The organism is Vibrio ichthyoenteri ATCC 700023 (genome assembly GCF_000222605.1).
GTDB classification, from domain to species: domain Bacteria; phylum Pseudomonadota; class Gammaproteobacteria; order Enterobacterales; family Vibrionaceae; genus Vibrio; species Vibrio ichthyoenteri.
Map to the genome: position 1 here is coordinate 1 of NZ_AFWF01000303.1, position 43,318 is coordinate 43,318.

At 42.1% G+C, this 43,318-nt stretch carries 52 protein-coding genes; 11 read left to right on the forward strand and 41 right to left on the reverse strand.

The genetic code is table 11. From position 1 onward, the window contains the following. On the forward strand, window positions 1-147 hold a 147-nt coding region (locus RH85_RS23785; protein WP_006714517.1), incomplete at its 5' end, for a DUF4209 domain-containing protein. 119 nt (window positions 148-266) lie between these two features. Here the strand turns inward: RH85_RS23785 and RH85_RS19815 are convergent. Continuing rightward, the gene (locus RH85_RS19815; protein WP_006714518.1) at window positions 267-425 is read right to left on the reverse strand and encodes a Hok/Gef family protein; all 159 of its coding nucleotides are present in this window, start codon (window positions 423-425) and stop codon (window positions 267-269) included. 770 nt (window positions 426-1,195) lie between these two features. Between RH85_RS19815 and RH85_RS19820 the strand changes: the two genes are divergently transcribed. The 3 genes from RH85_RS19820 to RH85_RS19830 all read left to right on the forward strand — a co-directional run bounded on the left by RH85_RS19820 (window position 1,196) and on the right by RH85_RS19830 (window position 3,312). Further along, window positions 1,196-2,179: an ArdC family protein gene (locus RH85_RS19820; protein WP_006714519.1), complete on the forward strand. Its 984-nt coding sequence runs from the start codon at window positions 1,196-1,198 to the stop codon at window positions 2,177-2,179. Between the two features lie 452 nt (window positions 2,180-2,631). Continuing rightward, window positions 2,632-2,868, forward strand: coding sequence for a hypothetical protein (locus RH85_RS19825; RefSeq protein WP_006714520.1), 237 nt, complete (start codon window positions 2,632-2,634; stop codon window positions 2,866-2,868). A 33-nt stretch (window positions 2,869-2,901) separates the two neighbouring features. Then, on the forward strand, window positions 2,902-3,312 hold the full coding sequence (locus RH85_RS19830) for a hypothetical protein (RefSeq protein ID WP_006714521.1): 411 nt from the start codon (window positions 2,902-2,904) through the stop codon (window positions 3,310-3,312). Between the two features lie 47 nt (window positions 3,313-3,359). On the opposite strand, the gene RH85_RS19835 is transcribed toward RH85_RS19830, so the two are convergent. Then, window positions 3,360-3,749 (reverse strand): H-NS family histone-like protein, encoded by a 390-nt coding sequence (locus RH85_RS19835; RefSeq protein ID WP_006714522.1) that lies wholly within the window; start codon window positions 3,747-3,749, stop codon window positions 3,360-3,362. 181 nt (window positions 3,750-3,930) lie between these two features. Here RH85_RS19835 and RH85_RS19840 point away from each other — a divergent pair, with 181 nt between their 5' ends. Then, window positions 3,931-4,233, forward strand: coding sequence for a hypothetical protein (locus tag RH85_RS19840; RefSeq protein ID WP_006714523.1), 303 nt, complete (start codon window positions 3,931-3,933; stop codon window positions 4,231-4,233). A gap of 34 nt (window positions 4,234-4,267) precedes the next feature. On the opposite strand, the gene RH85_RS19845 is transcribed toward RH85_RS19840, so the two are convergent. From RH85_RS19845 to RH85_RS19895, 11 genes are all read right to left on the reverse strand, one after another. Beyond that, entirely contained in the window at window positions 4,268-5,314 is a 1,047-nt protein-coding gene (locus tag RH85_RS19845; protein WP_006714524.1) for a TrbL/VirB6 family protein, read from the reverse strand. Window positions 5,315-5,316: 2 nt separating this feature from the next. Beyond that, window positions 5,317-6,051 carry a P-type DNA transfer protein VirB5 gene (gene virB5 / locus RH85_RS19850; protein WP_006714525.1) on the reverse strand — a complete coding sequence of 245 codons (735 nt, stop codon included), beginning with the start codon at window positions 6,049-6,051 and terminating at the stop codon, window positions 5,317-5,319. Window positions 6,052-6,066: 15 nt separating this feature from the next. Beyond that, a complete protein-coding gene (locus tag RH85_RS19855) occupies window positions 6,067-6,468 on the reverse strand; it encodes a hypothetical protein (protein ID WP_039949456.1) in 402 nt (133 codons plus the stop codon). Between the two features lie 110 nt (window positions 6,469-6,578). Then, entirely contained in the window at window positions 6,579-6,824 is a 246-nt protein-coding gene (locus RH85_RS19860) for a hypothetical protein (RefSeq protein ID WP_006714527.1), read from the reverse strand. Window positions 6,825-6,848: 24 nt separating this feature from the next. Beyond that, the gene (stbB, locus tag RH85_RS19865) at window positions 6,849-7,541 is read right to left on the reverse strand and encodes a StbB family protein (protein ID WP_006714528.1); all 693 of its coding nucleotides are present in this window, start codon (window positions 7,539-7,541) and stop codon (window positions 6,849-6,851) included. Between the two features lie 7 nt (window positions 7,542-7,548). Continuing rightward, window positions 7,549-8,067 (reverse strand): hypothetical protein, encoded by a 519-nt coding sequence (locus tag RH85_RS19870; RefSeq protein ID WP_006714529.1) that lies wholly within the window; start codon window positions 8,065-8,067, stop codon window positions 7,549-7,551. 339 nt (window positions 8,068-8,406) lie between these two features. Next, window positions 8,407-11,739, reverse strand: a complete 3,333-nt coding sequence (locus RH85_RS19875) for an LPD7 domain-containing protein (protein WP_006714530.1) — start codon at window positions 11,737-11,739, stop codon at window positions 8,407-8,409. Beyond that, window positions 11,729-12,085: a plasmid mobilization protein gene (locus tag RH85_RS19880; protein ID WP_006714531.1), complete on the reverse strand. Its 357-nt coding sequence runs from the start codon at window positions 12,083-12,085 to the stop codon at window positions 11,729-11,731. Before RH85_RS19880 ends, RH85_RS19875 begins: the two co-directional genes overlap by 11 nt. Before the next feature lie 34 nt (window positions 12,086-12,119). Continuing rightward, entirely contained in the window at window positions 12,120-12,554 is a 435-nt protein-coding gene (locus RH85_RS19885) for a hypothetical protein (RefSeq protein ID WP_006714532.1), read from the reverse strand. 72 nt (window positions 12,555-12,626) lie between these two features. Next, window positions 12,627-13,436 carry a porin family protein gene (locus tag RH85_RS19890; protein ID WP_006714533.1) on the reverse strand — a complete coding sequence of 270 codons (810 nt, stop codon included), beginning with the start codon at window positions 13,434-13,436 and terminating at the stop codon, window positions 12,627-12,629. A gap of 26 nt (window positions 13,437-13,462) precedes the next feature. After that, on the reverse strand, window positions 13,463-14,041 hold the full coding sequence (locus tag RH85_RS19895) for an OmpA family protein (RefSeq protein WP_006714534.1): 579 nt from the start codon (window positions 14,039-14,041) through the stop codon (window positions 13,463-13,465). A gap of 459 nt (window positions 14,042-14,500) precedes the next feature. Here RH85_RS19895 and RH85_RS19900 point away from each other — a divergent pair, with 459 nt between their 5' ends. Continuing rightward, complete coding sequence (locus tag RH85_RS19900; RefSeq protein WP_006714536.1) at window positions 14,501-14,776, forward strand: HU family DNA-binding protein; 276 nt, start codon at window positions 14,501-14,503, stop codon at window positions 14,774-14,776. Between the two features lie 54 nt (window positions 14,777-14,830). Here RH85_RS19900 and RH85_RS19905 read toward each other — a convergent pair whose 3' ends face one another. Continuing rightward, window positions 14,831-16,843: a DNA topoisomerase III gene (locus tag RH85_RS19905; protein WP_006714537.1), complete on the reverse strand. Its 2,013-nt coding sequence runs from the start codon at window positions 16,841-16,843 to the stop codon at window positions 14,831-14,833. A gap of 34 nt (window positions 16,844-16,877) precedes the next feature. Here RH85_RS19905 and RH85_RS22115 point away from each other — a divergent pair, with 34 nt between their 5' ends. Beyond that, a complete protein-coding gene (locus tag RH85_RS22115) occupies window positions 16,878-17,384 on the forward strand; it encodes a plasmid fertility inhibition factor family protein (protein WP_138956507.1) in 507 nt (168 codons plus the stop codon). Here the strand turns inward: RH85_RS22115 and RH85_RS19915 are convergent. The 12 genes from RH85_RS19915 to RH85_RS19970 form a co-directional block, all read right to left on the reverse strand. Further along, complete coding sequence (locus RH85_RS19915) at window positions 17,354-17,662, reverse strand: hypothetical protein (RefSeq protein WP_006714539.1); 309 nt, start codon at window positions 17,660-17,662, stop codon at window positions 17,354-17,356. The genes RH85_RS22115 and RH85_RS19915 overlap by 31 nt on opposite strands. After that, entirely contained in the window at window positions 17,649-17,987 is a 339-nt protein-coding gene (locus RH85_RS19920) for a hypothetical protein (RefSeq protein ID WP_138956508.1), read from the reverse strand. The genes RH85_RS19915 and RH85_RS19920 overlap by 14 nt, the downstream gene beginning before the upstream one ends. A 5-nt stretch (window positions 17,988-17,992) precedes the next feature. Then, window positions 17,993-18,583, reverse strand: coding sequence for a hypothetical protein (locus RH85_RS19925; RefSeq protein ID WP_006714541.1), 591 nt, complete (start codon window positions 18,581-18,583; stop codon window positions 17,993-17,995). 8 nt (window positions 18,584-18,591) lie between these two features. Further along, a complete protein-coding gene (locus RH85_RS19930; RefSeq protein ID WP_006714542.1) occupies window positions 18,592-20,472 on the reverse strand; it encodes a type IV secretory system conjugative DNA transfer family protein in 1,881 nt (626 codons plus the stop codon). Window positions 20,473-20,497: 25 nt separating this feature from the next. Further along, the gene (locus tag RH85_RS19935; RefSeq protein WP_006714543.1) at window positions 20,498-20,824 is read right to left on the reverse strand and encodes a hypothetical protein; all 327 of its coding nucleotides are present in this window, start codon (window positions 20,822-20,824) and stop codon (window positions 20,498-20,500) included. Beyond that, window positions 20,802-21,821, reverse strand: a complete 1,020-nt coding sequence (gene virB11 / locus RH85_RS19940) for a P-type DNA transfer ATPase VirB11 (protein WP_006714544.1) — start codon at window positions 21,819-21,821, stop codon at window positions 20,802-20,804. Before virB11 ends, RH85_RS19935 begins: the two co-directional genes overlap by 23 nt. Then, complete coding sequence (virB10, locus tag RH85_RS19945) at window positions 21,818-23,095, reverse strand: type IV secretion system protein VirB10 (RefSeq protein ID WP_006714545.1); 1,278 nt, start codon at window positions 23,093-23,095, stop codon at window positions 21,818-21,820. The genes virB11 and virB10 overlap by 4 nt, the downstream gene beginning before the upstream one ends. Continuing rightward, the gene (gene virB9, locus RH85_RS19950; protein WP_006714546.1) at window positions 23,092-23,979 is read right to left on the reverse strand and encodes a P-type conjugative transfer protein VirB9; all 888 of its coding nucleotides are present in this window, start codon (window positions 23,977-23,979) and stop codon (window positions 23,092-23,094) included. Before virB9 ends, virB10 begins: the two co-directional genes overlap by 4 nt. Continuing rightward, complete coding sequence (locus RH85_RS19955) at window positions 23,976-24,641, reverse strand: VirB8 family type IV secretion system protein (protein ID WP_006714547.1); 666 nt, start codon at window positions 24,639-24,641, stop codon at window positions 23,976-23,978. Before RH85_RS19955 ends, virB9 begins: the two co-directional genes overlap by 4 nt. A 100-nt stretch (window positions 24,642-24,741) precedes the next feature. Then, window positions 24,742-27,180 carry a VirB4 family type IV secretion/conjugal transfer ATPase gene (locus RH85_RS19960; protein ID WP_006714549.1) on the reverse strand — a complete coding sequence of 813 codons (2,439 nt, stop codon included), beginning with the start codon at window positions 27,178-27,180 and terminating at the stop codon, window positions 24,742-24,744. Beyond that, window positions 27,177-27,494, reverse strand: coding sequence for a VirB3 family type IV secretion system protein (locus tag RH85_RS19965; protein WP_050799220.1), 318 nt, complete (start codon window positions 27,492-27,494; stop codon window positions 27,177-27,179). Before RH85_RS19965 ends, RH85_RS19960 begins: the two co-directional genes overlap by 4 nt. A 50-nt stretch (window positions 27,495-27,544) precedes the next feature. Beyond that, window positions 27,545-27,856: a TrbC/VirB2 family protein gene (locus RH85_RS19970; protein ID WP_006714551.1), complete on the reverse strand. Its 312-nt coding sequence runs from the start codon at window positions 27,854-27,856 to the stop codon at window positions 27,545-27,547. 844 nt (window positions 27,857-28,700) lie between these two features. Here RH85_RS19970 and RH85_RS19980 point away from each other — a divergent pair. Both RH85_RS19980 and RH85_RS19985 read left to right on the forward strand, forming a co-directional pair. After that, on the forward strand, window positions 28,701-29,303 hold the full coding sequence (locus RH85_RS19980) for a helix-turn-helix domain-containing protein (protein WP_277422405.1): 603 nt from the start codon (window positions 28,701-28,703) through the stop codon (window positions 29,301-29,303). Then, window positions 29,303-30,139 carry a VUT family protein gene (locus tag RH85_RS19985; RefSeq protein ID WP_006714554.1) on the forward strand — a complete coding sequence of 279 codons (837 nt, stop codon included), beginning with the start codon at window positions 29,303-29,305 and terminating at the stop codon, window positions 30,137-30,139. The genes RH85_RS19980 and RH85_RS19985 overlap by 1 nt, the downstream gene beginning before the upstream one ends. Here RH85_RS19985 and RH85_RS19990 read toward each other — a convergent pair. Continuing rightward, entirely contained in the window at window positions 30,119-30,910 is a 792-nt protein-coding gene (locus RH85_RS19990; RefSeq protein ID WP_006714555.1) for a methyltransferase domain-containing protein, read from the reverse strand. The two genes, RH85_RS19985 and RH85_RS19990, sit on opposite strands and share 21 nt — an antisense overlap. A 500-nt stretch (window positions 30,911-31,410) precedes the next feature. Here RH85_RS19990 and RH85_RS19995 point away from each other — a divergent pair, with 500 nt between their 5' ends. Next, window positions 31,411-32,244, forward strand: a complete 834-nt coding sequence (locus tag RH85_RS19995; RefSeq protein ID WP_006714556.1) for a hypothetical protein — start codon at window positions 31,411-31,413, stop codon at window positions 32,242-32,244. A 949-nt stretch (window positions 32,245-33,193) separates the two neighbouring features. Here the strand turns inward: RH85_RS19995 and RH85_RS20000 are convergent. The 4 genes from RH85_RS20000 to RH85_RS20010 are packed head-to-tail and all read right to left on the reverse strand — an operon-like array spanning window position 33,194 to window position 34,548. Next, window positions 33,194-33,517 (reverse strand): hypothetical protein, encoded by a 324-nt coding sequence (locus tag RH85_RS20000; RefSeq protein ID WP_006714557.1) that lies wholly within the window; start codon window positions 33,515-33,517, stop codon window positions 33,194-33,196. Continuing rightward, window positions 33,507-34,160, reverse strand: coding sequence for an AAA family ATPase (locus RH85_RS20005; protein WP_006714558.1), 654 nt, complete (start codon window positions 34,158-34,160; stop codon window positions 33,507-33,509). The genes RH85_RS20000 and RH85_RS20005 overlap by 11 nt, the downstream gene beginning before the upstream one ends. Before the next feature lie 12 nt (window positions 34,161-34,172). Beyond that, window positions 34,173-34,349: a hypothetical protein gene (locus RH85_RS23125; RefSeq protein ID WP_006714559.1), complete on the reverse strand. Its 177-nt coding sequence runs from the start codon at window positions 34,347-34,349 to the stop codon at window positions 34,173-34,175. A gap of 13 nt (window positions 34,350-34,362) precedes the next feature. Continuing rightward, a complete protein-coding gene (locus RH85_RS20010; protein ID WP_006714560.1) occupies window positions 34,363-34,548 on the reverse strand; it encodes a hypothetical protein in 186 nt (61 codons plus the stop codon). Window positions 34,549-34,782: 234 nt separating this feature from the next. On the opposite strand from RH85_RS20010, the gene RH85_RS20015 reads away from it, so the two are divergent. Further along, window positions 34,783-35,154: a phage protein gene (locus tag RH85_RS20015; protein ID WP_006714561.1), complete on the forward strand. Its 372-nt coding sequence runs from the start codon at window positions 34,783-34,785 to the stop codon at window positions 35,152-35,154. Between the two features lie 26 nt (window positions 35,155-35,180). Here RH85_RS20015 and RH85_RS20020 read toward each other — a convergent pair whose 3' ends face one another. From RH85_RS20020 to RH85_RS20065, 10 genes are all read right to left on the reverse strand, one after another. Beyond that, window positions 35,181-36,512 (reverse strand): secretin N-terminal domain-containing protein, encoded by a 1,332-nt coding sequence (locus RH85_RS20020; protein ID WP_006714562.1) that lies wholly within the window; start codon window positions 36,510-36,512, stop codon window positions 35,181-35,183. 20 nt (window positions 36,513-36,532) lie between these two features. Next, window positions 36,533-36,721, reverse strand: coding sequence for a hypothetical protein (locus RH85_RS20025; RefSeq protein WP_006714563.1), 189 nt, complete (start codon window positions 36,719-36,721; stop codon window positions 36,533-36,535). Next, complete coding sequence (locus RH85_RS20030; RefSeq protein ID WP_006714564.1) at window positions 36,696-37,775, reverse strand: zonular occludens toxin domain-containing protein; 1,080 nt, start codon at window positions 37,773-37,775, stop codon at window positions 36,696-36,698. The genes RH85_RS20025 and RH85_RS20030 overlap by 26 nt, the downstream gene beginning before the upstream one ends. Beyond that, the gene (locus RH85_RS20035; protein WP_006714565.1) at window positions 37,775-38,146 is read right to left on the reverse strand and encodes a DUF5455 family protein; all 372 of its coding nucleotides are present in this window, start codon (window positions 38,144-38,146) and stop codon (window positions 37,775-37,777) included. The genes RH85_RS20030 and RH85_RS20035 overlap by 1 nt, the downstream gene beginning before the upstream one ends. A gap of 2 nt (window positions 38,147-38,148) precedes the next feature. Continuing rightward, on the reverse strand, window positions 38,149-39,636 hold the full coding sequence (locus tag RH85_RS22120; RefSeq protein WP_006714566.1) for a hypothetical protein: 1,488 nt from the start codon (window positions 39,634-39,636) through the stop codon (window positions 38,149-38,151). 60 nt (window positions 39,637-39,696) lie between these two features. Continuing rightward, entirely contained in the window at window positions 39,697-39,918 is a 222-nt protein-coding gene (locus RH85_RS20045) for a major coat protein (RefSeq protein ID WP_006714567.1), read from the reverse strand. Between the two features lie 272 nt (window positions 39,919-40,190). Then, complete coding sequence (locus tag RH85_RS20050; RefSeq protein WP_006714570.1) at window positions 40,191-40,502, reverse strand: hypothetical protein; 312 nt, start codon at window positions 40,500-40,502, stop codon at window positions 40,191-40,193. Between the two features lie 68 nt (window positions 40,503-40,570). Continuing rightward, window positions 40,571-42,592 (reverse strand): replication endonuclease, encoded by a 2,022-nt coding sequence (locus tag RH85_RS20055; protein WP_006714571.1) that lies wholly within the window; start codon window positions 42,590-42,592, stop codon window positions 40,571-40,573. Next, the gene (locus RH85_RS20060) at window positions 42,592-42,879 is read right to left on the reverse strand and encodes a hypothetical protein (protein ID WP_006714572.1); all 288 of its coding nucleotides are present in this window, start codon (window positions 42,877-42,879) and stop codon (window positions 42,592-42,594) included. The genes RH85_RS20055 and RH85_RS20060 overlap by 1 nt, the downstream gene beginning before the upstream one ends. Beyond that, a complete protein-coding gene (locus RH85_RS20065; protein WP_006714573.1) occupies window positions 42,876-43,220 on the reverse strand; it encodes a hypothetical protein in 345 nt (114 codons plus the stop codon). The genes RH85_RS20060 and RH85_RS20065 overlap by 4 nt, the downstream gene beginning before the upstream one ends. Between the last annotated feature and the right edge of the window lie 98 nt (window positions 43,221-43,318).

Here is a 43,318-nt window from a genome sequence, read left to right on the forward strand (position 1 = left end):
GTTAATGGCTATAACTTTCGAAACAAAGTTGCTCACGGTCTGCTGGACGACTCTACCACAGAATCTTATGCCTCAATCTATGTATGGTGGTTCTGCTTAAAATGGGTAATCATTTACACAGATCCAAAATTCACTAAACAAAATTAATTCGCTCCCAAGCCCACACTCCATAAAATGGCAACCAATTACAATGGGTGCTCGTTGGTCTGTATCATAACAAGACTGAATCAGGGAGAGAGCTTCCTGTCACTCTCTCCCTGTCCAGCTTACTTCACCATTTCGTAGACAACGAAGCGTGCCAGAAAGTCAGTGTGTGCGTCCTTGTACCGTACTTCACAAAGTGAATCACGTACTATCCATAGTCCTACTAACACAGTGATACAAATCACCACTAATCCCTCTAGGGCGGTTTTACTTTTTGGCATTTTTCATTGCCTCCTACAGTGAAGAGGCTATAATCAGAACTGTTCAGATTCATGACTTGGCCTCGTTGGTTAATAACATTAACTTTCGGGGCTTTTGTCTATCTGCCACTTGCAAATATACTCAAGTGAAATGCTCATGGCAGAAAACCAAGAGCACCCAACGCTATTCTAAAGCCTTTCTGCTTATCCCTCTATCTTTTTGTTCCTCCTTGTAAATATTGCTCTTGAAGTGTGTCAATAAAGTATCTTTGCGCTCAACGTTCGTTGCTATGTGTGAAATGAAACATACTTTGTTAATACAGTTTGACTATGGGCGTTACCGCAAGCGGTCGGGCTTTTCGTCGCTGCACTCCTCGTGCCGATAACTTAACTCAAGACGAGCTGGCTAATACCAGGTTCATGCTTCACTTGGTATTAGCCGTCTCTTTTCGTTTAAGTTCCTGTCACCCAATCCCATAACGCAACTACGCTATGCGTCTGAAGCGACGTGCTCCGCAAAAGCATTCGCATTACTGCGCAATGCTCACAAAGAATTTCACCATTGCCTGATAAGAGCTTGTAATCGTGGCTAACGTCCTCGCAAGTCATTGAGTTTCCTAAGTGATTTTTGCCCTACGTTCTCGCAACTTCCTGTAACTATCCTCAAATCAGAACCTAATCTTCAAGGGTATATAAACGCTCCGCGCCCTTGCAGATTAGAACCATGTTTGAGGAGTAGACAGTCAGGCGACAACGAAGATGAAAAATTCACTAACTTAGGAAACTCTGCCATGACTTACTCAAACGCAATCCACTCAACAATCTCTAATCAGCCAAAGGCGACCAGCGTATCCCCGCTGGAGCAGTCAGGCTCATCCAAAAATGAAATGGGTAAAGCTCGCAAAGCGAGCAAAAAGCGTAAAGTGGTTAAGGTTGCTAAAGACATTCACCAAATCGTAACCGACCGCGTGATTGCTGCCCTAGAAAGTGGTGTGAAACCGTGGGCGTGTCCTTGGGATAGAACAAATGAATGCTCAATGCTACCAATGAACTTTAAGACGAAATCGACTTACTCAGGTATCAACATTCTTTTGCTTTGGTCTGAAACGGTTGAGAAAGGTTTTTCTAGCCCTTACTGGCTGACTTACAAGCAAGCTGCTGAGCTAGGCGGTAACGTGATCAAAGGTCAGAAAGGAACGGCGATTGTGTACTACAAGATGTGGGAGAAAGAGAACGAAGACGGCGAGAAAGAAACGATCCCAATGCTTAAAACCTTTGTTGTGTTCAACCTCGATCAAATCGAGAACATCGAAAAGCCAGCCGTAAGCGTTAACGAAACTCGTATCAAGTATGATTTTGAAGTGTTGGAGCATGTAGAGGATGCGATCGCTAAAACGAATATCACTATTAAACATTGCGGCGTTCGCGCTTTTTACTCACCAAGTCACGATCAAATCACTATGCCAGAAAAAGACCGTTTTCAATCATCAAGTGATTACTACGCGACAGCATGGCATGAGCTAGTACACGCAACAGGTCATAGCAGCCGTTTAGACCGAGATCTAAAAAATAGCTTTGGTTCTAAAGATTACGCATTTGAAGAACTGGTAGCGGAATTAGGCGCAGCGTTCTGCTGTGCTGACCTTGGGATCACTGGCGAGGTTCAACACGAAAGCTACATTGCAGGATGGTTAAGCAAGTTAAACAGTGACAAAAAATTCATCTTCAAGGCTGCCAGCCTCGCAAGCAAAGCGCATCAATATCTCATCGGTTAATGCAATTCCAGCCTTCGGGCTGGTTTTTTTGCGAGCGAGCCTAACGGCTCGCCCACAAACTCGCACTTACCCACAATCGGCAGGAGATCGAGAGTAGGGGTCTCCTGTCTTCCGAATGTGGATAAGTGCGAGGGCGTTCGCTGCGTCTTTCTTTGTCGTCCGACTATTACCCATGATGCGCGCGTTCCTAGTTGAGAAAAGAAGGTCTAGCAGGGTGAGGGGTATTGGTTATTGTTGATAGGGTGCAGATTTTTTCAAGTAGTGAGTGTTTGGAGAGTCAGCGTCTTACTTGCTACGCAAGCGCGTTCTGGTATTCGTCGCATAGCGACTCATTTTAATTAAAGAAAAAGAACAAAAGGTAACTAAAGTCTTTCAAAGAGAACAGTAATTCAGTATAATAAGAGAGTACAGAGAAGATGAGTCATATTGACCAATCAGTACGGAGATTTACAATGCGATTCGATGAACGAATTATAGAAGTGGTTGATTCAGCAGATTTTTACTTTGATCCCGAAACAAAAATGATTACGAGAGAATATAATATTAATTATATTCCCCTAGCCGTGAAGGGCGAGTATTCATCAACGAGATACGTTCAACATGTTTTATTGTTTCTTGAAGCTGCGAATGATAGAAGGGCTTTTGAACACTGCAAATCGTTTGAAGATTTAAGAAACATCAATATTTAAGAGGATGCCGCACTAAAGTGCGGCATATTCACTATGAAGTTAGAATACTATTCAATTGAGAAACTGGATGATCCAGTTTTCAGCGATTTGTTTGAAAAGAGAAAGAAAGATTTAGAAGAATCGGCACTACGTCATGTAAGACATATCTTGATTTGTAATCATAAAGGGATTGATTTGTCTTTGCCTTGTTTTCTTCAACCTGACGATCCCGCGTTTGTAATGCCTGACAAAATCATAGTGGCAAAAACGATAGAGTTATTATTAGAGTTAAACCCTGATTGGACGAAAGATAATATTAGTAAAATGCTTGGTATTTCGACAACGGGTAGCAATAGGTTAATTAACTATTGGATAAAGAGCGATAATGGCAGAGATATAAACAAATCAAATTGGGTCGTTTTGGCAACAAAAGCTGGCTTGATGCAATTAGTTGTCGCTAAGTGATAATTTGTAGTAGCCCGTTGCGCTAAAGCATAACGGGCTGTAATGTTTTAGATTAAAAAGTCATCTAGGTTTTTGTCTACCAGAGCTGACGGGGTGCGTCCTTGTCCTGTCCAAGTTTTCTCATTGCCTTTTTCGTCAGTGTAACGGTATTTGGCAGGACGCGGGGCGCGTTTTGTTTTCGCTTTAGATGGTTGCTTTTCTAAAGCAGCTATGAGGTCATTTAGAACAATGCCATCTTTTTTGAGAGAGTCTGCGATCTCTTTTAGTTTTGCTTCTTTTTCTTCACGTTCTGCCATTAACTCAAGTTCTTCTGTTTGGCGTTCATCGGTCACTTTCGTTAATTTTGCTAAAGCGTCTTGAAGTTGTTCTAGGGTTAGCTCACGAGAAAACGCACGTAGAGAACGGATATTTAAAAGGATGCTTGCTAAATCTGACACAGTGTATTTTCCTTATTTTGGATGAATTACCGATATGGGGGAAGTAAATGAATTATCAATACTTTGATAATAATTCTTATCGACATGATCGCAATGTTTTAGCCTGAGTTTTTGGCTTTTTGTTGTGATGGTTAGAGCTTGATAGTAAAATTAACGTATTGAAATGATAGGAATAAAAATAATGAAAAAGTTTCTTTTGATCCCGTTGGTTATGCTGGCATTTAATGCCTCAGCAAAAGATATTCAAGACATGAGCAAAGGTGAGGTTAAAGCGTATCACGCTGAACTCTATGAAAAAGCCATGAACAACACCACGCTTGAAAATTGCCAAAAAATTAATCGTTTTTATAGCGCAGCATTAAAGCAGAAAAAATTGGTTTTAATGGATATTAAAGAAGGTAGTGATTGGGCGAAAGCAAGACAGTTATGTTCCCATGAAGTGGAGTATGATTTTTTTGCCGATAAATCATTAGACTATAAATAAAAAAAGCCCTGATTATCAGGGCTTTTTATAGGTGTTAATCTTGCTGATTCATTCTTTGGTTGTGTTCTTTAATGCGTTCAAGCATATCCCGGTTTGCTCCAGTTGAGTTATTGCGCCCATTGTTACCAGAACGAATGTTATTGCTGTTATCCCATCCATCACTGCTACGTTGAGCGTTGGCTTTGTCTTGATTCTTTTGTTGTTCTTGATTTCGTCTAGGGACTAAATTTTTAAAGTCTTTTGCTGTTAAGTTTTGAGATGCAAAACCACCAGAGAGCGAGCCAGCAAGATTTGGGATTTGTCTAATGACAAAAAATAAAATAGCGCACACGACCGCTATCTGCATACCCACAGAAATTGGGTTAAGGGCTGCATTATCAGTCATGTTATTTGCTTTTAAAAATGATTCAATGATTTCTATCGCCATAAAAATGACCGATACCCCGAAAAATTGAACTAAGATATTTTCGAGCACCTTAGCAAGCCAACTTTCAAAGAATTTCTTTGTCACAGGGAAACAAAAGGCGACAAAAAATAGTGGTCCAATAATCAGCAGCAGGGCGAGCATGAACTTAGTGCCGATAATGATAAGAGCTGAAATAAGTGTTAAGGCTAATATTCCTCCACCAATCACAATCAACAATAAAATCCATTGCCATGAAGAAGGTGTATAGCCCACCTTATTCCAACAAAAGATAATCTGTTCAATACCCATTTTAAGAAGCGCATCGAGAGCCGCGAGAGGGTCTTTGTTACCTCCCGAATTAGGCAAAATGCTGTTTGCCATGCCTGTAGATAAAGCCTCAACCCCTTCAACAATGTATTTTGTGTAGGTAGGCGCACTCCATGCCAACCCGAAAATGCAGAAGATAACCACGCAGTGATGCACAAAGTCTTCCATCGGAGCTTCAATCTTACCCTCCATAATCAAGTAACCGCGCACCATGATAAATAGGGTGACGGCAATCAGCATGATCCCCTCAAACGAGTTGATGATATTTTTCACCCCGTTGATGAGAAAACTTTGTGTGGCATTGTCGATCGACATACCGATAAATTGAAAAATGGCAATTTCATCCATGATTAAAACTCCACAGGTGTTAGACGGTTACTAAAGTGACGTGAATTAATCATTTTCTTTTGATATTCAGTTTCTTGTTGTCGCAATATGTCAGCCTCAGCTTGCGCAGTGGCTTGGTACATGGCGAGTTTGGTTTGTTCGTTGATGAGCATGGCTTGTTCTGCTTGTATTCGAGCGTTTAGCTCTGCAATTGATTTAGGGTCATTGGTGCGATTGATTTCACGCATTAGGCTTTCGATTTGCGCGGTGCGTTGATTGGATTTCTCGTAAGCGTCAATGGCAAAGGCTTGGTCTTGAGCTGGCTTAACGGCAGTGGCATTACAGATTTGTTTTTCTGTTTCAGTTGCGTAGCCGCTGGCACAGGCATCATAGATTTTGCTGGCATCTCTTAGGGCTTTTGCTGAGCCTGATAAGCCGTTATAGCCGCCCGTTCTAATATCGGAGTAGATACGTTCCCAGTTATTGGGTAGGTATTCTCGAAACGCGGGGTCATTGAGAATGTCACCGAGATTTCGAGATCCAGTTGTTGATAGGTAGTCCTGTTCAGCTTGTCTTAATTGGTCACGCATGTTGGAAAGCTGGTCAAGAATGGTGGCGTACTCTTTTAATGCTTGTGCGTAGTTCACAAATTGGTTTTGTGTTGCTGTTGCGTCAACAATAACGCTAACGGGGATACCTGCTTGAAGTGGTGAGACACAAGCTACGGTGAGCGCAGCGACTAATAATCTTTTTTTCATGTAAGTAAATTCCTACTAGGCAAAGTGAAGAAAGAGCAGTGCGCCAGTGATACCGATAAACGCGCCTGTAAAGGCTGAAATTAACGCGCAGGTCAAAAGGGTATTTAACCCCGCCTTTGGAGGATTAAGTACCGCCATTTGCCTGTGAGCGTCGATTAGAGCGTTTTTTAGTTCGTTTTGAGCAATGTCGGCAAGTTCGCCTTTCTTGGCGTTAAAATGGGCGTTAGCCGCGTGTATGTATTGGTTGAGTGCTTCACGCCCTTGAGTAAGGTGTGTATCAATCATGTCTTGAGTGATACCAATGCGCATGGTGGTTTCATCGCGCAATTCTTTGAGTTCTTGATTGAGAAGTAAGACTTCTCCAAGCATTTCTCTGAGATAGACTTCTCTTAAATCTCTGGTGTTATGTTCTGACATACATCATCTCTCGATATGGTGGTGTCAAAGTGGTTGTGCATATATCCACGGATGAAAAAAGGGAGCCTTAAACAAGCTCCCTTTCATCGGTGGGTATGTGTGCAACGTGGTTACGATTGTTCGCTGTCCCAAAAGACAAACGCTTTTAGTGGTGCGGTTGCCCCAAGTGGCATGGTGTCGATTTCAATCTCAACGTTTGGCATGGTTGAGTTAGGTTTGTTTTGCCAAAGGGTTGCGCGTCCAATGGTCGCGTAACGGTTTTTCATTTTTGGCTGGTTGTCTTCACCGAGTTGGTTGCTTGGGTAGCGTTCTGCAATGATGCACACACGTCCTTTGTCGATAGGTCTGTTACTCATGGTCTGGTTTCCTTATGAGAGTGATTATTTGAATAGGTGTTTAAATGTGTTGTCGAGCATTCGCTCAACACCAATCGCAAGACGTTTAAGCCCCAGCTTAGTGATAAGCTCTGAGCGATGTTGTTTGTCTTCTGTTGTTTGGATTAAGGCTTTGTAGTCAGTTTCATCACTGGCGAGTTCTTCAATCGAAATAAAATCTGAGATTTCATTTAGCCTGTTAAATAACTCGTTTTCGTGGATGCAGATATTTTCTGAAACGGTGGCGAGATTTTTGCAATCGAAAACGGTTTTAAAATCATGTTTGATATTAATATCTTCATCAATCATATTGAAAATAACGCGAATGCGTTCTTTTTCAATGCCGATTTCTTCTAATGCTTCGATAGTGGCTACCGTATCGATAATCTGCTTGTTTTTAAATATTGTCGGCACGACAAAATAATCAAAATCTTCTTGGCTCCCGATGGATTTTTTCATCTGTACAAGAAAATCTTCAACGTTCGAGGCGCCCACATCAACGATGATATTCTCTTTTTCAAGAACACGTTTAATGATTTCAGTGAAACGTTTACCTTTAATCTTTTCGTCGTTCGTACCATCACTATTAATGGATTCAACGGAAATGATTTCGCTGCTTTCTAATCGTGGTTTAAGTAGATGCTGAGAAACGACAGATTTACCAACATTGCCAGAAAAGTTAATAACACAGATTTTCATTATATTTCTATCCTCTTATTCTTTGAGTGATTCTTAATTTTAAATTGGTGACTAATTGTCGTTTGTCAGAAGTGCTTTTACCTTCTAAATCTTTCACGTTGCCACCTAATACTGCATAACGGTTTTCTAATCCGCTTGCTGCGTAATATTCGTCTAACATTTTTTGAAGTTCTTCTTCGCCGTGTAATGTTTCTGGTTGAACTTCTTTTGATGATGGGTTGTTATCAGTTGAGATAACCGATGATGATATTGGCTTTGTTTCTATTTCTAGTTTATTAGTTGGTTTTCCACCTTGTTCTTTTCTTATTCTGTACAAATTAACTTTCAAAGTGTTTTTTGTTACTGGAATATCGTTTTGATTTAAAAAACTGACCACATGATCTATAGAAAGACCATCATCAATAACGGTTTCTATTGTTTCATATAGGAGTTGTATTTTTTTTGATTTGGATTTTCGTGAGTGAATCTCACTGTAGGCTAATAGAGCTTCTTTGAGCTGATTTAAGCCTTGTAGGTGACTTGTCATAGCTGTTTATTTAGCTCGATAGTTTTTTGTACTACAGGTGTACCTCTGCTGTACTTCTGTTGTACCCGAAACGTACCTTTTTTGTACCTAGTTGTACTCTGGTGTACCTTTCTTGTACTTCTTCTGTACTCACCTTGTACCCAAGTTGTACTCTTTGTGTACCCTGATTTCAAACACAGGCACGATGGGCATGTATGACAATTTCTACTCCGTATCAATTTATACATGCCAGTGCCAAAGGGTAGCCCCTTTGAAACCCGCCACGCCCTGCGCCGAACTCGCCCAAAAATGTGATCATTTTCGCCCCACCCTAAAGGGGACGCGCTGCGTCTTCTCTGCCTATCTGTCCCAGCCTTTTGCTGGTTGTTTTTGTTGTGTTGTTTGTTGCTGTTGCTCTTGGGATGGATTATTTTCCTTATGTTTCGATTCCGCTTTGGCAATAATATTTTCGCCTTTTTCAAATTCGAGTTTGCGCTGTGCAAATTGCTCATTCATTGCTTTATCGGTAAAGGTAATATCAAGTTTATTCTTAACGGCAACGTCAATTAATTGTGTCTTGTACTCTTGTGTACCTCGCACATCTAAATGTTTACCGTATTTCTCGATAGATAATCGCAAGCCTATTTCAACGGCTTTGTCACTATTGTTTTCTATCTTCACATCTTTACCACGGTCGGTAACTAATTTATCTTTCCCTAAGTAATACGTTACATGACCTTGCTTGTTTGTTTCGTGAGTGATGTTGTCACCCATATCTTTTGCTGGTAATGGTTTGTATTCTTTTGCGCTTTTATCTTTAGGTTCAATAACTGAGTCTTGATGTTGACCTTTAGATGTTGCTTTGGTTTTTTCTGGTGCAGATTTATTGTTCTTTTCCACTTCCATTTCTGTAATGGTTTTTCGTTGCGTCTGCATGAACTTATTTTTATAGTCAAGGATACGTTGTTTATCTTTTTCTTGAGCTGTGTGTATCTGTTTTAAAGATTCGTTAATTTCTTTGGGTTTTAATTGGTGTGTTTCTTTTAATAATTGACTGGCTGTTAATTGTTTGCCATTGAATTCTATTCTATCGACTTTCTCTGTTTTAGTAATTGAGTTTGCGTTAATGCCGAGTTCTTTTAGTTTTGGATAATGGATTAATATTCTGCTGGCTTCGGTATGTTTATCGTAAAATGCCGTTGTGCCTTGCTCTGGTTCTTTTTGTTTCGGTGATGATGTGGTTTCGGCTTTAATTGGATTAACTTGTTCTTTTCTCCAAGCTTCGTAACTGTTGTCATTATTTAATGCCTGAGCTGTTTGCTCTGATTGATAACCTTCATTAAACACTTTTTCCAATGGCGTATTCGTTTGTTTAAATGGATTTTCAGTAATACCGAGCTTATGCGCGGTTGCGCCCAATCCTTCTGCTGAGGTGAGTAAGTCACTCATCTGGTTTGTTTTACGTCCATCGGTTGACGCGCTTTGTATCTCTTTGGTCAAGGCATTGGCTGCTTTATGGAAATCTTGAATAGCTTTTGTTTTAAGTTCTTGGTCGGTAGCTTTAGTCACTTGCCACTCATTGCGCAGTGCCTCGATGTTTTCACGCTTAATTGAGCCGTCAGGCTGTTGTTGTTTCGTCGTGACTACCACATCTTTCTGCCCTGCTTGAGTGAGCTTGATTTTGTCACCTACTTGAATAGCATTTTCCTTCATCGCACGGGCAAGGTCTTTGCCCCATAATTCACGGGTCATACCGTTATTGTCTAGTGTGACAACGTAGCTTTTTTCATTCTTTTTGTTGTGTTGGTAGTGCGCTTCACCGTGACTTACTACCGTTCCTAGTTCTTCTCTCATAAGGCTTGTTTCCTTGGTTAAATGGCTATGCTGTTTTAATGCGTCACGCGCCTGTCGGCTGGCTTGCTTAAACTGCATATCAAAAATGACCTTGTTCATCTGAGCGATAGAAAGGGCGATTTTCTGCTCCTCTTTGCTCAGTGTTGGGTCGGCTTTAATGGCTTGTTTTTCGATGCGATACTCAGCAAGGTATTGCGCTCTGGTATCGCGCTCGATGCTCAGCTGACTACGCCATGCGGCACGGATGAGGTTTGGCTCTGGCTTATCAGTAATGGCTCTACGTGGGTCAATACCTTGTTGGTGCAAGTATTCATCTTCAAGGTACTTTTTGGCTTCATGCCAAGATAAGTGCATCTCTTTGGTTAAGAAGTCGCTGGCGTTGAGATTGCGATTTCCGCAAGTGATACGAGGTGTTCCGTCCTTTGCCGTTGTCACTGCATACTTGTTGGCATTTAAGCCGTGTGTGCGCTCTAGCGAGGTAAGTAAAGCCTTTGCTTCTATCACCTTCTGTATCTGTTTTATCTCAGGCAATATCCGCTGCTGATGGTCATACAGGATTTGGTCTAGTGCGTTGCTTGCTGCGCGTTGGGTGAGAGTAGGGCTTTGATTTCTTGCGTGTCGTTTGAGATAGGTAATAGCAGCTCTTGCAGCTCGTCGATTAACGAAATTTCTGCCTCCTGATTCAATACCCCCACGACTTCGTTGAGCATCACGCAAATGTCGCTCTGCTGAGTGCAAAGCATCTCGACTTTTTTCGATAGTTCGTCCAATTGACTCAATACTTGGTCTTGGAAGCTCTGGTTGTCTAAATTGCTCATCGGTTGCATTCCTTTTTTGGGATAAAAATTCTTGTTGTTGCTCTGGTGTCATTGCTTTGTATTTATGGCGATTGCCAAAATGGAGGTATCGCAGTTCATAACATCGCGTTTCATTCCAGTGCGCTAAGTCCTGATGGTGTTTGGGGCTGGCTTGGTATTCACTTAAACCTTCTTGCCAGTAGGTTGATTCATCATGGTTTAAGTTTTGATGTTTTTGCGCTTGTGTCATTGAGACAAACGGAGTGAGAAAGACTGGCTCTTTGAGGTTGATGCCCTTTTTCTCGCCTTTGGCTCGAATGTTCAAATATTCATTGGGTTGCCTTTCAAGGCGCGTGGTGACGCGATAGCCTGACTCTTTGAGTTTGTCTGCAAATTCTGCCATGCTTTTTATGTCGTGATTAAGTAAGACCTCTAAGGCTCGTTCTTTGTGCTCACGATTGAGCGTTGGAAATAAGTCCCCCTTGTGGCGACTGACTAATGATGCCCCATCAACAAGCTCTGTTCGTACATGTTGCTTTGGGCTGGCGAGTCCGTATTTTTCATTTATGACCTCTTGAAAAGAGTCAATATGATTCTTATGAAGATCTGTTTTCCCAAATGGCTCTATACGCTTTCCCGTCACCAAATTGGTTTGTGGGATCACTACGTGGATATGCGGTTTTCGCTCTATCTCCTGACCCGTTGAACGGTCGGTGTAGGTTTTGACTTTAGGTAAGTGCGCTTCGGCATAAAAAGTGTATTCATCTTCGTGATACGCTTTCATGGCAAACGCTTTAAATTCATAGGTGATCGCTTTAAGTGTTTCTCGGTCAAGGTGATCTTCTTTAAACGATAACGTGATATGCAAATAACGTTGTGCCTTGGTTTCCATTTGCTGGATCACATCATTGGCTAGGTCTAAATCACCGTCTAAAATTACTCGTTCATCCAGCTCATCACGCGAGAGTTCCCGTCCATTTTTTACCCCTTGTTCGAGGTATTCTTGTATCCCATCATTGCCGCCTTTTACTCTAATCAACATGCTCTAACCCTTTCTTTAAATCGTTTCTGATGTGAGTAAGTGATAGTGAGATGGTTTCAAACAATTGTCTTGTCACCATGCCTTGTAAGTTGTAACTGTTGAGCTGGTGTGCTATTTGGTTGAGGTTGTTTGATGCTTTGTTGTAAAGCATTCGCAAATGCTTTTTATCAAGACTGGCTTTAGGTTCACGAGCTACGATGTAGTATTGATCGTTCAATACGCGCTCACGCAGTAATTCAGATTCAGTGGTGTTTGCTTCTTTTACCTTTGTTTGAAACGCTTCTTTTTCGTTTGCAGTGACTCGAAAGATGATGCGGCAGTTTTTTTTCTCTTGACTCATCGGCATTAAAAAAGCCGCATTGCTGTGGCTTATCCTGTAGTTAGCGTTGGTAGTAATACTTATTGCCGTACTTTTGCCCATCCATAAATGTTTCGGTGAAATACCATGTGCTGACACAACCTTTTGGTTCCCAAATCAACTGGTGGTCTTGACCGCCTGAATCCACGTAGCGAACGCATTTTTGACCATCAATGAATGAACCGTCTTGCATTCTGGCGGCTGGCGTTTCGCGTGAGGTCATGGTTGCACCTTGAATGGGAGCATCTTTGACGATGCACTGACCAAAATCAGGCAAGGGTGGTTTGAACTTTTTGAGGCGGTCTTTAAATGCGCTTTTTGCATCACCACAACCGCTAGGGAAGCCTTGAGGCAAGCAAAGCCAAATTGCGCAATCTTTTTCATTAACGGCATAACTAGGCGCAGCCAAGCCTAAGCTGCTTATTAGAAAGCCGCTTATCAGAAGTGTTTTTTTCATTTAATTTACTCTGTAATTAAGTGCATCGGAGGTGAATGAGCAAAACATTCAGTTGAGTAGGCAATAACTCTCCTACAGAATTAATTTGATGGTCACTGAGTGCGTGTCAGGACTGTTTAAAATCGGTTTTAACGCTGATGGTGTAATGCCGTTTTCACTGAGTATTTTAATTACGTCGTAGACGGCTAGAGCGTTAGCACTTGATACCTCGATAGATTTAAACGGAGTGTGATTAGTGAGATACAAAAGTTCGTTTAGCTGCGAGGCTGACAGGCTGGTTTTGTCATTTTTGATCTCAAAAGAAAATGCCCGTAATTCGACGGGCATAGATGGATTTTTAGCAGGGGCATAATAGGGCTTAAACAAGAAGCTCAGATTCACCATGATGCTATGGCTACCATAAGAGCCGTATACATCATTATCTATTTGTCCGATGTATTGATAGCCCATTGATGCTCGAACATGCGGTGTAAAGTAATACCCTAAACCTGCTTCGAAAATCGGTGAAAACCCATCAAAAGATTCATTTACGCCTTTGTCGCTTCTGTCAGATTGCCAGTAAGCAACGCCGAGCTTTCCGTAAGTGTAGAACGCTTCATTAATTAGATATTGGTAAGTTAATTTACTATCAATGAATTGGTTTTCTACACTGATTTGATTGGCTGAGAGTTTGCCGTGGTGCTGGTAGCCAAGCTCAATGCCGAGTGCGTCAGTCAATAACAATTCTCCTGATACCCCCCAAATACCGCCAGTAGGTGAGCTATTACCGAGGGGGATATCCGTACTAAATTGGTAGCCGCCTTTTAAGGTTAACGCAGGGTTAACGTCAGCCAATGCTGCGGTCGAAAGGAGCAGCGCGCTGGCAGCAATAAATGTTTTCATTTTTTGTTCTCTTTATCGGAAGATTCTTACTGGTCTACACACTCGGTAAACACATCAATTTCTGCGCGGCGGTTTTTAGCACGACCTTCATCCGTCCAGTTGCGTCCCGCGTAGTCACCAGATGGTAAATAACTAGTAAAAATCATGGTTGGTTCAAAGCCATATTTTACAAGTTCGTTGCGGATATTGTTTGCGCGAGCGTGAGCAACACGCTTTTCGATTTCCGTAGGTTCGTATCCATCGGTACGTCCGTTGATTTCAATACGACACGCACTTTCAGCAGCAACTAAAATCGGTTCTATTTCTTTTAAGGTGGTTGTCGTGTCATTAAATGCGTAATGAATGACAAAACGGTCATATTGCTCTTGGCGAGGAACAGGCGGCGGTGGAGTGACGGACATAATCGCATCGAGCTTTGAGTTGGTGATATTTAGTTGAGCATTCACCAAAGAGAGCATCGCAACTTCTTGCGATAGTTCCGATGGGCGTTCAACAGGCTCAGGGTTTACCATGATGTTTTCGCCGTGGATTGGCTTTGGTGTTGGTGCTGATGAACACGCCGAAAGTAAAAGGGCGCAACTTCCCGTAAGAATATGTTTATACATAATATTTCCTTAATATAAGTAAGTGATTTAGAATCGTTTCTTTTTTAAACAAAAGAGACGACGAGTTGAAATTGAATGAATGTCCTGAGTGCGGAGAGCTTTATTTGGACAAATCAAAAGAGTGTTGTCATTGCGGCGCAGAATTTGGCTCACGAAACCACAAAACAAAAGTCGCGGTATTGATTGCGATTTTGCTTGTGATTGGCGTATTTCTGTCGACGCAATCTGTGGGGTAATATCGATGCAAAGGGCAAAGTATCAGTACAGTAAATCTGCTATCTGAATAGGTAGATTGTTGGTGGTATTGTGCTTTGCTGCTTTACTTTTTAAATAGTTTTCTGTCTTTAAAATATTGTGATAATGTGCATTGGTTTCTACTAGATAGTTCCCTTTTTTTAGTAGTAGCATCAGTCATTTAAAGTGGGTTCGATAGAACCCCTTTTTTTTGGGGATACGAAAATGAACAAGACAGAATTAGCGGCATACGTTGCTGAAAAATCAGATTTATCAAAAGCGGATTCAACTCGTGCGGTTGACGCTATCCTAGAAGCTGTTACTGAATCGTTGAAAACAGGCGATGAAGTAGCATTAGTCGGCTTTGGCACATTTAAAATTTCTGAACGTGCCGCACGTACTGGTCGCAACCCAAAAACAGGTGAACCACTTCAAATTGCAGCCTCTAAAGTGCCAGCATTTAAAGCGGGTAAAGCATTAAAAGATGCGGTGAATGCGTAATTAATGCGTTTCACACAACTTTCAAGCTCTGATTTTCAGGGCTTTTTTTTCGGGTTATTTTGACTCGCCCAGTTTTTTAATCTTCTTGATTTCGCTACCCACATTTCCTTTGTCATATTTATAGCGGGTTTCGCATACACTGCACTTGAATGCTTTGCCTTTCTTGCCTTCGTATTCAAGTGCAAATCCAGCACACTCTTTTTTCGGACATTTTGGTAAGGTGGACTCAGGTAGTTTGAAAATCATCTTGCCCGATTTAAAATCATCAACATGGCTAGTGATGGTTTTTTCCATGACGGACATAAACTTGTCAAGGCTACATTCACCGCTTTCGACAACATCAAGCTGTTGTTCCCAAATAGCAGTCATAGCAGGGTCACGCAGTTTGTTAGGTAGCCCTAAAATCAGCATTTGACCAAGCGGCGTACTGACGATGTTTTTACCTTTAGTCTCTAAATAGCCCCGTTCTTTCAGCGTTTCAATCATTCCCGCCCGGGTCGCTTCTGTGCCAAGACCCGCTGTTTTTTTTAACTTGGCTTTCAGTGTTGGGTCGGCCACTTCTTTGGCAATGTTACACATCGCTGTTAAGAGCGTTCCTTCGGTGTATGGCTTGGGTGGTGTGGTTTTTTTCTCAAGTAGCTCTGATTTTACAAGGTCGACCGTTTGACCTTGACTAAGTGCAGGTAAGGATTGTTCATCGTTATCTGACTCTTTGTTTTTACCAAGCACAATGCGCCAGCCCTTGATGACTTCAACTGTTCCCGTCGTTTTAAAATCGTGCGCACCGGCTTTTAATTCGATCACCGTTTTGTCATCTTCGGCAACAGGGAAAAACTGAGCTAAATAGCGACTCGCAATCGCATGGAAAACATTCAACTCAGGATCATCAAGTGCATCTAAATCAGGCGCACGAGTTGTTGGGATGATTGCTGTATGGGCTTTACCTTCAAGCTTTTTGTCGTTCCAACACGGACTGACCAGTGAAGTATCGGCATCGGTAGCCCATTGCGCTAACTCTTTGTTATTCACCCCTTCGAGGTTTGCCAAAATGAGATCAATCTCGCTGCGCTTGATCGTTGACAGATACGGTTGGTCGGTACGAGGATAAGAAACAATTTTGTGTTTCTCATAGAGAGACTGAACAATATCAAGGGTTTGTTTTGCGCCATATCCGTATTGACTAGACATAGCCTCTTGCAGCGTCTTCAAAGAGAACGGCAGCGGTGGTTGTGATTTGGTTCGTTTCGTCTCAAAGCTGGAGACAACGGCTTCTGAGCCTACAGAATCAATGATGGATTGCGCCGTGGCTTTTTCAAGGCAACGTTTGTCTTCACTGACGCTTTCAGGGATTTGCCATTTGGCTTTAAAGGCGATGCCGTCTTGCTCAAAGTGCGCATCCACATCGAAGAACGGCACAGACTTAAAATTGGCAATCTCCAAGTCTCGTTTAACCACCAACTGACACGTTGGGGTTTGTACGCGACCAAAGGAAAATACGCTAGGGTGTCCTTGACGCTTACCCAAAATGGTACAAATGCGCGAAATATTCATACCAATAAGCCAGTCAGCGCGGCTGCGGCATTTGGCGGCATCCGATTTCGCCATGTGTTTGCTGTTGGGTTCAATGGCATCGAGCGCAAGCTCTATTGCTTTGGGGTTTAAATCGTTTATCAGTACGCGCTGAGCGTTGCCCCACTTTTCTTGAGAGATATTGGCAAACTCAAGCACTTCATTAACGAGGTACGCCCCTTCACGGTCAGGGTCGCCAGCATTAACGATAACGTCAGACTTACCAATCCAATCAAGGACAATTTCAAGTTGGTCTAGGGTGTCTTCCTTAGCGATGTATTTCCACTCTTTGGGGATAATTGGCAGAGTATCGAGACTCCATGCTTTTAATTTTTCGTCGTAGTCTTCGGGTTCTGCTTGTTCGAGCAAGTGACCAATACACCAAGTGACAATGTCACCATTACTACACTCGATGTAGCCTTTGTGTGATTTTTTCGTACCGATAGTTTCCGTTATGGCACGACCTAATGATGGCTTTTCAGCGATGAATAAGCGCATATATAATGCTCCTTTATATGAAAAAGTAGTAATTATGAAAATTGAACAAAGGAAATGTCATGGCTATGACTACGCTGTTTTTCACATTCCAATTAATGACGGTATGGTGTACATGAAACAGCGATTACAACCGTCTGATGAGGATTGTTACTTTGTTATATTTGTAGACAGATATAGATTTGAGTCGGTTTGGTTTAAAGGCGGCAGTGGTGTTGCTCCTGAATTAGCTAGAGGAAACGAAAAAGCATGGCGTAAAGATTACAAGTTTCATCATGCTGAACGTGGCTTTAGTCATGGAATAGAAAACCCTGTACCTTTGGCTGTTATGCAAGCTAATTATGATTATCCAAGAGTTGGGTTTACTGATGGAATTACTAGAACAGTTTGGTTGCTAGCGAATGGTGCAAAAAATTTTCCTTTATTCGCGTTCAATAAAAAAACGGCAGAATACTTGTATAAATATATCGGAATAAAGGGTTCTAAGGTTTTTTCAAATAATGAATTAATTACTTATTTAAATGATGGTTTGTGGCGCAAATAGTTAATAGCAGTCTCTGGTGTTGGATTTTTGCCAAAGCGTAGCTCATATAGATAGGATAAATAATCATCTAATCCTTCTGCGTGGTTAATAGAAAAAACGCCTAGTTCTGAACTGAAAAAACCTGTTTCTTTTTCAATGGCTTCTAGCAACTCTCGATATTCATCTAGCTGTTTTTCTAGCCCTCGACCATCATCAAGGCTTCTTGCATCGATGATATGTTCGGGTAACGCATTAATGCGCTTTAAAAAACGAAATAACAGTGCTTTAAATGTTGTCATGCTCATCTCCAAATCTGAGAATGTCGGAATATATTGTTGAATAAGGAATTAAATGTAGGTAAGCATCTGTTCCTTCTGTCACTTCTACCAAAGTGTTTATACAAGAAATAAGTTCGTCTATGGTTTGCTCATGCAATTCTGGCGTATCTTCGATTGGTTGGTCACATAGGCGACAACTCAAAGCTAAAGCTTCGTCCATTCTGCTCTGATAAGGACTGGTTTTGTTTTCTGGCTCATCTAACCAATTACCTATCAAAACGTTGAGTTGTAGTGCCATAAGCTTTCTTATTTCAAGATAGGCGTGTTGATAATTTAAAACTGACAATGCTATTACCTCCATTTTTGAGCAAGTTTGATCGCTCGTGGTTGATCGATTCGGTTGCGCCAGTTCTGCGTGGTTAATGATTTTTTAAATCGCTTTTCTGGTGCGATCAGCGCGTATAATCCATCTCGATTGAGGACGTTGCTTAAAATATCCATGTGTGACCATCGAACAAATGCACTGCTTGCAAATGTAGGGTGAAACTTAAACCCTGTAGGGAGGTTTACTAGGGCGGCAAAGGCGATATTAGGGGTAGCATGAGGCTTAGGATAATGACCGCCTGAACTCATAATAGTGACGTCAAAAAAAGGCACTATGTCTTCAATTTTAAGGTATTGAACATCCAGTCCATTCATGTGGGCTAGCCACTTCCCTACCCCCTCTTTTAACTGCTTTCTAATTTCGCTGCGAGGAAATTTTAAATCAGGCTGAGGCATGTATGAGCCGTACACAATAATGCGCTCAAGCTCTTTTTCGTGGTCTTTGGTTGGTTCTGTGTGATTGATGTTGGGTAGCCCTTGATGCAGCGCGTGTAACTCTTGAGAGTCAATAATCGGGTCAAAACTTTCATCATCAAATCTCATCAAAGCGTATTGCATGATATTCCTCAAAAGTCGGGTAAGTCGTCGTCTTCATAGGTGACGTTGGTTAATTCTTCCAATGCTTCCTGATTGGATTCGGGTTGCGGATCTTTGCTCTTTGCTTCTTCTGGTAAGTTATCTAATGGGGATGACAAATCCATCGGTGAAATAGGTGCGCTGAGAATAGGGATCTCAATTTGTAGCTCTCTTGCCGCGATCGCATTGTCCAGTTGCGCTTTTGTCGGAATGCCTTTAATCGCGCCCAGTGAAGGTGACATAGCCTTGAGGCGGTCGATAAAGGGTGATTCTTGGTAGTAATGGATTTTGTCGCAGTAAATGGGCTTTTTACCGCGCATCATTATGATCATTTTTTCAAACGGCATTTCGCGCAGCTCTTGGGGAAGCATTAAGGCGCGTTTGGTTTCACTTACAGTAATGCTTCTGCCGCCTTTCCCTGATGTTCGCTGAATGCTTTTTACCTTGACGGTGGTATCGCCTAAAAACTTTGAGATACTTTCTGCATCCTCTTTTTCAGGGGTAAAGAGCAATTGCGCTTCATGGTTGCTAATTAGCGTTTTTGATGTGTCTTTACCGTACCCTTCTGGCTCTTTCGCTTCGGCTTGTGCAGGGTTTTGAATGATGGTGAGCAGTTGTAATCCGTAACCTGCAAAGTAGTTATTGGATTTTGCGATGATCGCGCTGCGCCCCATTGCCGTGAACTCGTCCATAAGTAGCAAGACTTTGTATTTCAGCTCTCGATTTTGTTCTGGCAACTCTTTGGTGTTGAGGTTTATCAGGTGGCTAAAAAAGAGATTCAAGATACGGCCTGATACGGGAATGTAATCAGGGGTGATACCGATATATATTGTCATGCGCTTTTTACGCAAATCGTGAAAACTGAAATCGTTGGCACTGGTTGCTGCATCAAATAATGGGTTTTTCCAGTCAATCAATGCGGCTTTCATGGTGTTCATTACGCCTGATTGCCCTTTTTCTTCGTCTAGGGCGAGAAAGTCTTGTAAGGCTTCAATACAGTCAGGGCTTAAATCAGGGCGACTGGATAGGATTTCCTCAAGATGTTCTTTGATTGGCTTACCTTTACCTTTGGATTGGCGGTAAATCTCTCCAATGGTAAACGGCAAACTCGGGGTCTGGTATAAGTACAATGCGAGTCCTACAAAGAGGTTTTGCGCACTAGAAGCAAAGTATTTTGATACCGCATCCCCTGTGTCAGTCGGAAAGAGCATTTCAGCAATCGTCAGTAGGTCTGGAATGGTTAAGTGACCACCTCGCACATACCCAAGTGGATTGTAACGGTGCGTTTCGCCTGACTCATCGAACGGGTTAAAGAGATAAACCTCTTGCTTTAACACCACTTGTCGAAACTTGGAGGTAATAGCGAAGTTTTCTTTTTTGAAATCGGTGACAACGCAGCTTTGCGTCCAGCGCAGTAAGTTGGGAATGATGATGCCTATCCCTTTTCCTGTACGGCTTGCTGCGGCGAGAAAGACAAAGGCGTTGCCCGTGTAGTACAAGAACTTCTTACCCATGCGACCAATTAAAATATCTTTGCCGTCGTCTTTGTCTTTGGTGAGCTTGTTTTTCGCGATTTCTAAAAGGGTCGCCCAGCTTGCATCACCATGCAAGGACGGTTTTTTCTCGTGAAAAATAGCGAGGATAGGAAGCAAAAAGACACTGCCAAACCCCATCAATGCGGAAAGGTTTAACGACTCTTGGTAACGTTCGTGTTCGTGGTAATCAAGCCAGTGCCACACAAACGTTAAGGGAGTGACAAGCGCAAGGTTGCCGTCATTCATCACAAAGTAAATCACGCCTGATAAATAGAGGGCGGCGCAAAATAACACCGGAATGGCAAGCACCATTCCAACGATTTTTTTTGTTGGCATATTGCCTCCATGAAAAAGCCAGCAGTTAGCTGGCTTTGCGATAGGTACGAAGAATTTGATAGATTTTTACCGTCACTCGCTCACTGTCTCGCCATATAAGCCAGCCAAAAGTAGTAATGACGCTGAGGTGAAATAACACGAATACTCCCCCATCTTTGAGGGCAATCAAATCATTGATAGGCAGTTCTATCAGTGTTGTTAATGCTGGCTCGTCGAGTACAACAAAGACAAAGAGGAAAGCTGCGCCAGCTTGTACGGCAAAGATTTTGATGAATGAGGCAAAGGCATTGAACGCGTAGCGAATAAAATCTACGGCAAGCTGGCTTCTGTTATTTCTTTTTGTTTGGGTCATACCAAATCTCCGTTATATGACGACCTAGATTCTCGCTCGAATGCACGTCATTGGTGACGTGAATAACAATATCCACCACTTGGTACAAAAGACGCTTAATCACGTCATAAGGTAGAGCCTGTCCGCGTGGGTTTTCCATCGCCATCATTGCCAATCGCTCAAAGCAAAGCTCTGCACTATTGGCATGACAACTTGTGATACTTCCTCCATGCCCTGATGCGTTCACGTTAATAAAATCAAACGTTTCTGCCCCACGTAGCTCTGCCAGCATGATGCGGTCAGGCTTCATGCGTAGACAGCTTTTGAGTAGTTTGGCTGAGGTAACAGGTTCGTGTGGCATTGCTTCACTTGGGTAAAACAGATGTACCTTGTTTGGGTGATTGGGTAAAAATAGCTCTGGTACGTCCTCGATAGTGATAATGCGTGTATGAGAGGGGATATGCTCCATCAACGCTTTCATAAAGGTGGTTTTACCGCTGCCCGTCCCCCCTGCTATCACGATGTTCTTTTCAAACTGAATCGCTTTGATTAAGAACTGATACACATCGGTGTCTTTAAGGTGAAGAAGTTCAGCTTCATGCGGTAGTAACACATTTTGAATCGGTCTTATGTGCTCAAAGTAACCATCGTTGGCGTAGTCATTGGTCGTTCGCGTAAAAGGTGACGGCTTACGGATGGTGACGCTCACCGTGTTAGGGCTACACGCTGGCGGTATCACAAACTGAACACGCTCACCTTTGGTCAGTACCGCAGATAACGCGGGGGTTATGACGCTGATGTTGTTATCGGTAAAAGCGGCAACCGAGGTTGCCATACTTAACAGGTGTTCAAACGTCAGCTCTGGAACGTCAAAGCGTGTCCATTGGTTATGTTTTTCAATCCACACTTCACCTGGTCTGTTAATGGCGATTTCAGTAATCGCTTCATCACCAAGCCAAGGGGAAAGCGGCTCAAACAAAAAACGCACTGAGGCATCATTATCAATATATTGGGTCATTGCATGGCTCTTAATTGGTACACGGTAGAAAAATCAATGTCACGTGCGATGAATATCCCCACACGTTCGCCTTGGTTCTTGTAGAAGGTCGGCGGGATATTGATAGTTGCTTCCAAGGCTTTGGCTGCCATGGTTTGCGCTGCTTCTGATGAGTTTTCAAAGTTATTGACGCTTTGACCGCCGTTGGTGGCAGCGTAGGCGGCTAAATCATCAACCAGTGACAGCATCATAGCCCCACCAAATCGCGCCCAGAAATGCGTTTCAACATGACCCGATACACCCGCCGCACCGAGGCTATCCGTGGCTGGCGAATCAAGATTGACTATCACGCCGTGAGGGGTTTTGATTCTGTCCCACAGCACAAACAAACGACTTTGACCTTGTGAGAAGTTGGCACGATATTCCCCTGTCACTTCTGAGCCTCGCTCAAGCAGTAAGGTTGTACCGTTGTCACTAAACACATCACGGGTTAAGGTGCATTTGGTCATGCCAGCAACGGTTGAATCCATGCTTGTGTTTAACACGCAATCGATGAATACCCCTTTAGCCAGCAGAAAGTCACGGTTGTAGAGCATGGCTGCGACAGCTCTTGGGCTTTTTGTGCCTGACAACATGCCGCTTAACGCCCCGCCGCCTTGTTGTCCCTGCCCCTCACTGCTTTCATCGAATAACCCAAAAGCGGATGTGGTTTGAGTGGGGGATTGTTGGAACGGATTGGGTAAATTGGCAAGGTTTGGGGTGATACCCAGCTCTTGACCACTGCCACTGCCCCCGCCTCCTTGCGGCTTACTGCTTTTGTCTAAAATGCGAGTTTTGATTATCTCGCTTGATGCGCCGTCACCTCGATACCCATCCACCGTATCGACCTTGGATTGGGATTTTTGCGCGGCTTCAAACTCTGCTTTTGCGTCAAGGTAGGCTTGTTGGCGTATCGCTTCAAGGTCTACCTTGTCGCTGGCGGGTTCATCAGTATCAAACTTTTTGCCTTCGACTTTTTCTTTTGCCGTCGAGGGCTTCGGCACATCGTTAAACTCAAATGACCGCTTAACCTTGTTTTCATCGCTGACGGTTTGCGCTGTGGTTGAAGTTCGGTCACTGCTCTGTTTGGTTGCCACGTCCTCCCCTTCACCATCGATGCCAAAAATCAACAAGGCAGTGACCGCGAGAGCGATTGCACAACCGACTAAAAAAAACGCCACCTTCTTTTTGTCAGGCGGCGTTTTGTTGGGTGTTGATGCCTCTAGGACGGCTTCGCCATCAAAATCATCATTCATTTGACCTCCTTGACAACGCGCTCAACCGCTTCTAGGGTTGTCGCTTTTTGGTTATCTACGTGTAAAGCACCAAAGCCCATGTTATGTACACCGACTACCGCATCATCAAGACGGAGCACAAAGGTTTTGGCAATACGTTGAATCACAACGGTATCTGGGGCGACAGGGTTGATGTGACTGTTAATTAAGGTTTCTTTCCCATCGTCTGCAACCATGAAAATAGCGGGTATTTCAGCATTAGAGGCAAAGGTGAGATAGGTAAATCGACCATCATCGTAGACCGCTTTAGGGGCAATAGAGCGTGAGAATTTTCCTACTTGCATTGAGTAGTTCAGATTTTTTGGTCTGATTTCTTGTTCGCGTTTGAGCTTTTCTACTTGTGCGGCTTTCGCTTGCGCCTCTTGCCTTGCCTTTTCTTCTGGATAAAGGAATGTTAAGCGGTAGGTGTTGGCTCTCATGCCTCGTGTGCCTGTCCCCAAGGTTAAGATAAAGGCGTAATTGCGCTTATCTGTCACCACCATTAAGTTGGTGCGCCATTCTTTCGGGTTGGGTTGTATGCTGATTTCCTTGCTAACTTCCTTTCCTTCATAGTCAATGTAGCTCTCAATCCCTTTGGCAGATTGCGGCCAGATAAAGAGGTTGTTATCGCGCTTTTCCACTCGCCATCCGTCAGGAAAGCCTGTTTCGACATGCACAAGCTTTTCGCTTTTATCAACGATGAGCTGCGTCACCATGCCAGTGACGGCGGTAATGTGAACCACATCATCATCACGGTATTGACTGTACTGAATGTTACTGTCACGTGCGGATTGATATGGAATATCAAGAGCTAAAGTCGGAAAAGAGTAGGCACAAAAAAGAAGGGCTAATGTGATTTTTCTCATTGTATTAACTCAGGGTCTACGCGGTAGCTTGTGACTTCAAAGCCGATTGGGTTTAACAATCGCTCTGCGTCTGAGCGTGGCGAGAGGTTGTAGTTATAGGCAAGAGTGGCAACCCATCGCTGAGTTTGCCCTTGCCCTGCGTCATCGGTGGCTTTGATGGTTTTTTCAAAGCGTACTGTAGCGATATTGGTGTGAACGTCACTGACGATACTCAATATTTTAATGTTGGCTTTGATACGCTTCCCCCACTCTGCGTCAAGGGCGTTATCCCCGTCATAAATGGCGGCGTATTCGGCTTGTACATTGGGGCTTGAGAACGCCAGTGTCATATCGTAGTCGCGCTGGATGGTGTACCAGTCGTAAACTTCACGCCAGCTTACGTAGTTCGCTATCCAGTAGCGGTCTAATGCTTCTTGCTGCGTAAAGGTGGTTTCATTCAGCGCGGCCAACAGTTGTGTTTGACCGGACTGTTTATCGACGGTGACAAGATAAGGTTCAACCGTTTTCAAAGGCATTAAAAGAGCAAGGGCTATCCACGATAGCCCTGTTAACGCACATGCCCCTTTTGTTATCGTCCAAGCTCGATGTTCGGACTTTGCCAGCATGACCGATTTTGACGCTTCAAAATCGAGCGCGTCAGGGGTTGCAGTTGATTTACTCATGGATATTAATTTTCTCCATTGGGGCGTGTTGATAATCGGGGGCAGCGCAAGCACTGAGGGCAAGCGCGATACAAAGAATGAGCAGTTTCAAGATAACTCCTTATAATGAGGCTTGTTTTTTCACCGCTTTTGCTTGTCTCACTTTTTCTAGATAAACAGGTATCCAGTCACTAGGACTCTCACCTACTTCCTCTATAGCTTGTTCGAACAATGGAAGCTCGTCTGTGCCAGCGGATAATATTGCCAGTTCATCGTCCATATCAGGCATCGCAAGACTACAAACCACAGAGTGACCACCTTGTTTAATCAGGCACAATCGGCTCGTGTCACCAAAGCCTTTTAATAGGTGATATTCCCTATCGGTTAAGCCAAATCCTTTGGTGTATTCTTCATACGACTTTTCGGATGACATTTTGGGATTCGGTAAGAAGATTTGCGTTGGGCTAGATTGCACTAATGCCGCCCCTTGGGGTGAGTCAAGGAGTGATGAAGGGAGCTGTGTAGCAAATACACCAAAGCCGTTTTTCTTACGAATGGTGAGCTGCTTGTCACCAACAAATTCTGTAAAGGCATCATCGTTAACCCATTTCCACGCTTCATCCATGATGTACATGAGTCGCCGTCCATCAATCACATCATTTAAACGGTGCAGTAAGTAATAGGAAATAGGGGTGCGTACCGCGTCATTATCTAAGAACTCCGTTCCATCAATGCCGATATTACGCGCCACGGTAAAATCCAGCTCATCGGTTGGGTTATCGAATACCCAACCAAACTCCCCCCCACGACACCACTTTCTCAGGCGAAGCTTGATGCTGTTTTCGATTTCTTCTTTGCTTGTCCCTACCGCAATGTTTTGCATTACGGTTGTGATTGCGCGTAACTCTTTTGGCATACCCATGACTGTATCAACCGCGCGACTGATGGATTGTTGGTCAAATTCCGTCAGGGGCTTAATCGGCGAATGAGCTAAAAGCTTCACAAAGTTTTTCAAGAAGGTCAGGTTTTGTGGGGTAGGCTCTATCTGAAAAGGATTAAAGCCCGTTGGCTGACCGTTTTGAACTTTGAAATAACGACCGCCTAACGCCCGTATTGCCACTTCTGCGCCACGGTCTTTGTCAAAGAATACCGTCGAGAATTCATCCCCTTGTGCGTATTTTTGCGCCTGACACAAAAACAAACCCAGAGCCACGGTCTTGCCTGTTCCTGTCATGCCGATGACTATTGTGTTACCAACCAGCTTTCTACCAAAACTATCTACCCCTTGTGGGGATTGGTGAAAGTTGAAGTAAAACGGCTGACCAGATGGGGTTTTTAATCGTGTGACCGCATAGCCCCACGGGTTGCCGTCACGCTTACCCACCAAAAAGCCAAATAATGGCGCAAAGTGTGCAAAGTTTTTACTGGTGATGCCGGCCACTCGTGGGCGGTATTGCCAGTTAGCAGGAAGCTGCGCAAAAAAAGCAGCATCGGTCGCTAGGCGAATGACGGCGGGTGTCACATCTTTATCGCTCAAGGCTTTTTCAGCCATGCCGCGATACTGGCGAGCCTTTTCAACCGTGTCAGCAATCACCATTAAAGAGAAGTGATATTCCCCCATTGCAAACTGACCATCGGATAAATCATTCATAGCTTGATTCATCGCTTGAATTTGGGTGATTGCCCCATCGCCTGAGTTAGCCAATGCACGTTTACGGGCTTTTAAATACCCTAAACCTTTCTTGCGCGTCATGAAGCTCATGCTTTGAGTCAATATCAGCTCATAAGGGGCGTAGAGAAAGGCACTCCAAAGACCAGAGCTGCTTTGCTGGCAATACTCTTTGATATCGATGCCCTGCATGTATCGAGATGACCCTAGGCAATTTAACTCTATGGTTTCTTTGGCAACGCGAACCCATGCATTCCCCAAGGCAGAACGGACTTCGCCGATAGGCTTTTTCACGGTTTGCCATTGACCTGTCAGTAAGTAATTAAACAGGGTTAATGGCTCAGAGATACCAGAATGAGTGACACCGAGAGTTCGGCACACATAGCTCGATAAGTTAGTTTGAATACGATGTGCGATTTCATCAAACGCTTCGAGTTGTGCCTCTATGCGAGAAGTCACCGCCTCAATGTTCATTGATAGCTTTTTAGACAGTGCGCCACGTTCAGCGCGCTGTACCGCGGTAATGTATAACTCGTTAATTAACACATCATCGTTAAAGTCACGGTTGTAACGCTTATCAAAAGTGGCACTGAATACATTATCAAACTCCCCTTCGATTGAGTTCGGTACGCGGTGGCGTATGCCGTGAACCCATAGTGAAAGGTTGTTTTCAGATAAACTTTTGTGAAGGCTATTGAGCCTTTCAAATGCCAACTCTAACTCGTCATTATCACGAGTTTCAAAAGAGATACCTTCAACACGGAACACGCGCATCATTGCCCCGTCGATGGTGGTTAACGTGGTGTCGTTTAGGTGTGAAGAATAGGGAATGAAATTAACAAGCTGCGCTTCCTTGTTAATCTCACTGGCGTACTTGGTTTGCGCGTTCATTGCTTACCTCGCTTTTTAAATTCAATCGGACTGTAAACGGCTGCGTTGTGGAATGTGGCGTTACGTCCACTTTTTCGACGACATAAGAACTTGAGCCACAGCAAGTTAAAGGCTGCATCGTCGCGCTTGGCTATGAATCGCATTACCAGGTAATGAGGTATCAAAATCAAAAGTGACAGTAGCGGCAAATAGAACAGAAAGTTAAGCCACACCACAACCAGAAGGATGATGCCGACAGAGACAATTAGGGGTTTAGTGGGGACACCTGCAATCATCGCAGTTCGAGTACAGGCTTTAAAAATGGGTTCGTTCATCGCGCCTCCCAAAAGAAAAACGCTCACAGTGTGAGCGTTGATATTGAACATTATCCCAAGAGGTAACGGGCAATTTCACCCGCACCACCGATGAGTAGACCAGCCACGACGATGTTAAGGGTTTCCATAACGGTAGCGTCTTGAAACAGGTATTTGTAGCCCGCCCACATTAAGGCAACAGTCACGGATGCAATGGATGCACCACGTAGAATTGAGGCGATGTTATCCATGAAGTCGTTGACTTTTGACAACCCACCAGAAGCGTGTGCCAGCTCAGGGTCAAGTAGAAAAAAAGCCGCCAGAATCACGGCAAGCGAGATATTAATCTGACGAGTAGAGAGAGAATGAAAAGAGTTTGTCATTGTTGTGTGCTCTTTAAAAACCATAAAGGTGTGTACCATACACACCAAAAAGCCGCTTACTGAGTGAACAATAAGCGGCTTTATGCTGAGTATGGTTTTGATGAAGGCATAGCCTTATCTTGTGCCACGGCGAATTGAAGATAGGTTAACTTCAATAGCAATAAGGGCGAACCCTTGATGAATTTACTCACGAGAGTAAATCAAGCATTTTTAGAGACGAGTAATCGTCTAATTCTTGAGGCATATACCCCAAGTTGCGAAGCGGATCAGTTTTTCGATTGATCGCATTCGCTGAACGCAACGCTTTCTCATACGCAGATAACGATCGTTTGAATCGACGACCTTTTGTTATTGGTTGTGAACGCTTTGGTTTGGTAACAAATCGAGTGCTGCGCACTTGAACAATTACAGCCTGTGTAGGCTTATGTTTTAAAACTTTGGTTTGCATTTTACTTATAAAAAAAAGAGATAAAGAAGCCTATTCACATTAAGGTTTTCTAGGCAATAAACCGCCCCTAGCCACCGTCTGCTAAACGTGGGGTGTGTTTGACGAATTATTCTCTGGGCATTCGTCGTCGAGATGAACTGTGCACAAAATACGTTGTCTCAACGTTTTCGGTACGGTGTCATGTCTGCCGTGGCACAAGTTTTTAAAGAACCCAAGCATGTGAGAAAAATGCTTGTATAAGAGTTATTTAACAAGAATATTAATCAAAAGTCAACTTTGTTTACATGCAATGTAAACAAAGTTGACTTAAGTTCTGTTATAAGTGCATGATTAATAAATGAATTTATGTGAAAATGCACTGTTTGAAAAGATTTACGATTATCGGGGGTCTATACAGTGTTATTTAAAAAAGAGTCGTTCGACAGCATTGGTAGTAGAGTTAAAATGGCTATACATATGCGAGGAAAGACGCCTTCCGATATAGAAAGAGAGACAGGAGTCTCAAAAAGTTATATATCGAGGGTTATAAATAACAAGATATTAAATCCAAAAAAATTCATTAAAATGCTCTCAGAGCATCTAGGTATTTCTGAAACATGGCTTGTAGACGGTGTAGGAAGTATAGATAGCCCTTCAGAAAATAATATTCGAGTTTTTGATATAATTAAAAATAAAACAACAAATTCGATAGTTGTATATGACAATGAAAAAAGTATATCTAGTAGTAATCTTTTAGGTTGGAAAGGTTTTACACATTCGCCATATAATGAAAACTCAATAGTAGTAACTACAGGTGATTTTAATAATACAGATGGAGAGTATGTTTTAAGGAAAGACAATGAATTTTTTATTGCAATGAGAGTAAACTGTGTTTATGAATCTAAATGGCTGATGAAAAAAACGCTTGAAAAAATAGTAAATATATATGATTACGAAGTTATAGGAATGATTATATTTACAATAGTTAGTGGTAACATACGAAAGATTGAGATTACTTAATGCAACTAAGTATATATAAGTTAAATAACAACGATATTGAATATACAGATAACAATGGAAATGAATACACGTCATCATTGGCTTTTGTTGTTGAAAGTCAAATGATTGAATACTTCAACAATGATGATAAATTAGAAATAGTAGATTTGTACAAACAAAGGTACAAGTCGGATCTAGTTGTTGAAACCGGATTGTGGGGGGGAGTGTCGATATACAAAACGTCAAATGTATCTTATCTGAGTATGTTGCGATGTTTATTCTATATGTGTATGTTCATATCAGTACTATTAGCCCCAAGAGAAATTACGATACTCGGCATGAAGCAACCAGGTGGTATCTTGTTTTTTTGTTTATCTTTTTTGTTTATTGATACAATTTGTCAATCCTATGGTTATTTAGCTGCTAGGAAAACTCTTCTTATTAATGCGGTATTAATGTTTATATCTGGAGGCTTGATTTATGCAACATCTCTGTTTCCCGCTGTTTCTAACGATACTGATTATCAAAAGGTGGTTTTTGATGGTATGGTTAAATTATGTTTTATTAACGGCATTTGTTCATTAATCGCAGATCAAATTAATGCAAAGATTTTTCAAAAAATAAAGTTTTTGACTATGAATCGCTCGTTATGGTTGAGATCGATTCTTTCCACTTTGGTTAGTCAGTTCTTTTTTACGGTTTTTTGGATTTCATTTTTCAAATTTGATAATTTATTTAAATTTGAAACGTATTTATTTATTCTGTCAAATTTTCAAATGAAAGTCATCTTTGCATTAGCATTGATACCTTTGCTTTATTACACGACTTGGTTTTTGTCAAAGAGAATTAAGTTTTGACTTTTTTGCTTCTATAAATACTCTCGGCATAACAAGATTAATGCTGTCAGAGTGTTCATAATAATTATAAGCATATTTTATTAATTTATCGTAATATCCATCAGGAAGAGGGACGCTGAAGTTAGATTGATTGGAATATGCTTTTATTGCTCCTGATTTAAAAATCTTGAAAAAACCATCTCTATCAACACAGTACTTAAAGTCTTTGCTATATAGATTATTAATAATAAAACCATTGTTAGATAATAACTCACTATAATCGACAAGGTTTTCAAGGTGCATGCAAGGGAAGGTGAATGATGGTTTAAGTTCAGGGAATTCATCACGAAAAAAATCATCTATCATAACAGTTATTGATGGGCACCAGTTTTTTTTAAACGATGATTGCACATAAAAGCTTCCGTTGTCAGATAATAGGGACTTTATTACTAATAGCGATTTGTTTATATTTGAAAACCATTGAATGGATGAGTTGGATACAATGACATCAAAGTTTACGCTTAGATCTAAGTTTTCAATATTTTTGTGCTTGTAAATTACATGGCTATCTTTGTTTTTTTTCGCCTCTTTAATCATTTCGCTTGATTTATCGATAGCTATCATTTGAATTGGATTCATTCGGCTGTAAAAAATTTCAGAAACCCGACCAGAGCCACAGCCAACATCTAACACGTTTTGGGGTTTGTAGGGAAGTAAATCACATAGTTCCAGTGCTGCATCTTGTTGAACAATGCCATTCGTATAATATTCCTTAGCGTAATTTTTATACATATTTTCTCTTTATGGTGATTAAAACTGATAGGTTATCGAGTAAACATTACCAGAAATAAAATAAATGGAATACAAAAAGACTTGATGAGGAAGTACGTTTCCACTATAATTTAAACATCTTGAGCGTCATAGTGCATTATATAAAGCACACGCTATATAGCTTGTTCTATATAGTGTCCTTAGCTCAAGTAGAGTGTGTTGGACCCTCAATCCAACTAGATAGCATTCGCAAAGAGCCGCCTTACCGATCGTAGGCGGCTTTTTTGTATCTGTGTTTTTTACTGTTTGATTTTTAACGAGATCTTGTGTAAATTGATGTTTCATTGTTTGGCGTGAGAAACCAAACAACCCTTAAATCGATCGGAATCAAAACATGAACAGACTTTTTCTGTCTTGCCAATTGCAAGCAAAACTCAGACTCAGAACTCAAGTAATAACCAGTAATGATAATGGCTATCTTAATGATATCTGTTTAGGTTATGGCTTAGAGGGTGAGTCAAATGTTAGTCAATAATCCCCCTCAAACTCTTACCAAAGCTGAATACGACAAAGCGTATCGAGCAAAGCGTAAGGCTCGTAAGCATGAGTTGATTGAATTGCATCATGAAGTTGTTTCACGCGAGCAAGAAACCACCCCTAACTTTAAGTTTGGTTTTTCTAAACGTCGTTTGCTTCGTTCAGGTGAATGGGTAGATCTACCGCATGAGTACGCCTATATCCTAAAAGGTTGCGAGGAATACATCACTAACCCTCAACGCTTCCCTAGTCTTTTTGCTTGGGGCGGTGCAGCCGTCAATAATATTCAGTGTAGGGAGCTAATAGCAAAAGCTTTAGCGTGTATTCTACCTAATACCGATTTGATAGGCGGTCGCATAGGTTTGCCGACTGAGGCAGGACTCAAGACTATCAGCTATGACCAATTGCAAGAAGATTACGCTTTACGTTGGGGTGAGTTCATATCGCCTAAGTCGTTTGCTAAAGTTATGAAGTACCTAAAACGTGCCTCTTACGTTTACACTGAACGGATCAACGTGTGTGTGGACGACGAGAACGGAACAGTTCGTAGTGCGGCTGGCTATAAGCAGTTCACGGCTAAATTCTTCAATGACTTAAAAGTCACCACTAAGTACAAAAATATCTGTCAGCTTATTATTGCCACTCGTGAACGAGCAACCAAACAAGGCTTACGCTTTGATTGGTTAAACTTCCGCACGATCGCATCGGGTATTCAAGAGATTTTTAACGCCTCTCGATTAAATGAATACACGGGTAATACATCGAGCTGGTTATCGAGCTACCAAGCTCAAGAACAGCTATCCTTACATCCTCATTAAGAAATCCGCATGTATCCGCTTAACGGCGGAGGCTTCGTCGCACCTATATTAAGCTATCGGTCAAAAATTAACCAAAACAAGCCGGTGTTTCATCGGTTTTCCGGCTTAGTACGTTCTCTTTTGCGCGATGTTAGTTTTGATATGGCCATCTTTTTAAAAGGTAGTGCAAGTAATGGTTTATAGAAATAACCTAAAAGAGCTACTGCGGTTATGTGTACTCCGTAGTTAAACTTTGTATGTATATAAATACTTAAATAAATATAGGAGAAGTAATCTTTAGTTATGGTTCGTGCTGGCTGCTATATTGGAGCGTAGCGGAAATGTAGAGACAGTGCGAAGCCGACAAGCGATAGCGCGTCAGTCTCAGCCCCCACGTTCAACTTGATCGATCCTCTAAAAGCAGTCGCTTCGCTCCAAGATACCTACAGCCAGCATTACGTTATAAACACAACTGTTCATATAGCGCACTAGCTGGCTGCGCTGGTTCTTTCTTTTGTCATCCGACAGGAAACTTCTGTACATGTACGCTTGGTTTCGTGGAACCACACAAAAGCAACAGTGGATAATTTAACGACAGTGACCACATTATCCGCTTCGCGGGTCTAGCAGGGGAAAGAGGTTGATTTTTACGCCTTAGCTATGTCGACCCATTCAGGGATTATAAAACGCGGTTACAAAGCTTCTTACTCGCTACGCGAGCGCGTTCTGTATTCGTCGCACAGCGACTCATAAAAAGTGACAGCCGTAGTCAGCAAGATCTTTTTTGATCTTAACAGATCTTGCTCTCTGCATTTCATTACTGAATACATTGCTAGTGTTACGCTGTAACTATTAGGGCGGGTATTGAAGTCATCTGGAAGGGGTTCTACGCCGGAACCCCAGAAAATTCCGTCACGAAAGCTAAATGCCATCAATAAATACAACAAATAAGATATTTATTGTATTTATCTTATTTATGCAACATCGAAAACCATTCATAAAGTTCTTCATCAGAAAATTCTTGCGCCATTATAGCAATGCTTCTTATAAAATTTGAGCGATCTAGACTTAACTCATCTCCCTTTGAGTATGAGATTGCGTTCAGTCTTTTCGGTATAGAATCAAGATAACCTACTTCTGTTTTTGTCAGTGACATCGTAACTGGTTGTTTCTTTTCTGCGATTATTTTGGGACGCCCGACAGGGTTTGAGGTCTTAGGTTCAGCTCCATCAACAAAACTTGAAGCATCTTTAATTTTGTTTTCCTGTTCTTTTAACTTTGCTCTAGAAAGCATTTATCGACTCCTTTAACAAGCAACTAATCTCAGCCTTAGCTTTACTATCTTTCCATTCATGGACACCTCTTGCAGCACCAAAAGCATCACGATGAGCTTTTCTATCTGCCACTACAGTTCGCATCAGTTTAAATTCAGGATATTCTACTAATAGCTTCTTAGCTGCTTGTCGTTCTTCTGTAGAGTTTGTTGGCGCCATATTAATAAAGATCGACACGCTTAGATCGGGGTTGTAATCACGTGCATGCTCAACAGTTTCGGCCATGTGTTCTAACAACTCCAAATCTGCTTGGCTGGCTTTTGTCGGCATAATCATCAAATTCGCGACTAGCATTGCACTGCGCATTTCTCGACTGTCTCTACCAGCCGCATCGACAATAATATAATCATATTGTTTAAGTTCATGCTTCAGCTGCTTTGTTATATTACCCTCCAAACAAATGCATGGGAAATCAGGCAATTCAGACTCTAATCGACGCTGATTCCAGCGATAAAGTGTTTTCTGTGGGTCAGCATCAATTAATAAAATACGATCCGTTTTCCCTTGATAATGCTCATGTGCCAAAGCACAAGCCAAATTAATAACAGTGTTGGATTTTCCAACCCCTCCTTTTTGATGACCTAATAAAATAAGCTTACTCATAGACTATTCCTTCTAAATTTGGTTTACCAACAAGGTAGCCATCACGATCAAGCTACACACAAAAACCCCAAAAAAGCCCTTTACTAGCACTTTTACATTTGCTCCTTGCAAGTAAGCAAACATAGCTATAACTAAAACAGCAATCGCAAGCCCAAAAACGTAGTGGACATTATTCTCTAGTAGCTCCATAACCTGTTTTCCTTCAATTCGTCAGTAAAGCCGGAAATACAAAAAACAGGCAGATTGAAAGCACCAAGCCAAGTCCAACGGTAATGTACTTATGTTTGTCGCTTGGTGTTGGTAGTACGCCTGTAAAAAGTATCAGGTACACAATCACTAACAGTGATAAACCCATGTAGTAAAAAATATCCACGTCGAATTGCTCCATCTTATTTCCCCTCAGTCGCGATAACATAAATATCATATATATAATATTTATGTTATGCAATATAAATATCATGTATATGATATTTATTGTAATTATAAGAATAAAAGAGGTGATTTAAAAGCATTATACCGCATGTCATTCCTAGAGGCAGATTATGTGCCCTTATGTTCAATGCAACTCACATTATAAAAATCAATAACTTAATAGAATCTTCGCCTTTTAGAAGATTCCATCATGAAGTATCACGAAATGACCAAAAACTATATTTTTCGTGAATTTGAATGCCATTTATCAGTAAAAGAAGCCGCTGAACTTTGTTTTAAATCCGTGAGAAACGTCACAGAGTGGGACAAGGGAAAATTGATACCTAACGAGTGCAAAAGACTAATGAGAATGCACAGAAGACTAGAACTGTCATCAAATAAAGAATGGCAAGGGTTTAAAATGGAAAACTCAAAACTCAGGATACCAACAGGAGATTTGGTATCACCGCAACAAATACTCACCGGACTCGCCCTTATTGAGATCAATTCAGAACTAGAAATCAAAACCTCAACACAACTATTAAAACTATCGAGAGCCATTAGCACCGTAAAAACAAAATAAGAAAAAGGGAGCATAAGCTCCCTTTATCACAATATCGTAGACTTGATTACTATCCTTAATTCCTTATCAACGCGCTCAGTACGCTCAGAACGGAATATAGCGCCAAGATAGGGAATATCCTTTAGAACCGGAACGCCTGAAACGCGCTGGCGTTCATCACTCGATATAAGGCCACCGAGCATTATTGTTTGCCCATCCTTAACGTTAACAACCGTTTGCAATGTTCGCTTATTGGTGATGATATCCGAGGCTATCGAGGAATTTGTAACGGCTTGAGATTCCTGATTAATCTGCAAAACTATTCTATCCTCGATAACATGAGGCACAACCTCAAGAGAGACGCCCACATCTTGCCGCTCAATTTGCTGAATAGTATTACCGCCGTCTGTGACTTCCTTTGAAACCAAAAACGGCACGTTCTGACCCACCGTTACATAGCCGCGCTCTCTATCCATCACCAAGATGTTAGGCCGAGAAAGCAAATCCGTATTCTCATTGGTCTTAACCGCCTTGATTAGCGCCTCAAAATCACCACCCGTAAATATCATTGCGTTATCAGTCGCTAAATCAATAATCGAGGTATTAGTAACAAAGCCAGCGTTTTTCAAGGCAATCTGCATATTAACGCCGACCTCTTGAGAATTATCGATAGAAGTTTCAGTAATGATCGCCTCTATGAAAACTTGTCTTTGTGGCGTATCGATTCCAGATATTAGAACGTCGATTTGCTCTAATTGGTCACTTGTTCCCGTCACGATTAAGCCATTAGTGGAGGGTAATATCTCAACCGTAAAATTATGCGCAGGTCTATCCTTTACCATCTGCTTACTAGTTGCCGATAACGTCGATTGCAACAACTCAGATATCTTAGTATTACGAACATGAGCTAATCGATAGAGCTTAACTAGTGCGGGCTCAATATTCTGTATCGATGAATCCAGCGGCTTAACGACATAGAGGCCATTCTCATACGTCACGTAATAGCCATGCGCACTTAATACGTTATTAAAAAATGAAGCGTACTCACTTTCTTCTAAATTTGGCGCAGTAAAGCTCACCGTACCAACAACGCCAGCACCAACAACAATCGACTGATTTAACTCACGAGCACCCCACGAAACAAATTCAGCAATAGGCGTGTTCGATGTTTCAAACACAGCAGGCTCAGCACGTAAATAAGGTGAAACCGTGAAGAGTGCAGATAGCGCCATAATGTGGAAAACCTTGTAAAACGATAAAGCTGTTTTCCAATGGTTTACGCACAAATGTCTGATTAGCAGAGTGGGGCGCTGTATATATTCGCTCCGCGAGCAATAAGTTTTTTCTTTTTTGTTTTTCTTTTTTAAAAGCAAAATCATAGTAGTCGTCTCCATTTAATCTAGCCTTTAGACTGCACCGAATAACCAACACAAAGAGCGCAGATAAATGTCACGATTGCCCAATATTGATGCTCATTAATAATTAAACATACAGTTGCAGCAATCCAACCAAGCTTGATAGCAACAACAGCTAAAATAGCGATACGATGAAAGGAATTATCATTAGGACTTACAGAAGACTTGCTCATAAGACTCACCTTGAATGAGGTTGATATGACAGCGCGAGACAGGTTCAAACGTATAACCAAGCGCTGATAATTCGACACTGTTTAAACGTGTGCCGTTTTTGTCTATTTCAAAATAAAGTGGCTGATTAGGCATTCGCATGTAACTGACAATCTGATAACCCGTTAAATCGACTTTGGTTATATCGATAGATTTTTCGACGTTGTCAGCAGAAGCGACTTGCTGCACTTGTGGCTCTGGCGAAACTAATTCCGTAATCGCAAATGAAGCGATAGCGCCAGCCGCGAACATGGCAATGCGTGAATACTTGCGGAAATGAATTTTCGTAATACGCATAATATTCCTTAATGTATAAGGGACGGTATATCGACCATGCGTATACCATGATGGAAGAACAGTATAAGTACCGCAGTCATAATGGTCTGAAAACGCTTGTTTAGTGTCGTAAGTGGCGTAAAGGTCTGTACCAAGCAAATGCCATTTATCAACCGTAAGGGATTGAGCGCTATCACCATATTTCACAATACCGATATGCAGCTTTGGTAATGGCAGCCTTAATTGACCGAGAGAAACAACCCTAATCAAAGTCGATATAATGGGGATTTGCATTCTATCGAGACGACGACAAAACACTGTGTGCTCAGCCAGTGCGAGACGAGCTTGTTTATCGACAATTGAAATGTCCTGCACGATAAAGATAATGTCCCATCCAAGTTTACGAGCATGGAGAAACCAGTTGATAACGTCCTGCCTGCTTTTGTCGTTCCAAGTGCGTGAGTTAAACCATGTACCGCATTCGTCGAGCACCAAGAGCCCATTTTTACGTTCATCATAAGAAGTATTACCTTTTCCTAATGCCTCTAAATCCTTAATCGTTGGCTTATCAGGCACTCGATACAGGCGCGTATTTTTCTTGTTACGCCCAAGCATGAAATGAAGCTTGATATCGAGGTTAGTAGCCACAGGAACGCCCCGAAAAAATGCATCTCGGATACGACCAACCGAAATGAGCGATTTGCCAGCGCCTAACTTTCCCGTTACGAAATAAACAGCCATTAGCCTGAAATCTTAGTAATTGCGTAAAATTGCCATTGCCAAACCCAGCGAATAATACGGGCTGAAAAAATAGCACTCAAACAAGGAACAGCATTAGATGGCACGAAATAAGAAAACCCCTGACTTAAACCAGGAGGGGACACATAAGATAAACCCTCGATAATTAAAGTTATGCCAAGCGCTATCGAAGCCGCGAGCGCAATTATCATCGTGAGAACAGTTAAATTAATTGCTAGACCACGACTTAAACGAACCGCAAACCATGCAAGAACCGTCGAGGCCAACTGACCAAGAAACAAGGCAATCGCTGGTATTTTTAGAGCATTGCCAATCGATGAAATAATAGGTAATAACACTACTGGAACAGCCATAATTAGCGCCTATTCAGATAAGGGACAGTGCCAGAGACTGGCGTTACACCGTTAAGTAAAATGTCTATCAAAGTCCAAAGGGTATAGATATACATAAGGAAAGAAGCGATAGCCTTAAACTTAACGGAAAATTCACAACCAAAATCAATTGAACCACCAAATGGACTAGGCAATGAGAAAGAAGTGCAATCACCAATATCAGGCAAAGCACGAATAGCCAAATCAGCCGCGCTATCCATATACCCCTTAATCGGTGAAAGCCTTGATTCATCTAAATATGAATTAGCCGCTTGAGTGATTTCAGCCTCAACAACAGCAAAGCTGCTATTAACGGAATCATTGATTTGGTCTGTAGTCGTCTTAACAAGCGTTGAATTCATGCCCGAAGCACCCTCACAACTTAAAGGGTCTGTATTAGGGTCACAGGGACGAGTCTCATTTAATTTGCTAATAATGGCTCTAGTATCTGCACTAGCGCTATCGGTTTGACTGTTGATAGCACCGACAATACTAGAATCACCTGCCATAATCGCACCCGTCTGTTGGAGTAATAATTGTTTTTCAGCCTCGTGAATATCAAAATCTTGCTTCATTTGCTTATCAATAGTGACGCCGATTTCATTATTAATTTTACTCAACTGACTGAGCTTATTATTAACATCAGAAAAACCCGTGTTTAAATCAGTATTCAGAGCGGTAGCCGCAGCGTTATGATCTCGGTTCATATTTTGAATTGCTTCCAATACCGCAGTATCAGTCGTTTCCTCTGGAATAACGTCATCAGGCTCAGGCTTATCGAAACCTGGCGGCTTAGGATTTGACGTGTCAGGATTGTCGGGATTAAAACCACCACTTGGTGGGGTCACTGGCTTAGTTGGGTCAAGGTCTGCTAAGCACTCAGGCCAATGAGCAGAACCAATAACACAATCAGCAGCCATAACACATTTAAGGTCTAAAAAAGGATCTATGAGGTCGTTACCGTTATTACACTCAGCAACAAAAGTACCACCCTGAACATGACACTCATTATCAGCATCTATAATTTGGTCAATGGTAGATTGACGGTCGCAGAAAGGGATATTTTCACATAGGCCAGTATCAGGATTTAAAACAGTATCACCCTCACAAACAACAGGTTCTTCACAAACACCATTAACCATTTGTTGACCAGCCGGACAACTTGAGACGTAAACCATGCCACCAATGACGGCCTGTTTAGCCTTATTGCCGTCAACATATCGAGCGCCTATACGATAATCACCATAAGTCATATTTAAGACCGCCCCCTTGCGAGAACCGAAACGAACAAAGGTCTTACCGTTACAATAATTTTTAAAAACGTTGTCATCCATCGTAAGACCAACGCTAAGAGCGCAACCCTCAATGAAATAATTAGAATCCAAAGAAGTAATCTGAACAATGGCCGACTGAGCACTAAACGAAGCACCGAGAGATGCAAGTAATAAAACGATGATTTGTTTAATGTTCATTTGTTCACCTAAAATTTAAAGAAAGTAGGGCAGCAACGCCGCCCCACTGATAAAAAAAAGTTAGCTTGCTTTGTTTGCAGCTTTCTTGAATAGTTTCATACCGATAAAACCAACCGTTAGAAGTGTTACGATAGGCCATGCAGCGGCGATAACGTCAGTTGCGAACGTGCTAACCGCTGTAAAAGCCGCTTCCGCTTCCGCTGGTAGAGCAGCAGAGGCAGTTGCAGAGCCAAGTAGAGCGCCAACAATAAGAGTTGCTTTAGTTACGTTTTGTACTTTCATGGTTAATTCTCCTTTTTAGAAAACCATTAGTTAGAGGTGGATACCTCAATTGCTTGTTTAAAAATCAAAAATTGTTTACCGATTACATAACCGAGGACAAGCGATGAACCAAATGACCCAACCATAAATTCGATGGATAACATTAGCGTTGCCCTCCAATAAACCAACCGATACCAAGAATAACCACGCAAAGCGCGATAAAGACCATAAGCTGGAAATTTTCGAGCAGTGCGATTAGCTGATTAAATTGAATATCAGTCATGGCTTAATTCTTACTTATTGCTTTCTGGCAATGCGAACAGGTGGAAGCCAGTCAAAGACACGTGCTTACCTTCGTCATTACCGAAACTGAATGCTTTATATTCCACTTCAAAATTCATGCGCTTACCGATGAATTGCTTTAGGATTTTACCGCCTTCACCGCCATTCCATAGGTCAGTGCCGATTTTTACTTCAATCGTTGACGTAGGGTTAGTAGTGATTAGATTTAGCTTACCAATCTGAATTTGCTGACCAGTTCCACGGTCAGTTTTTGTCTCTTGGATGATGTCGCTATCATCTAAAATCATGCCTTCTAATTTCATTTTTTCGAGTCCTCTATATTTCAGTTTTTTTAAAAGCGGGAGTTATTGACACAAGTCCAAGGGCAATTTCAATGCCTATGCCCAACGGGCTGCGCCCATTGAGCACAGGCATCGAAATCGCCGAAGAGCAAGAGAGCCTCAAGCTCCTCGTAATATGCGCAAGCGTCCTCATATTCTTGGAATCGCTTCTCACACATGCGCTCGTATTCTTTCTCTTGTTCCAGAGCGTCAAAGAAGTCCACAACACCTGTCATGATTTGCTCTTGAGCAGCTAGGAACTTCTCTTTGTTTTCCGTTTGCCAATTGCGGAAGCGAGTGCAAAGAAAAATCTGTTTAAACATTACGCCATTGATGCGACCTTGAGCGGCGTCACCAAAGCGAGTAGGAGAGTATTCGCCCGAAGCTAATAGTTTTTCGATTGCGTCAGGGGCGTTATATTGAACGCGCACAGGCTGGTCTTTGCGCTTAACAAAAACACCACCCATAGCCGCGCAAAAGTCTTTCCAATCACCGATATCAGCAGCCTTGCGAATTTTCTCAAGCATGAAATGCTCAGGTTCTGTAAGGTCAGTCAGCACAGCGTCATCCTCTTTGAATTCTTCTCTAAAACGACGCATTTCGCGCCATACCGTGACCGATGGACCACCGATAAATTGAAATTGACGAATCTGATTAACACGCGCCCAAGAAACAACACGCTCAGCCGCCTCAATACCACTCAGCGACGAACTTTTGTCCGAGTCGATGTGTTTACCATCTATGTTTTTACTTAGGTACTTAGCCACGTAACCAACCGCGCTACGTTCAGAATCAATATATTCAGAAGTGAAACGGTGTTTTTTAGCGCCTTTTTCATTTGGTGAATCTTCAAGGGCTAAACGCTTGAATTCAGCCGTGACAATGTCACGGTGTTCAGGAAGCATAAACAGCAAATAGTGGTGGTGCGGCGTACCATCTTGATGTGGCTCAACGATGCGCATCCCGTAAAGCTTGATGCCTTTTTTATCGAGAATCTTGCCAAGCGCTTGCCAAATATCTAATAGGTAGGTGTGAGCTTGTTTAGCTGTAGGCTTGCGAGCATCCAGCCAGTTCTGATTAACTTTACCCTTTGAAACCGCGTGAAAGCGACTAGGGGTAGTCGACGTATAGAACGCTGAAACGTGACCATTTTCGCGCGCAATTTCTTCAAAGCCACGCAAGCGAGTGAACATTTCACCACGGCGGATTTCAGGATTAGAAACCGACTTGTCAGAAAGCTCAGCAATCGTAAACCAGTTATCCATATCATCCGCGTCATAACAAACCGTATTTTCTAATGCATTACGGTTTGATTGATTACGCTCACGTTGACGCATAACAGAAAAATCAGAACAGTAAACTTGCTTGTTACGCTGAACAAGTGCCAAGTCTCGTGCAACCTGTTCAACCGTGTAAGCGCATTTCTTTCTAAGCTGACGGCGAAGAAATACCTCATCACAAACGCGATTAACCAAAGAAAAGAGCTCACCTTTGTTACTCTTTTCTTTGATTAATTCATCACGGAACGATAGGCCAAGCGAATCAAGTAAACGCATGGCACAAGGGAAGCGCTCGCGCTCTGGCAAAACGGCAATTTGCTTTTTGAAAGCGAAAGACTTAGCCGCAGCTAATGCCTTAATTTCCTCATCAGACATTGCAGCGCTATGGCTGTTTATCATCAAGCGGTTATGAGCTGCCTCAAGTTCAATTAAAGCGGCAGCCGAATCTTTCTTGTTTACAATATCTAAATATGATCGCGTCATATGGCGGCTAAAATCACCATGACGAAAACAAGCACGGTACAAGTCACCACATACTTTGTTGTTAACCGGCGCGAATGTTTCAGATTTATCAATGACAAGAATTTGATTAGCTAACATTTGCGCGTGTTGAGCGCGGCATTTCGCTTTATAGTCAGCAGTAGGAGAAACGTTATTTACATACGTTTGAACGTGGTCAAAAAGATAATCCTTATCATCCTCAGACCAATAAGAAAGGCGGTTCGGGTCAGAGAACTGAACGAAATCAATTGTTTCGAATTTGCCCGGAGAGACTTCAACTGTACGTAACATTATTGAGCCTCCGTAACTAGAGTAGAGAAATGGCGTTTTGGTTGCTCATCAGCACAACCCTTAATGAAATAGTATTCATCGTTGGTAATGACACGGTCATCAAACGATGAATCAATTAAAGACTGACAAGCCTCAATGTTATAAAACGAACTAACATCGTCATATGCTCTGAGAGAAATCTCAGAGGAACCAGAATGAAAAATGACAATATATAAAACAACACAAGTTACGATACCGACAAAAACGAAAGGAGCCTGCTCATAAAGCTCTTCTTTAAATAAGCTCATTGGTCACACTCCGAATGCTCAACATCTAGAACAATTAAAGAGCCGTAACCCAAGAAATCTGCAATCAACTCAACGTGATGAAAATTGAAACTTGAAACCGTTGTACCAGTACCGAACTGGATGAAGTAAGAATTGGTCAATTCGTCGTAATGAAACGAAACTTGCGAAATTGTTGTTTCAGCAACAATAACGTGAGAAATGCCACGACCGCGGAAGTTGAAACCAAGAGCAACAGAAACGGTATTAGCCGAAGGCTTAGTAAACGATGTGATGTAGCTATGAGGGGAACACTTAGGGCGGAACGTTAGTTTCTTTCCGTCATTCTTAATTTCGTAATCCATAACAACCACCTTGAACAGTTGAATTGGCTAAGTGGTTCTAAACGAATGTTTCAAGGACAAACGTCCCCGAACCACAAAGCCAAATTGAGCGCCCGAGA

Excerpts from the sequence above, each read along its gene's own strand:
- RH85_RS19815 (WP_006714518.1), bottom strand. The coding sequence starts at position 425 with ATGCCAAAAAGTAAAACCGCCCTAGAGGGATTAGTGGTGATTTGTATC.
- RH85_RS19820 (WP_006714519.1), top strand. The coding sequence starts at position 1,196 with ATGACTTACTCAAACGCAATCCACTCAACAATCTCTAATCAGCCAAAG.
- RH85_RS19825 (WP_006714520.1), top strand. The coding sequence starts at position 2,632 with ATGCGATTCGATGAACGAATTATAGAAGTGGTTGATTCAGCAGATTTT.
- RH85_RS19830 (WP_006714521.1), top strand. The coding sequence starts at position 2,902 with ATGAAGTTAGAATACTATTCAATTGAGAAACTGGATGATCCAGTTTTC.
- RH85_RS19840 (WP_006714523.1), top strand. The coding sequence starts at position 3,931 with ATGAAAAAGTTTCTTTTGATCCCGTTGGTTATGCTGGCATTTAATGCC.
- RH85_RS19845 (WP_006714524.1), bottom strand. The coding sequence starts at position 5,314 with ATGGATGAAATTGCCATTTTTCAATTTATCGGTATGTCGATCGACAAT.
- virB5 (WP_006714525.1), bottom strand. The coding sequence starts at position 6,051 with ATGAAAAAAAGATTATTAGTCGCTGCGCTCACCGTAGCTTGTGTCTCA.
- RH85_RS19855 (WP_039949456.1), bottom strand. The coding sequence starts at position 6,468 with ATGTCAGAACATAACACCAGAGATTTAAGAGAAGTCTATCTCAGAGAA.
- RH85_RS19860 (WP_006714527.1), bottom strand. The coding sequence starts at position 6,824 with ATGAGTAACAGACCTATCGACAAAGGACGTGTGTGCATCATTGCAGAA.
- stbB (WP_006714528.1), bottom strand. The coding sequence starts at position 7,541 with ATGAAAATCTGTGTTATTAACTTTTCTGGCAATGTTGGTAAATCTGTC.
- RH85_RS19870 (WP_006714529.1), bottom strand. The coding sequence starts at position 8,067 with ATGACAAGTCACCTACAAGGCTTAAATCAGCTCAAAGAAGCTCTATTA.
- RH85_RS19875 (WP_006714530.1), bottom strand. The coding sequence starts at position 11,739 with ATGTTGATTAGAGTAAAAGGCGGCAATGATGGGATACAAGAATACCTC.
- RH85_RS19880 (WP_006714531.1), bottom strand. The coding sequence starts at position 12,085 with ATGCCGATGAGTCAAGAGAAAAAAAACTGCCGCATCATCTTTCGAGTC.
- RH85_RS19885 (WP_006714532.1), bottom strand. The coding sequence starts at position 12,554 with ATGAAAAAAACACTTCTGATAAGCGGCTTTCTAATAAGCAGCTTAGGC.
- RH85_RS19890 (WP_006714533.1), bottom strand. The coding sequence starts at position 13,436 with ATGAAAACATTTATTGCTGCCAGCGCGCTGCTCCTTTCGACCGCAGCA.
- RH85_RS19895 (WP_006714534.1), bottom strand. The coding sequence starts at position 14,041 with ATGTATAAACATATTCTTACGGGAAGTTGCGCCCTTTTACTTTCGGCG.
- RH85_RS19900 (WP_006714536.1), top strand. The coding sequence starts at position 14,501 with ATGAACAAGACAGAATTAGCGGCATACGTTGCTGAAAAATCAGATTTA.
- RH85_RS19905 (WP_006714537.1), bottom strand. The coding sequence starts at position 16,843 with ATGCGCTTATTCATCGCTGAAAAGCCATCATTAGGTCGTGCCATAACG.
- RH85_RS22115 (WP_138956507.1), top strand. The coding sequence starts at position 16,878 with ATGAAAATTGAACAAAGGAAATGTCATGGCTATGACTACGCTGTTTTT.
- RH85_RS19915 (WP_006714539.1), bottom strand. The coding sequence starts at position 17,662 with ATGACAACATTTAAAGCACTGTTATTTCGTTTTTTAAAGCGCATTAAT.
- RH85_RS19925 (WP_006714541.1), bottom strand. The coding sequence starts at position 18,583 with ATGCAATACGCTTTGATGAGATTTGATGATGAAAGTTTTGACCCGATT.
- RH85_RS19930 (WP_006714542.1), bottom strand. The coding sequence starts at position 20,472 with ATGCCAACAAAAAAAATCGTTGGAATGGTGCTTGCCATTCCGGTGTTA.
- RH85_RS19935 (WP_006714543.1), bottom strand. The coding sequence starts at position 20,824 with ATGACCCAAACAAAAAGAAATAACAGAAGCCAGCTTGCCGTAGATTTT.
- virB11 (WP_006714544.1), bottom strand. The coding sequence starts at position 21,821 with ATGACCCAATATATTGATAATGATGCCTCAGTGCGTTTTTTGTTTGAG.
- virB10 (WP_006714545.1), bottom strand. The coding sequence starts at position 23,095 with ATGAATGATGATTTTGATGGCGAAGCCGTCCTAGAGGCATCAACACCC.
- virB9 (WP_006714546.1), bottom strand. The coding sequence starts at position 23,979 with ATGAGAAAAATCACATTAGCCCTTCTTTTTTGTGCCTACTCTTTTCCG.
- RH85_RS19955 (WP_006714547.1), bottom strand. The coding sequence starts at position 24,641 with ATGAGTAAATCAACTGCAACCCCTGACGCGCTCGATTTTGAAGCGTCA.
- RH85_RS19960 (WP_006714549.1), bottom strand. The coding sequence starts at position 27,180 with ATGAACGCGCAAACCAAGTACGCCAGTGAGATTAACAAGGAAGCGCAG.
- RH85_RS19965 (WP_050799220.1), bottom strand. The coding sequence starts at position 27,494 with ATGAACGAACCCATTTTTAAAGCCTGTACTCGAACTGCGATGATTGCA.
- RH85_RS19970 (WP_006714551.1), bottom strand. The coding sequence starts at position 27,856 with ATGACAAACTCTTTTCATTCTCTCTCTACTCGTCAGATTAATATCTCG.
- RH85_RS19985 (WP_006714554.1), top strand. The coding sequence starts at position 29,303 with ATGCAACTAAGTATATATAAGTTAAATAACAACGATATTGAATATACA.
- RH85_RS19990 (WP_006714555.1), bottom strand. The coding sequence starts at position 30,910 with ATGTATAAAAATTACGCTAAGGAATATTATACGAATGGCATTGTTCAA.
- RH85_RS19995 (WP_006714556.1), top strand. The coding sequence starts at position 31,411 with ATGTTAGTCAATAATCCCCCTCAAACTCTTACCAAAGCTGAATACGAC.
- RH85_RS20000 (WP_006714557.1), bottom strand. The coding sequence starts at position 33,517 with ATGCTTTCTAGAGCAAAGTTAAAAGAACAGGAAAACAAAATTAAAGAT.
- RH85_RS20005 (WP_006714558.1), bottom strand. The coding sequence starts at position 34,160 with ATGAGTAAGCTTATTTTATTAGGTCATCAAAAAGGAGGGGTTGGAAAA.
- RH85_RS23125 (WP_006714559.1), bottom strand. The coding sequence starts at position 34,349 with ATGGAGCTACTAGAGAATAATGTCCACTACGTTTTTGGGCTTGCGATT.
- RH85_RS20010 (WP_006714560.1), bottom strand. The coding sequence starts at position 34,548 with ATGGAGCAATTCGACGTGGATATTTTTTACTACATGGGTTTATCACTG.
- RH85_RS20015 (WP_006714561.1), top strand. The coding sequence starts at position 34,783 with ATGAAGTATCACGAAATGACCAAAAACTATATTTTTCGTGAATTTGAA.
- RH85_RS20020 (WP_006714562.1), bottom strand. The coding sequence starts at position 36,512 with ATGATTTTGCTTTTAAAAAAGAAAAACAAAAAAGAAAAAACTTATTGC.
- RH85_RS20025 (WP_006714563.1), bottom strand. The coding sequence starts at position 36,721 with ATGAGCAAGTCTTCTGTAAGTCCTAATGATAATTCCTTTCATCGTATC.
- RH85_RS20030 (WP_006714564.1), bottom strand. The coding sequence starts at position 37,775 with ATGGCTGTTTATTTCGTAACGGGAAAGTTAGGCGCTGGCAAATCGCTC.
- RH85_RS20035 (WP_006714565.1), bottom strand. The coding sequence starts at position 38,146 with ATGGCTGTTCCAGTAGTGTTATTACCTATTATTTCATCGATTGGCAAT.
- RH85_RS22120 (WP_006714566.1), bottom strand. The coding sequence starts at position 39,636 with ATGAACATTAAACAAATCATCGTTTTATTACTTGCATCTCTCGGTGCT.
- RH85_RS20045 (WP_006714567.1), bottom strand. The coding sequence starts at position 39,918 with ATGAAAGTACAAAACGTAACTAAAGCAACTCTTATTGTTGGCGCTCTA.
- RH85_RS20050 (WP_006714570.1), bottom strand. The coding sequence starts at position 40,502 with ATGAAATTAGAAGGCATGATTTTAGATGATAGCGACATCATCCAAGAG.
- RH85_RS20055 (WP_006714571.1), bottom strand. The coding sequence starts at position 42,592 with ATGTTACGTACAGTTGAAGTCTCTCCGGGCAAATTCGAAACAATTGAT.
- RH85_RS20060 (WP_006714572.1), bottom strand. The coding sequence starts at position 42,879 with ATGAGCTTATTTAAAGAAGAGCTTTATGAGCAGGCTCCTTTCGTTTTT.
- RH85_RS20065 (WP_006714573.1), bottom strand. The coding sequence starts at position 43,220 with ATGGATTACGAAATTAAGAATGACGGAAAGAAACTAACGTTCCGCCCT.